Origin of the sequence: Agromyces litoreus (assembly GCF_040496015.1) — a bacterium.
Taxonomy (GTDB): Bacteria; Actinomycetota; Actinomycetes; order Actinomycetales; family Microbacteriaceae; genus Agromyces; species Agromyces litoreus.
The window spans coordinates 1-46,965 of record NZ_JBEPKA010000023.1 but is presented as its reverse complement, the minus strand read 5'-3'; the positions used below and the strand labels follow the sequence as shown (position 1 = coordinate 46,965).

Sequence of the window (46,965 nt, the reverse complement as noted above, 5' to 3'; positions counted from 1 at the left end):
GATCGAGGTCGAGCAGGCCTACTACGCTGACCAAGAATCAGGCCTGGCGGCAACCGCCCGACAGGGAAACCGATAGGAACGAAACCCAGGCCGAATCAGTGCAGGTGCCCCGTTGAAGATCCGCTCCGGCACGGCCGGGAACCGGCCGGTGTACGTGGCGATGGGCATCGACCTGGACGGGCACCGCGACGTGCTGGGCATGTGGGTCGGCCCGTCCGGCGGGGAGGGTGCGAAGCAGTGGATGAACATGCTCACCGAGCTGCGCAACCGCGGCATCCAGGACGTGATTATCGTCTGCTGCGACGGCCTGAAAGGACTGCCGGAATCGATCCGGGCGACTTGGCCGCAGGCGGCGGTGCAGACCTGCGTGGTGCACCTGGTCCGCAACAGTCTGCGGTTCGCGTCGAAGAAGCACTGGAAGCGGCTCGCGGCCGAGATCAAGGAGATCTACCACGCCCCCTCGATCGCGGCGGCCGCGGCCCGGTTCGACGAGTTCGCCGAGGAGTGGACCGGGCAGTACCCGGCGATGGTCGAGATGTGGCGGCGGTCCTGGGGCGAGTTCACCCCGTTCCTGGAGTTCCCGCTCGAGCTGCGCCGGATCGTGTACACGACCAACGCGATCGAGTCACTCAACGCCAGGTTCCGGCAAGCCGTGCGACAGCGCGGGCACTTCCCGAACGAGCAGGCCGCGCTCAAAGTGCTCTACCTCGCCGCCCGACAACGACAGCACAACCGTGCGAACCCGACTGGCGAAACCGCCGGCTGGAAGGGCATCCTGAACGTGCTGGCCATGACCTACGGCGACCGCCTAGGACTCAACTGAACAACCGAGCCGATGACCATTTACACAGAAACGCGGACAGACCCGTCGCTGCCCTCGTGGGTATTCTGGTCGCGGCGGTGACAGTGCTGGAGCGCGCGCAATTATCGCCAGCCGCCAACTGGAGTATGACGATTATCGGCTTGTTGTTCGCCCTTTTCGCGGGCGCTCTTGTGGGGGTGACCATCGCGGCCTTCGGTGCGCTCTTCGCGGCGCTGGCATCGCTACCGAGGAAGGGTTCCAGCGGCGCACAAGCCTTGGCGGCATCAGCGGCTGTGCTAATCGGTGGGGCGGCCGTGATCATCCTGCTTCTGGCAGTCCAGGTGCTGCATACGTCGAGCGTCGCGTGGTGGGTCGCCTGTACGTCGACGGTAGTGGGTTCGGGCATGATCGCGCTGTGGGTGCTGAAGAGAGTTGACACCTGAATCGGCGTGGTTCTCCGAGGCTTCTCGTTCAAGGTTGCAGCCTCGGTAGGACAACACCGAGCCGAGCACGGGGCGGACAGCAGACCCGCGTGTAGCGCTGCACGCGATTAAAGGTATGGCTATAATGGGTGCATGTCTGATCTGATCCGTTCGTCGCGTGTCTCGTCTGGGTTGACGGGTGCGGAGTTGGCGGTGCGGTTGGGGGTGACGGTCGCGGCGGTGTCGCAGATGGAGCAGTCGGAGCGTCGCGGCACGATCCGGTTGGACACGCTGCGGCGCGCGCTTGCGGCGATGGGACGGGACATCCGGCTGGACGCGGCGCCGACCGACCCGTACGCCCCGTTCGCGCCGGCGAACGTGACCGATGAGGTCAACCTGGCGTTGGATGAGGGGCGTCCGGAGTTCGCGTTGCGGGTGCTCACGCATGCGGCGTCGGTGATCGCGGAGCATCCGGAGCGGTTCAGTGCCGAGTCGTTGGAGTGGCGGCCGTCGGAGGTCGGGGACCACCGGTGGGAGCAGTTGTTCCGCGCGGTGATGGGTGACGCGATCCCGGCGGGTCGGGTCCGGCCCGACTGGGCAGCACCGGAGAGGTTGCCGCGGGCGTGGTACCCGTTCGGACAGTACGCGTCGTTGAAGGAGCGGGCGAAGCGGTCCACCCCGGAGCGGCTCCGGGCGCTGAACATCATGCTCGATGAGCGATCGCTGGCGCGCGCGTGAGCGACGGACTGGTCCTGACGCCGGAGCGGGCGAGGGAACTCGTCGACGAGCTCGAGCGGCGGCTTGCGGCGCGTGGCATCCGCGGTTCGGTTCGGATCGTGGGTGGCGCGGCGATGGTGCTCCGCTTCCCGGATGACCCGGAGGTGCGGGTCACGACCGATGTGGATGCCGCGTACGAGCCGCGCCCGGAGATCGACGAGGTGATCGCCGAGATGGCCGAGGACCTCGGGCTGCCGGATCGGTGGATGAACGCGGCGAGCACCCCCTGGAATGTGGTGACCGACACCGGTGGCACGATCACGGTCGCCACCGCCGAGGAGCTGGTGGCGATGAAGATGGCCGCCGGCCGGGCGCAGGACCTCGCCGACCTTCGCGTCCTGGCCCGCCACCTCGGCATCACCGACCCGGAACGGCTCGTCGAGATCGCATACGACGCTTACGGCGAGGACTCGCCCGCGCTCGGCGACCCCCGCGAGTCGTACGAACTCTTCGCCCGCGACGTCCTCGCCGACCGCCGTCGCAAGTGACCAGAAACCTGCAGAGAACGCCCTCGGAGACCAGATTCGGCCCGTATGACTCCGTAGCAGCACGTACACTTGGGCCCATGAGATCCGCGGAAATCCGCGGAATTCCGCCCCTCGCGGGCTGGACCCGAATCGCTCAGATCGACTTCAGTTGTTCTTGGTTCGAGTCCAGGTACCCCAGCCATAGGAGGCGCTGAATTCCGCGGCAAAGTCACCCTTTGCCCCTCCTTCCGTCCGGTCGTGTTTCGGGTCGAAAGACCAGAAACGGGACCCAGGAACTCGGCGCGATGCGCCATCTTCGCTCGGCCGTACCGGTCGGTACGGGGCTGTTCTGACGTCGTCGGACTGCTGCGGGCTCGGTTCGTGCACCTGCTCGGTATCAACAAGTCGACGACGCAGACCGCCCCCGCCTTCCTCACCCAGCACGAGCTCTCCGAGCTGCTCCGGCTCCCCGAGCGCACGCTCGAGGACTGGCGGCTGACGCACTCCGGGCCGCCCTTCCTCAAGCTCGGCCGGCACGTCCGCTACGACATGGCCGACGTCCTCAGATGGGTGGGCGATCAGCGGCATGGGTAGACCACAGACGCCCGCCGGCGAGCTGGGCAAGATCAGCGTCACCCGACTCGAGAACGGCCGTTACCAGGCCCGTGGCGCCACCTCGCGCAAGTCCACACCTTGGCCAAGGCCGGCGACATCAGCTTCTCGACGTACGAGGCGTACGAGACCGCGGCGCGCGTGTTCCTCGTGCCTCGATTCGGTGCCGCGCGTTTCGAGCAGCTCACCGTGGGTCGTCGCTGCGATCGGATGCTGCAGGACATCCTCGCGACCGAGACCCTCTCGAAGGCCCGTCCGTCGCGCGCGGACCGTGCTGGGCCTCCTCTGCGGGTATGCCGTGCGTGACGACGCCCTGCCGCGCAATCCGGTTCGGGACGTGCAACGGTTGCCGATGTCGCCGAAGAAGGAGTCCCCGAGCGCGTCCTGGCCCTCGGCGGCGACTGCGCCGTGAGTGTCGCACGCTTCGACGTTCTTCCGCGTCGTCCACGCTGAGGACGGAACGGAACCCGGGCGAGTCACGCCCGGCCGTCGCATGCTAGACCTGTGTGGGAACGCGTGGCACCCGCGGGTTCGTTCGGTATCGACGACGCTTTCAGTATCAGGGCCCGTTCCTCGGCGATGGCTCCGGCTACGGAGGGCACCGATCCTGCTCCCGCCACTTCCGGAAGAGGGGAAGTACGTGTCCAAGCTCACCTTCTCGCGGCCGGCCGCGAACTGGTTGGAGAGTCTCCCACTCGGCAACGGGGAACTGGGGGTGATGGTGGACGGCGGATTCCCGCTGGGCCGATTCTGGCTGAACCACGAGACCGGCTGGTCGGGCTCGCCGTCGAGTGAGGGATCGGCACGTCCGGCGGAGCTTCGCGCGCACCAGGCTCTCGAGCACGCGCGCAGAGCGTTGGCCGAGGGTGACCCGGTCGGTGCCGAGTCGTCCCTCCGCGCGATGCAGTCACGGTACTCGCAAGCGTTCATGCCGATGGCCGAGCTCACGATCGCCCACGGGCCCTGCGCCGCTGATGGTGAATACGCTCGGACGCTGGACCTCGCAACGGGAGTGCACGAGGTCCAGCTCGATGATCGGCTCGAGCGTGCGGTGGTCTCCGCCCCGCACCGGGTACTCGCGATCGATGCTTCCGCGGACATCCGGGTGGCGCTGGGCTCGCCGCTCCGCGTGATCCAGCGGAAACAGGAGGGCGACGAGATCGTCCTCCACGTGCGCTTCCCTTCGGATGTGGCTCCGCCGCACGAGCCCGACTACCCGGCGGCGGCGTGGGACGCAGGACCGGGCGCCGCGTTGGAGGGCGCCGTGGTGGCCCGGACGGTCCCTGCCGACGGACGGCGCCTGGTGCTGCTGGCGGCCGCCACCACGTTCAGCGGACTGGGGCAGCCCCCGGCAGGCACCGCGGCGGACGCGGAGGCCAGAGCCCGAACGTGGCTCGATGCCGCGGAGAAGGCAGGGGTTGGGGACGTCTTCCACGCTGCGGCATCCGCACACCAGAATCTGTTCCGCCGAGCATCGGTGGTGCTCGAGAGCCCAGCTGGAGAACCCTCCGACGATCTCGATCTTCGCCTCCGCCGTGCCGTGTCGAGTGTCGACCATCCGCTCAAGGCCGATCCTGGCCTTGCGTCGGTCCTGTTCGACTTCGGGCGCTATCTCGCGATCGCCTCCACTGGCGTGGGCATTCTTCCGCCGACGCTCCAGGGAATCTGGAATCCCGAGTTGAGGCCCCCGTGGAGCAGCAACTACACGCTCAACATCAACACCCAGATGAACCACTGGGCGGCGCACATCACGAACATCCCCGAGACTGCAGTGCCGTATCGCGACTTCGTGCTCGCGCTCGCAGCGGCGGGCCGGGCGACGGCGAAGCGGCTGTATGGCGTGGCGGGCTGGGTGGCCCACCACAACTCCGATGCGTGGCTGTTCTCCTCGCCGGTCGGGGAGGGCCACGGCGATCCGAGGTGGTCGGCGTGGCCGATGGCCGGTCCGTGGTTGTCACGCGGCCTGTGGGATGCCGTGGAGTTCGGCGCAGGAACGGACGAGGCGGCCAGGATCTGGCCTGCGATCCGCGGTGCCGCGGAATTCGCCCTCGCATGGCACCACCGAGATCCGAGGGGCGAGTGGGTCACCGCCCCGGCGACTTCGCCGGAGAACGCCTACATCACCGAGGACGGATCCGTCGTGGCGGTCGACTCGACGACGGCGATGGACCAGCAGCTGCTGCACGACCTGTTCGGCATCACCGCTGCGCTCGCCGAGATGATCGGCAGGTCCGATGACGAGGTCGTTCGCGAGGCGCGGTCGAGACTGGATCTCCTCCGCGCGGAGCCGGAGTCGAACGCCGACGGCACGGTGCAGGAATGGGCGGGAACCCGGCTCGAAGAGGATCCGACACATCGTCACCTCAGTCCGCTCTACGGGCTCTATCCCGGCCCGGGGACGTGGGGCGCGGCTTCGAGAGCCGCGGCGGAAGCGACCCTCGAACGTCGAGGCGACGACTCGACCGGATGGTCGCTGGTCTGGAAGATGGCACTGTGGGCACGGCTCGGTCGTGCGGACAAGGTCTCCGATCTCATGCGACTGTTCTTTCGGGAGGCGCCGCCGGACAGCGCCCTGGAAGCGGGCGGGCTCTACCCGAACCTCCTCGCCGCGCACCCGCCCTTCCAGATCGACGCGAACCTCGCCTTCCCGGCGGTCCTCGGCGAATGCCTCCTCCAGAGCCACGGGGAGATCCACTTGCTCCCGGCCGTCCCGCCCGAGCTCTCGTCCGGCAGCGCGACCGGGCTGATCGCCCGCCCGGGGGTGGAGATCGACCTTCGCTGGCGTGATGGAGCATTGGTCGAGGCCGGACTCCGAGCTCGGCGATCCACGACCGTCCGACTGCGGTATCGCGACCGACGGATCCCGGTGGCCCTCGCGGAAGCCCGACGGGTTCTCGTCGGCCCGGGGGACTTCGACCGTCGCTCGTCGCGTTAAGGAGGGCGTCGGGTTCGGCGCCAGACCGGGGCGACGCCATCTCCCACGCGCCGATCGCCTCCCTGCGAGACCGGAGCGGTGCGTCTGGTCGATGCGAAAAACTTTCGCGGGTCGGTGCTCTTGCCTGACCGAGACACGTGTGACAGGGTCTTGTTATCGATGACATTTGGCATCGATAACATCAAGATCCGTCGTCAACTGGCGATCACCACACCAAGCCGCATCGATGCGGTGGAGAGGCGTTCAATGAAGAGCACACGGGCCAAGCGCGCCCTGGCGATCGGCGTCAGCCTGGCGCTCGCCGGCACGCTGGCAGCATGCAGCAATTCCGGTGGAGGCACGTCCGACACGGGCGACAGCGACCTTCCCGGCTGGAACCCCAATGATTCGCGTCCCGAGAACGAGATCCACGTCTACGTCCTGGGTGACGCCGTCGCCGACGTCGAGAAGGAGGCGGCCGACCGCTTCAACGAGACCTCAGACATCAAGGTCGTCATCGACACCGGCTCGACCGCCGGCGCCGAATACAACACCGCGGTGCGCACCCAGGTCGGCACGTCCACCGCTCCCGACATCTGGATGAGCTGGGGCGCGGCCGGTATCAAGCCGCTCGTCGATGCCGGCGCCGTCCTCCCGCTCGACACCTTCATCGAGGAAGACCCCCAGCTGAAGGATGCCTTCCTGCCTTCGGTCTTCGACGAGGAGGTCATCGACGGGACGTCCTACGGGATCCCGATGCGAGGCGTCGCGCCGGAGTTCCTCTACTACAACAAGCAGGTGCTCGCCGACGCCGGCCTCGAGCCCGCGGCGACGTGGGATGAACTGCTCGAGCAGGTCCCCGTGCTCGAGGATGCCGGCGTGATCCCCATCGGGCTCGCAGGTGCCGACAAGTGGCCGAACCAGATCTGGTACCAGTTCCTGTACGCTCGACACCTCGGCAACGAGGCGGTCGCGGAGGGTCTCGCCGGGGACGCCTCGGTGTGGGACTCGGAGCAGTCGAAGGCAGCCCTCGCCGACCTCCAGGACCTGATCGACTCGGGTGCATTCGGCTCGAACTTCGCTTCGGTCTCCTACGGCGCCGACGGCTCCGCCGCGCTGCTCCGCACCGGGAAGTCGGCCTACGAGCTGATGGGTTCGTGGCACTACGGAACGATCGGCGACACCTCGGAGATCGGCTGGACCGCGTTCCCGTCGATTTCGGGCGGTGACGGTGAGGACGGCGAGATCGCCGGCAACCTGAGCAACTTCTACAACGTCGCTGCGGACACGCGCTATCCCGACACGGTGCGCGAGTTCCTGGCAGAGCTCTACAGCGACGAGTTCCTGAAGGGCCAGCTCAGCTTCGGCAACACTCCTCCCACCACCAACGCTGCTGAACTGATCGCCGAGAGCGCCGACCTGGACGAGGCGACGAAGGAGCACCTGACCTTCGTGGTCGATCTCGTCGCCAACGCTCCGACCTTCCAGCTGTCGTGGGACCAGACCGTTCCCGCGGACCAGGCGCCCGCGTCCCAGGATGCCGCAGCGGACTTCTTCAACGGTGCGATCGACGCGCAGGGCTTCATCGATGCGATGAAGTCGGTGACCAGCGGCGGCTGAGCCGGGTCACCTCGATCGGAAGTCACCACAGAAAGAGAAACGCCATGCCTCGTCCCACAGTCGAGGGACCGGCGACCGAGAAGCGGGGCGGTCTGCACGACGCAGACCGCCCCACCTTCTCTGAGCCGATTCGTCGAGAGAACCAGTACGGAGACCGCGTGGTCCCGCCGACTCCCAGCACCACGGAAGGCAGACGTCGCCGCAACAACCTCCAGGGCGCAGGTCGACCGAGCTTCATCTGGTCCCTTCCGGCGATCGCCTTCTTCGCGATGTTCGCCCTCGCCCCGCTCGGGGTCGCGGTATACCTGTCGTTCACGAGCTACCAGGGCATCCCGATCGTTCCGCCCAAGTGGGTCGGTCTCGCGAACTGGGAACGACTGCTCACCGATGCCGCCCTGCACCGCAGCATCACCGTCACGATCGTCCTGATCGTCCTCGCCGTCGTCACCCAGGTGCCCATCTCCCTGCTCATCGGTGTCTGGGCTGCCGGGCCTCAGCGCAGCCGAGCGGTCATCACCGCGCTGTACTTCATTCCGCTGCTGATGTCGTCGGCGGCCATCACGGTCCTGTTCGCCTCGCTCGTCGATCCGAACTTCGGATTGCCGGCGCTCATCCGCGACGCGTTCGGCCTCCCGGTCGACAATCCGTTCAGCAACCTTCTGGGACGGTCGGAGACGGCGATCGGCGTCATCGCGTTCATCTACCTCTGGGGGTCGTCACCGCTGCACACGCTGCTCTACCAGGGCGGAGCGCGCGCGATTCCGGAAAGCCTCTATCAGGCCGCGTCGATCGATGGAGCCGGTCGCGTCCGACAGTTCTTCAGCATCACCATCCCGCTGCTGAAGAACACCATCATCACGTCGACGATCATCATGGTCGTCGGCACCTTCACCTCGTTCGACATCATCCTGCTGCTGACTCGCGGCGGTCCGAGCGGCGGAACATCGAACCTGCCGTACTTCATGTACGACAAGGGAATCGCCTCGCTCAACCTCGGGTACGGAAGCGTTGTCGCCGTCGTCCTGATCGTGATCGCCATGCTCGTCTCGTACGCCATGGTCAAGTTCACCGGATACGACAAGATGCAAGGAACACAGGAGGGCATCTGATGCGGAGAACTTGGAATTGGCCGGCCGGGATCCTCGCCGGCGGATGGCTCCTCGTGGTCATGATCCCCGTCTACATGATGGTCCGGGCCGCGTTCTCAAGCCGTGAGGACTACCAGGCGACCGGCCCGCTCGGCCCGCCGAACCCGTTCACGCTCGAGAACTTCCAGTACTCGTTCGAGAACGGCTTCGGGAAGTACCTGGTCAACTCGGGCATCGTCACGCTCGGCACGATCGCGATGGTCCTGCTCGTCGTTCCGCCCCTCGCCTACGTCACCGTTCGTGGCCAGAGCCGTTGGGTGCGACTCGTCTTCAAGACCATGCTCTTCGGCCTCGCGATCCCCGCCCAGGTCGTCGTGATCCCGCTCTACTTCATCATCGTGCAGGCCGGACTGTTCGACACGTTGATCGGGGTGATCCTCCCGAGTGCCGCGTTCCTGATCCCGCTGACGACGCTGATCCTCTCCAGTGCGATGCGCGAGATCTCGAACGAGCTGTACGAGGCGATGGCGCTGGACGGAGCGGGGTCCTTCCGAACGTTCATCCGTCTCGTGCTGCCCCTGTCCGGCGGCGGAATCGCGACCATCGTGGTCTTCTCGGCCCTCCAGGCCTGGAACAACTACCTCCTGCCGCTGACCCTCACGCGGTCCGACGATGTGCGGCTCGCCACGCTCGGGCTCGGGATCTTCAAGCAGGAGTACTCACTGAACATTCCGGGACTCATGTCGGCGATCGTGCTCACCGTCATCCCGATCCTGCTCATCTACATCTTCGCGCGCCGTTCACTCGTCCGCGGGCTCATGGGAGTGGGTGGCAAGTGAGGACGAACGAACGGCCTGCGACCGTGCACGATGTGGCCAGGCAGGCCGGCGTGTCGGCGCAAACGGTCTCACGACTGCTTCGCGGGTACGAGGGCATCCGCCCGGTCACGAGGGAGAAGGTCGAAGCGGCGATCGCGGACCTCGGTTATCGCCCGAATGGTGCCGCGCGGCTCCTTCGGACGCGACGGTCGACGCGCATCGGCGTCGTCGTGCACGAGATGTTCGCGTACGGCCCCGCGGGCCTGCTCCGAGGCGCCGCCCGTCGAGCACGGGAGGCCGGGTACATCCTCAACATCGTCGGTGTCGACGGCGAGGACGAGCGCGCGGTCTCGGAGGCGTTCGACGCGTTCGAGGCGGAGCGAGTGGCGGCCATACTCGCGGTCACGCTCACCGACAGCGTTCGGAACGCGGTCGAACAGCGGTCATCGGACGTCCCGATCCTCGTGGACCCCGCCGAGGCTCATCAGCGATCCGGCTACATGAACGAGGTCGGCGGCAGCCTGGTCGCCCGGCACTTCGCGGACCTCGGGCATCGTCGGGTCGGAATGGTGCTCGGGCCCCAGAACTGGCTTCCCGCCCGACAGCGCCGCCAGGGGTTCGTCGCCACCGCAGAAGACGCGGGTCTCGAGTGCGTACGGTTCTGGGACGGCGACTGGAGCGCCGAAGCCGGCGCGGCAGCTGCCGCCCAGTTCGATCCGAGCGATGGGATCACCGCGGTGTTCGCGGCCAATGATGCCCAGGCGATCGGATTCATCGGCGGGCTGTCGCAGGCCGGCTTCCGCGTCCCGGACGACGTCAGCGTCGCCGGCTTCGACGGAACACCCGAGTCGGCCTACTTCACGCCGTCTCTGACCACCATCGGCGCCGACTACGAGGGTCAAGGGCGCATCGCGATCGATGCCCTGTTGGCAAGTATCCAAGGCGAATCGACCGAGCTGCCTTCACCCGACGTCACCTTGGTGGCGCGAGCATCCACGGCGAGCCCTGCAACCGCACTCAAGGAACCGAACGAATCGTGAACGACAGACACAACCTCGACGCGCGCATCCTCTTCGGTGCAGCGTTCTACGACGAGTACCGCGTGACGGGAAGCCTCGATGGCGACCTCGACCTGATGGCGGCCGCGGGATTCTCCGTCATCCGCGTCGGCGAGTCCGTCTGGTCGACCTGGGAACCCGAGCCGGGTCGCTTCAACCTCGACTGGCTCGAGCCGCTCCTCGACGCCGCTGCGGACCGCGGGATCGACGTCGTGCTCGGCACGCCGACCTACGCTGTTCCGCCCTGGCTGCAGAAGCTCCATCCCGAGATCGCGGCAGAACACCGAACCGGGCAACCGGTGCCGTGGGGTTCGCGGCAGGAGGTCAACTATCGCAGCACCGCGTTCCTGCACTACGCCGAACGCGTCATCCGGGCAGTGATGGGGCGCTACGCGCAGCATCCGTCCATCATCGGCTTCCAGGTCGACAACGAGCCGGGATTCCACCTGCTGCACAATGCCGACGTCTTCGAGGGGTTCCTCGACCACCTTCGCGAGAAGTACGGCACGGTCGACAGGTTGAACGCCGAATGGGGCCTGACCTACTGGTCGCACCTGCTGCGCGACTGGACGGATCTCTGGGCTCCAGACGGCAACCACTCGCCGCAATACCAGGTCGAATGGCGCCGCTATCAGGCGGAAGTCGTCGCCGACTTCATCGCCTGGCAGTCCGGCATCGTGCGCGAATACGCGCAGGACGAGCAGTTCGTCACCACCTGCATCTCCTATGAGCGGCTCGCCGTGGACGACACGGCCATCGCGCGCTCGCTCGACCTCCCCTCCGGCAACCCGTACTACAAGATGCAGGATGCGCTGCGCTTGGGAGTCGATGTGCCGCGACCAGAGATCTGGTGGTCGTCGGGAGTCTGGGGGCTCTTCGAGCAGGGGGACCGGATGTTCTCCACCTCCCAGTCGCCGTTCCTCGTCACTGAGACCAACGCCCAGTCGATCGGCCAGTCTCAGTGGGAGATCCATCCGCCGTACCCGGGCCAGATCGCGCTTGCCGCGTTCTCGCTCATCTCCCGCGGGGCGCGCATGATCGAGTACTGGCAGTGGCAGACCCTGCACTACGGCATCGAGACCTACTGGGGCGGCGTACTCCCGCACAGCGGTCGTCCAGGACGGATCTATCGAGAAGTCGCCGACCTCGGCCGCCGAATCCGAGAGATCGAGCCGGCGCTCGAAGGGTACCGACCCGACGCGGACGTCGCGCTGCTGTACTCCACCGACACCAAGCGGAGCTTCGAGTTCTACCCGCCGCTCGCGGATGAGGACGGCGGACCGGATGCGCACGCCTACCTGCGGATCTTCGACGCGTTCTACCGGGGAGCCTTCGAGTCCGGGGCTCAGGTGCGCATCGTGCACGTCGCTCAGCTCCTGGAGCTCTCCGCCGAGGAAGCGGTTGCGGCCCATCCCGTGCTCGTGGTCCCGACGTTGTACGTCGCGACGGACGCCGAACTCGCCGCATTGGTCGAGTACGCTCGCGCCGGGGGACACCTCGTCGCCGGAATCCGGACCGGATACGGCGACGAGCTGGCCAGGGCTCGCGCGGAGATCGCGCCGGGACCGCTCGCGGCAGCGGCAGGGGTGTCCTACGACGAGTACAGCAGTCTCGACCACCCGGTCGGCATCGACGGCCTGTTCGGATCCCTCGAGGCACAGGCGACCGGGTGGGCCGACGCGCTCGAACTCAGGGGCGCCGAGCCGATCGTCTCGTACACCGGCGGAATCTACGAGGGGCATCCTGCCGTCACGAGCAACCTCTTCGGACGGGGCCGCGTCACCTACGTGGGCACGGTGCCCGGTCGCGAGCTCGCGAAGCGGATACTCCGGTGGGCGGCACCGCGCACCCTCTCGAGCACGTGGAACGCGAGCGAGAACCTCACGGTCGTTTCCGGAACGAGTACGACAGGCCGAGTCTGGTTCGTCTCGAACTGGTCGAGCGAGCCGGGCACGATCGTCGTGCCGGCCGAGATGGAGGAGGACGGCACGCAGATCGCGGCGGGCTCGTCGGTCGAGATCGCGCCATGGCACGTCCGCATCCTCGTCGACAGGGCCCGCGTCCAGGAGCGTCCCGGAACCGACGCTCCGCCACGAGTCGATCGCGCCGACCCCCTGACGCCGGCGGTGGCCTCGTGAGCGAGACGAGGAACGGCGCCCGCTGCCGTTCACGCGTGCTGGCGGTCGTGCCCGGCATGTCGGCGCCGACGCGCCGACGCTGAGTCGAGCTCCACGGGTCGAACCGGTACGGGAAACCATGTCGCCGTCGATGAAGATTCCACCGCGGAAGGTCACGCTGCACGACGTCGCCGTGGCGGCAGGAGTCTCGATCGCAACCGCCTCGAAAGTCATGAACGGACGCGTCGGAGTGAGCGAACAGACGCGATCGAGGGTGCGCGAGGCGGCGGCAGTGCTCGGCTTCGTCGGACACGCGACTCGCCTGCGAGCTGCGGAGGCGGCCGGCGAACCGACGATCGAGCTCATCCTGAACCCCGCCGACGTCACGAATCCCTACCTGGCGACGTTCTTGGGTGGTGCGATCGAGATCGCAAGCGCTCGAGGGTACGGGCTGATCACGCGCTCGCTCGACTCGACGCGTGCGGGCAGTCCGATCGAGTGGGCGGGGGCGCTTGCTCGAGCGGGTCGCTCCGGGGTCATCGAGGTCACCAGTGAGTACTCGAGCGCGCGAGAGCACGCACTGCGTGCGGTCGGGCTGCCGTTGGTCATCGTCGACCCGATCGACGTGCCGACCACATCGACGCCGAGCATCGGTGCGGCCAACCGAGCGGGCGCGCGTGAGGCGACCGCCCATCTCCTCTCCCTCGGCCACCGACGGATCGAGTACATCGGTGGTCCGACCGGAGCCGGATGCGATCGCGAACGAGCCGGCGGCTGGGCCGCGGCGATGGCCGACGCGGGTATTCACGTCGACCCGGGAGCGGTTCCGCGGCGCGCATTCTCGTTCGAGCACGGACTGAGCGCCGCGACCGCGATGCTCGGCTCGTCGTCTCCGCCCACCGCGATCTTCGCCGGCAGCGACATCTCGGCGATGGGCGTCCTCGAGGCGGCGCGTCGAACGGGCCGCCGCGTTCCTCACGACCTGAGCGTGGTCGGATTCGATGACCTCGTCATCTCCCGCACGGCGTCGCCGCCGCTGACCACCGTCCATCAGCCCATCGCAGACATCGGACGGGAGGCCGTCGCCATCCTGATGCGACTTTCCCACGGCGAATCGCTCGCCACGAAGCGCTTGGAGCTTCCGACGCACCTCGTCGTCCGCGAATCGACCGCGCCGCCACCTGGGAGCAGAGACGCACCGTGAATCCCGCATCGAATCGGCTGAACCCATCGCATTGGACGGAGCCCTCGCTGAGCCCGGTCGAGCGGGCGCAGCTTCTCGTCGGCGAGATGACGCTCGAGGAGAAGCTCCAGCAGATCGGGAGCACCTGGCCCGGATCGGAACACCTCGACGAGGCCGTCGCGCCCCTTCAGGACCAGCACCGACTGGCAACGCCGTTCGAGGAGGCCATCCGAGATGGGATCGGTCACCTCACCCGACCGTTCGGTACGGCACCGGTGGACTCGATGGAGGGGATGGCCAGGCTCGCCGACTTGCAGCATCGCGTTCGCGCTGCGAACCGATTCGGGATCCCGGCTCTCGCCCATGAGGAGTGTCTGACCGGCCTGACCGCGTGGAAGGCCACCGTATTCCCCACACCGCTTGCGTGGGCGGCGACATTCGACCACGAACTCGTCAACCGGATGGGAACGGCGATCGGGCACGACATGGCCGCCCTCGGCGTGCACCAAGGTCTCGCCCCCGTGCTCGACGTGGTACGCGACTACCGATGGGGCCGAGTGGAGGAGACGCTCGGCGAGGACCCGTACCTCGTGTCCGAGATGGCCTCGGCCTACGTGACCGGTCTCCAGTCATCCGGGATCATCGCGACGCTGAAGCACTTCGTCGGATACTCCGCATCCCACGGCGCGAGGAATCACGCCCCCGTGTCGATCGGCGCTCGTGAACTGCGCGACGTGATGCTCATTCCATTCGAGAAGGCGGTCGTGAAGGCCGGCGCCAGGTCCGTCATGAATTCCTACACCGAACTCGACGGCGTGCCGACGGCAAGCGACCGGGAGTTGCTCACCGGCCTCCTCCGAGAAGCGTGGGGATTCACCGGGTCCGTCGTGTCCGATTACTGGGCGATCAGCTTCCTCTCCTCGATGCATCGCCTCACGGACGATGTCACGACGGCCGGCGTGCTCGCGCTGACTGCCGGAATCGACGTCGAACTGCCTCACACGCTGGCATATTCTCCAGACCTCGCCGGGCACGAGATCGGAGACGCGCTGGATCGCGCCGCGACCATCGTGCTCACTCAGAAGGCCGAGCTCGGACTCCTCGACGCGCGATGGGCCCCGCCGACGCCGACCGATGTCGACCTCGACTCGGCAGACAACCGCGAGATCGCGACCCTCCTCGCCGAGGAATCCGTCGTGCTGCTGCAGAACCGGTCGGAGCTGTTGCCGCTCAGGGCGGCACCGCTTCGGGTCGCAGTGATCGGGCCGGTCGCCGACGATCCTCGATGCCTCTTCGGCTGCTACTCGTTCCCGAACCACGTCCTCCCCAATTTCCCCGACCGTCCGCTGGGCATCGCGGCGCCGACCATCCTCGACGCCATTCGCACGGAGTTGCCGGATGCCGAGATCGTCCACGAGCCGGGTGTGGATGTTCGGGCCGGGGGACGGACCGGGATCCCTGCGGCGGTCGACCTGGCCCGCAACTCCGATCTGACGGTCCTGCTCGTGGGGGACCGCTCCGGCATGTTCGGGCATGGCACATCCGGGGAAGGGTGCGACGTCGTCGACCTGACGCTTCCGGGCGAGCAGGATGCCCTGGCCGCGGCGGTCCTCGAGGCTGCGGAGCGCAGCGTGCTCGCGGTCGTGTCCGGCCGCCCGTATGCGGTCGGACACCTCGTCGCGAAATCCGACGCGGCACTCCAGGTCTTCCTGCCGGGCCAGGCGGGTGGGGCGGCGATCGCCGGGGTGATCTCCGGCCGCATCTCCCCGAGCGGAAGGCTGCCGGTGCAGCTGCCGGGGACGGCATCCACCCAGCCCGGAACGTACTTGGCGCCCCCGTTGGCGCTGCGCACCGAAGGCATCAGCAACCTGGACCCCACGCCCGCGTTCCCCTTCGGATTCGGCCTGAGCTACACGTCATTCGAGATCTCGGACGTCATCCTCTCGGCCGACGAGATCCCGACGGACGGCCAGGTGACGCTGCGCGCGACCATCCGCAACCGCGGACCGCGGCCGGGAACCTGCGTGCCCCAGCTGTACCTGTCCGACCCCGAGGCCGAAGTCACCCGACCTGTGCGGCAGTTGATCGGCTACGCTCGGGCGACGATCGAGCCCGGGGAGTCGGTCGACGTCGCATTCACCGTGCACGCCGATCTGTCCAGCTACACGGGAAGGGACCTGCGACGTCGTGTCGAGCCCGGACGGATCACCCTGACGATCGGGTTCGACGCAGCCGACGAAGGACGAGCCTTCGACGTCCTCCTCCGTGGGCCCGTTCGACTGGTCGATCACCATCGGTCCATGTCGAGCGAGGTCGTGGTCCACCACGAGGATCCACGGGCGGGGCGACCGGCAGCATGACCCTCCGGAGTTGCGAGGACGATGATCCGGTCCTCAAAGGGACGCTTCGTGGGTGGATCGTCGCACGACGAGTTCGGCGTGCAACGCGGGTTCGCGCACGCGTCGGCTCCCGATCTTGGCGAGCAGCGCTGCGAACGCCGCTCGGCCCTGAGCCGCGAAATCGACACGCAGCGTGGTCAGCGGTGGCGAGAAGTACGCCGCCTCGGGAACGTCGTCGACGCCCGCGACGCTGACGTCCTCCGGGACCCGGAGTCCCCGGTCCTTCAGGGCGAGGATCGCGCCGAGCGCCATCTGGTCGTTCGCCGCGACGATCGCCGTCGCGCCCCCCAGGTCAGGCGCCGCCAGCACCGCGTCATAGCCCGACCGGGCAGACCAGTCGCCCCGGAGCAGTCCCGCGGACGAGAGGCCGCGCCCCGCCAGTGCACTGTCGTACGCGCGCGAACGGTTTCGCGCGGCCGACCAGTCCGCGGGCCCGGCGATGTGCAGGAATCGCTGATGTCCGAGATCCAGGAGGTGATCGAACAGGGCGGGGAACCCGAACTGAGTGAGTTCGGACGGGTCCACGCCGCTGGTGTCGTCGGGTTCCGCGCCGAGGTGGACGGGGACTCCGAAGTCCGCGGCCGCGAGCGCTTCGGACATCGCGTCCGTCGACGACATGGCCAGGACCCCCGCCAGGTCGTGCCGCCGGAGCATGTCGATGGCATCGCCCAGCACGTCAGGACGAGCAAGGTCCACCGTCACGATGTCGAGCACGTACCCGGCATCCCGCGCCGCAGCCGTTGCGCCCTGGAGGATCTTGCTCGGGCCGAACTGGTCGAGTTCGTGCGTGATCGCTCCGACGCGGAGCGATCGACCGGAGTTGAGCGCGCGAGCAGCGAGGTTCGGTCGGTAGTCGAGCTCCCTCAAGGCCGCCTCGACGCGATCGCGTGTCGCCGGACGGATGCCGGCGAATCCGTTCAGGTATCGGGTGACCGTCTGGTGAGAGACACCTGCGGCGATGGCGACGTCATAGATCGTCGCCGCTCGCCCCGGACGACCGCTCGACACGCGCCGAAGCGTCGAGCGCGCTACGCGCGGCGGGGTCTCGGATCCGCGCCCGGCGTTCGCCGGCGCTGCTCCGGGCTCTTCCGTGGCCATCGCCCCCTCCGTGCTGGTCGTCCTCAGGTACCCCACCGTACCCGCGAACACCTGCTGGACCTCTTCCCGGCGGCGTGCGACCGGGCTCGTGATCGGGTGGGCGCCCACAGCTCCACGAAACATTGCTATGTTTCCGGCAACATCGATGCTACGTTGCCCTGACGAGTCGGACTCAAAGGAGAGCTCATGTCATCGAAGACGACGAAACGAATCCGGATGGGCGCCGTCGCCGCCGTCGCATCCGCGCTCATGATCGCGCCGGTCTCCGCGCAGGCCTACACCCCGATCCCGGACGTCCTGTACCGACTCCCGGGCGATGCGGACTGCCTCAAGGGCCTGGGGAACTGTGCGATCTACCCGAAGTCGACCCAGTTGCCGAGCGGCCGTATCGTCGCGTCGTTCGAGCGATCCATCGTTCCGACCTCGGGCAGCGCAGACGGGCAGACGCTCCCGATCTACGTCAGCGACGACCACGGGGACAGCTGGCAGCACGTCACCGAGGTCGAGGCTCCCGCCTACATGTCGAGCGACCCGGCCTACGACCCCTACATCAGCAATTGGACCAACCCGAACCTGTACGTGCTCCCGGAACCGGTCGGGAACCTCGCGGCCGGCACGCTGCTGCTGGCGAGCGTCGTCTCGGGGGACGACCACTACTACCTGGAGCACAAGGCAGCAGATCCGAACTGGGTGCCGACCAACGACGGCGACCGCTCCGACATCGCGATCGCGCTCTACTCCAGCACCGATGAGGGTGCCACCTGGGAGTTCCAGAACATCATCGCGAAGGGCGGATGGCAGGGCGGGTCGGCCGGGGCCACCGGCACGAACATCGCGAACGCCAACCAGTACGCGCAGATCGACCCGGTCTGGGAGCCGCACCTGATGGCGCGGGGCGGCGAGCTGATCGCCTACTACTCCGATGAGAACGACTACCTCGCCATGAACACGAGCACCGGTGTTCCCACGGTCGACCCCGACAACGCGACGGCACCGGATTCGGGCGCGCAGATCCTCGCACACCGAACGTGGGACGGGACCGGCGCCGCATGGAGCGGGCCGATCGTCGACGTCTCGGGCGACACCTTCGCGTGGAACGGCGGACAGCAGATCGGCGGCGGCCGGCCGGGCATGGCCTACGTGGCGCCCACCACCGACGACAAGTGGATGCTCACCTTCGAGTACTTCGGGGGAGGGGCGAACGTCCGGTTCAAGATGGTCGACGACCCGCTCGCGTTCTACGCCGATGGCGACCCGAACGGCCGTGAGATCAGCCTCGCCAACGGTCAGCAGGGAGACCTGCCGTTCGCGCCCGGCTCGCGGGGCCTGTCGTGGGGCGGGAGTCCCGTGGTCAAGGCACTGCCCGACGGCAGGCTGGTCTACAACGCGGCAGGAAGCGGCGACATCTGGGTCAACACCTCGGGTTCGAGCACCGGCGCCTGGACGCAGTTCCAGACCACGATGCCGAGCGGCTATTCGCGCAACCTCCAGTACGACGAGGCCACCGGTCTCGTGGTCATCCTCCAGGCGGCCTGGGAGGGCGCCACGACGCCGTCGACCGTCCGGTTCGGGCACGTCGACCTCGGCCATGCCGCCGCGCAGTACTCCAGCGTCGTCAACCGTGCCAGCGGCCAGGTGATCGGCACCGGAGGGAACATCACGGATGCCAACATCGGCAACGGGGACGCTCCGGATGTCCGCCTCGAGACCTTCGGCGCCGCATCCGTCGCGGACACCCAGTACTGGCGCGTCGTGACCAAGCCCGACGGCGCCGCGACGCTCGTCAACAAGTCGGGCGGACGCTCGGCGGCGATCTGGGGCGGCAACGCCTACGCCGGAGCCTCGATCGGCCAGTGGGTCGACGACGCGGCATCCGGTCTGTGGAACATCGTGCCCACGAGCGGGGGCTACGTCCGGTTCCAGTCGACGGCGAACTCGTCGCTGTACCTCACCGGCGGATCCAACGGCGCGCCGGTCGCGCTCGCGGGGTACGTCGACGACGGCACGCAGGAGTGGAAGCTGTACGCCGAGGGCGTCACTCCGCCGGCGGACACCACGGCGCCGGTCGTCAGCGCATCCGTCGCAGGACGCACGCTCACCCTCGCGGCCACGGATGACGCGACCGGCGTTTCGTCCATCCAGTACCGCACCGTCGGCGCCACGAACTGGAGCACGTACTCCGCCCCCGTGAAGTTCAACGGGAGGAAGTCGGTCGACGTCGAGTACCGGGCCACCGACGGCGCCGGCAACGTGTCGGCTGTGGGGACGATCACGATCCCGTAGCGCATCGCCTGAGGTCGGGGGGCTCGGGGATCCGGGCTCCCCGACCGATGCTTCGGCCGTCGGCCCGGGGCCGCCGGCGCTGTGCGCCACAGCGAGGTGTGCGGCAACATTTTCGCCCGGAGAACCCTATGTTTCCGGCAACATGCCTGCTAACGTGACGGAACCGTCACTGGGGACGACTCCGACAGCTGTGGTTCCCGGGCACCTACATCACTCGTCGAAGGAGAGCCCATGTCGTCGTGGAAGACGAAGGGGATCGCGGCTGCCGCGGTCGCATCCGCACTGCTACTCGCCCCGCTCACTCCCGCTCAGGCCTACGATCCCGACGGCGGGATCCTCTACGAGGTCGGCGATCAGGACTGCCTGAAGGGGCTCGGCAACTGCGCCGTGTACCCGAAGTCCGCCCAGCTCCCGAGCGGCCGGCTGGTCGCCGCGTTCGAGCGTTCCACGGTCGTCGAGTACGGGGACGGCACGACCGGTGCCGTCGGACAGACGATGCCGATCTACACGAGCGATGACTTCGGCGAGTCCTGGCAGCCGATGACGGAGGTCGACGCGCCGGCGTTCCTGTCCGACGACCCGACGTTCGATCCGTACACCAGCAACTGGACCAACCCCTACCTGTACGTCCTCCCCGAGGACGTCGGAGCCCTCGAGGCGGGGACCCTGCTCCTGGCGACGGTCGTGTCCGGAGAGGACGAGTTCTATCGCGAGCAGAAGGCAGCCGACCCCGAGTGGGTCCCGACCAACGACGGCGATCGCCGCGACATGGCGATCGCGCTCTTCGCGAGCACCGACGAGGCCGAGACCTGGGACGTCGTCGACATCATCGCGACCGGTGGTTGGCAGGGTGGCAGCGCCGGCAACATCGGCTCGGCGATCGCCGAGGCGAACGAGCACGGGCAGATCGACCCGCTGTGGGAGCCCCACCTGCACGTGCACGACGGCGAGCTCGTGGCGTACTACTCCGACGAGAACGACTACGTCGGCTACGACCCCGTCACGGGCGTGCCCGAGCTCACCCCCGACAACGACACCGGCACGGACTCGGGTCGGCAGATCCTGGTGCACAAGACCTGGGACGGCGACGGCGCGTGGAGCGATCCCGTGGTCGACGTCGCCGGCGAGACGGTCGACTTCAACGGCTCGCCCCAGATCGGCCATGGCCGCCCCGGCATGACGAACGTCGTACCCACGACCGATGGGCTCTACATGCTCACCTACGAGTACTTCGGCTCAGAGACCTGGGGCTGGCCGGCCGAGGCGAACGTCCGCTTCGAGCTCTCGGAGGATCCGCTCGACTTCTTCTCCGACGGCGACGACACCGGCGAGCAGATCAGTCGCTGGAACGAGGACATGGCGGAGGGCCTGCCGTTCTACCCGGGCGCCCAAGGGCTCTCCTGGGGTGGGAGCCCGGTGGTGATCGCGCTTCCCGACGGCCGCCTGGTCTACAACGCCGCCGGCAATGGCGACGTGTGGGTCAACGAGTCCGGGGCGAGCGACGGCCTGTGGCAGCAGTACAACACCACCATGGGCTCCGGCTACAGCCGGAACCTGCAGTACGTCGAGGGCACCGGCCGCATCGTGATCCTGCAGGGAACCTGGGGTGGCCCGTTCGCCGGGGCGGTCATCCGCTACGGCGAGGTCGACCTCGGGCACTCGGACGGCGCCTACTACCAGGTCGTGAACCGCGCCACCGGGCAGGTCCTCGGCACCGGCGGCAGCATCAGCGACGCCGAATTCGACTTCCCGAAGTGGGTTCCGGACATCCAGCTCGAGGACCGTTGCTCCGAGCGTGAGGACACGCAGAACTGGCATGTCATCGATGAGGGTGACGGCACGGTCGAGCTCCTCAACCGCTCAGGGGGTCGCTCGGTCGCCACCTGGGGCGGGGGGCTCTACGACGGGCAGGACATCGCCCAGTGGGTCGACGAGAACGACGGCGGCCGCTGGACCATCCAGGACGCCGACGATGGCTACGTGAAGTTCATGGCGACGGGGGCTGACGGCCTGTACCTGACCGGCGCAGACGACGGTGACGTGGCGCTTCGCGTGGGTTCTGACGACGGGACCCAGGAGTGGATGCTCGTGCCGGTGGAGCCGCAGGTCGCCGTCAAGGACGGAGCCAAGTGGACCGTCGGCGGAGACGGCGTGTACCGGAAGGTGTCGTACGCGATCGAGACCTCCGCCTGCGCCCTGACGAGTGTGCTGCTCAACGGCGTGGAGCAGGGCCACGTGTCGGGCACGTCGTTCGATCTCGACCAGCTCACGCCCGACTACCCCGGCGTCGTTCGAGGCCCCAATGCCATCGAGGCGACGAACTCGCTCGGCGACACCACGGTGATCGAGTTCACGATCGGCAGGAAGGCGAACTAGCCCTGACGTTCGCGCCGCCCGACTCCAACCACTGGTGTCGGGCGGCGCGATGCGCATTCCACGATGGCCCTCCTCGTCCGCCGGCGCCGACGCGAGACCCGTTCCCGGGGGCGAGCCCCGGCGCACCGGCCGTTCGATCAGAGTGCGAGCAGGTTGACACCCGACGCGAGCGTCAGGAGCAGCACGATCCGCTCGAACCAGGGCAACGAGATGCGTCGCGCGACCGCGCGACCGATCAACGCCCCGGCCACGAGCGCCGGCACGAGCACGAGATCGAGCAGGAGGGAGGCCGGAGTGATGAGCCCCAGCCCGACCGAGAACGGCAGCTTGATGAGGTTGACCACGAAGAAGAACCAGGCGGCGGTGCCCAGGATGGCCTGCACCGGCAGGCGGGATGCGATGAAGTAGAGGCTCATCACCGGGCCGGCAGCGTTGGCGATCATCGTCGTGAAGCCGCCGAGCGGGCCGAACACGTGGGTCATCGCCGGCGGGATCGACTGCGGCGCTCCCGGAGTCGGCACTCGCCGGCCCCGCATCCTGAGGCCGAGCACCACGAGCAGGATGAGGGTGGCGCCGATGACCTGATCGCGGATCGGTCGATTCGTTCCGGGTGCCTCGCGCGGAGGTCGTTCATGCCGCGGGTCCCGTCGACGCACGGACGACCAGCTCCGGCAATGACTCGGCCGTGCGCCGTGCGACCTCCGGTTCGACGAGGGCCAGCAATTCGTGGACGGCCGCACGGCCCTGAGCCTCGAAGTCGAGGCGCAACGTGGTCAGCGGCGGATCGAAGTAGGCGGCCTCGGGGATGTCGTCGACGCCGGTGACGCTGACGTCCCCGGGGATGTCGAGGCCGCGCTGCTTGAGGGCGAGCATGGCGCCGAGAGCCATCTGGTCGTTGGCGGCGACGTAGGCCGTCGCCCGGGGGAGCTCGCGGAGCCCGTCGATCGCGTCGTATCCGGACTTCGCGGACCAGTCTCCACGAAGCACCGCACGCGAACGCATGCCGGCCCGCTCCGCCGCGGCCGCGTAGGCGCGGATGCGGTTGCGCGCAGCGGACCACGCCTGCGGGCCCGCGATGTGGATCAGGTCACGATGGCCGAGCTCGGCGAGATGATCGATGAGGGCGGGCATGCCGGCCCCCGCCGATCCGCTCGGTCGCCCGTCCGCGCTGAGGTCCGATTCGCTGGCGATGAAGGCCGGGACCCGGAAGGAGGTGGTCTCGAAGGCCCTGGTCATCGCGTCGGTCGATGCGAGTGCCAGGACTCCTGCGAGGTTGTGCTGGGTGATCAACTCGAGCGACTCCTCGATCGCCCTCGGATCGTGCGCGTCGAGCGAGACGAGGTCGAGGACGTATCCCGCCTCGCGGGCGGCCGCGCTCGCGCCTTCGGCGATCCGGCTGGGCCCGACCTGCGAGATCTCGTGGGTGAGCGCACCGATCCGGTGGGAACGGCCCGACTTCAGCGATCGTGCCGTGAGGTTCGGTCGGTAGTCCAGCTCCTCGAGGGCCCGGACGACCTTCGCGCGGGTCTCGGGTCGGATGCCCTCGAAGCCCTTGAGGAATCGGCTCACGGTCTGGTGGGAGACGCCCGCAGCATTCGCCACGTCGTAGATGGTGGGAGCCTTCCTGAGCCGATCGGGTGCGGCGGCCGGCGACACGGATGACCCGCTCGCGGGATCCGCTGCGGACGTACCGATCGAGTCGGTGGCATCGGCCATGTCGTGGCCCTTCGTGGGGGATCGTTAGGCAGGTGCGCGACACGGGTGCCGCACACGCACATTCATGAAAATGTGACTTGACAGAGCCATGTTATCGACCACATTCTTGTTTCGTAAAGATGTTGTCGACAACATCAGCGACGGCGGCCGTTCGCAACAGCGACCGAACCGCACCGAACTACGACGGAGTAGCGCCGATGACCTCCCAGATCCCAGTCCAGCCGACGACCGGTCTGCTCTTCGGCGTCGCCTACTACGCGGAGTACCACCGCGGCGAGCGGACGGAGACCGATCTGGACCTCATGGTCGACGCGGGCGTCAACGTCATCCGCGTCGGTGAGTCCGTGTGGTCGACCTGGGAGCCGCGGGACGGCGAGTTCGACCTCGACTGGATCGAGCCGGTGCTCGACGGCGCCCACCGCCGCGGCATCCGCGTCATCCTGGGCACGCCGACATACGCCGTACCGCCGTGGCTGCAGGTCGGCCATCCGGAGATCGCCGCCGAGCGGCGCACCGGCGAGCCGATCCCGTGGGGCGCTCGGCAGGAGGTCGACTTCTCCCATCCGGTGTTCCGCCGGTACGCGGAGCGGATCATCCGGGCGGTGATCGGTCGATATGCGGGCCACCCCGCGGTGATCGGGTTCCAGGTCGACAACGAGCCCGGCCTGCAGATCCTCCACAACGACCACGTCTTCGAGGAGTTCGTGAACCGTCTGCGCGAGCAGTACGGCGACGTCGAGACGCTCAATCGCGAGTGGGGCCTGACCTACTGGTCGCATCGCCTCGGCGACTGGTCCGAGCTCTGGCGGCCGGACGGCAACACCTTCCCGCAGTACGACCTCGCGTGGCGTCGATTCCAGGCGGCACTCACCACCGAGTTCATCTCGTGGCAGGCCGAGCTCGTCCGGGAGTACCGCAGGCCGGGCCAATTCGTGACGACCTGCCTGCAGTACGGGCGTCCAGCCCTCGACGACGAACGCCTCGCGCGCGGACTCGACGTGATCGCAGGCAATCCGTACTACGGCATGCAGGATCACCTGGACGCGTCGCTCGAGCTCACCCAGCTGAGCCACTGGACGACGACCGGCGTTGCCGCGCTGTTCCGCCAGGCCGACCGGATGTACGCCTCCAAGCAGGCGCGGTACCTCGTCACCGAGACGAATGCGCAGTCCATCGGCATGCCCGACACGAACTTCCCGCCGTACCCGGGCCAACTCAAGCAGGCCGCCTACACATTCATCTCGCGTGGCGCGGCCATGGTCGAGTACTGGCACTGGCACACGCTGCCCTACGGATTCGAGACGTACTGGGGCGGCGTGCTTCCGCACAGCCTCGTGCCTGGGCGCGTCTACCACGAGGTCGCCGAGATCGGTGCCGAGCTCGCGAAGCTCGATGACACGCTCGACGGGTTCGAGCCGGACGCGGACGTCGCGATCCTCTGGTCGAATCCCAGTCGATTCGCGCTCCAGTTCATGCCGGCGCTGCGGATCGACGGAGAACCGGACGACCAGTCGTATGAGCGGATCGTCGATGCCTTCCACCGTGGCACCATCGAATCCGGCAGGCAGTCCCGGCTGATCCACTCCGACCAGGCCCTCGAGCTGGGGGCGACTGAGCTGGCCGCCAGGTTCCCCGTGCTCGTCGCCGCGGGAGCGTACGTGACGACCGACGCCGATGTGCAGCTGCTCCGGGACTACGTCTCGGCCGGGGGGCACCTCGTCCTCGGACCGCGGACCGCCTACGCGGACGACGAGGCCCGAGCTCGCACCGAGGTCGCCCCGCCGGGGCTCGCGGACCTCGCGGGCGCGCGGTACGAGGAGTACTCGAACCTCGAAGCCCCCGTCGGGGTGGTGGGTGAACGCGGTGGGCCCGAGATCGACGACGGCTCCGCGCTGCTGTGGATCGACGGCCTCATCGCCGACGGAGCGGATGTGCTCGCCCGATACGACCATCCGCGATTCTCGGCCTTCGCGGCCGTGACCAGCCATGCCGTCGCCGACGGACGCGTCACGATGGTCGGCTGCGTGCCCGACCCCGGGCTCGCCCGATCCGTCATCGGCTGGGCGACCGATCGACCGGGTGCCGGCGACGAGCTCGCGGGGGAGGTCCGGTCGCCGGTCACGGTGGCATCCGGTTCGCTCCCCGGCGGACGCCGAGCCTGGTTCGTCTTCAACTGGGGGTGGGAGTCGCAATCGATCACGCTCGCGACGACCGTCACCGAGCCAGCCGCCGGAGCAGAGCTCTCGGCGGGAACCGATGTCTCGCTGGACGCCTGGTCGGCGCGGACCTTCATCCGGTGAGCACCAAGGGATCGTGCGATCCTCCAACCACGGAAAGAGTCAATGATGAAGAAGGCACGTAAGACAGCACTGGCGCTGGTCACCGGCGCTGCCACCGTCGGTCTCGTGTTGACCGGCTGCGCACCGAGCGGCGGCGGGGACGGTGGGACGACCACCGACACCATCACCGACTCACAGCGCGAGGAGGCCCTGAACACGCCGACCGACCTCACGTTCTGGACCTGGGTTCCGGACATCGAGAACGAGGTGGCGCTCTTCGAGGAGAAGTACCCCGCGATCGACGTCACGGTCGAGAACGTCGGGCAGGGACTGGAGCACTACCAGAAGCTGCGCAGCGCCCTCGAGGCCGGCGAAGGCGCACCGGATGTCGCGCAGGTCGAGTATCAGTACATCCCGTCGTTCGTGCTCACCGAGTCGCTGCTCGACCTCACCCCCTACGGTGCCGACGACATCTCGGGCGACTACGTCGGATGGGCCTGGAACCAGGTCTCTCCGAGCGACGAGGTCTGGGCCATCCCCCAGGACGTGGGGCCGATGGGCAACCTCTACCGCGAGGACATCCTCGGCGAGGCCGGCATCACCGAGGCGCCCGAGACCTGGGACGACTACGCGGCGACGGCCAAGGCCGTCAAGGACGAGACCGGTTCCTACATCTCGAACCTCGGCGCCACGCAGGCCGGCCAGATGATCGGCTTCATGTGGCAGGCCGGCGTCCAGCCGTTCACGTACGACGGGGCCGAGACGGTCGGCATCGACGTGAACAACGACACGGCGAAGGAGGTCGCGAACTACTGGACCGACCTGATCCAGCAGGACCTGATCTCGGTCGACACGGACTTCTCCGACCAGTGGTACCAGGGCCTCGCGAACGGCAAGTACGCGGGCTGGCTGACGGCAGCCTGGGGGCCGATCTTCCTCCAGGGCACGGCGGAGAGCACGTCAGGCCTATGGCGTGCGGCCCCGCTGCCGCAGTGGAGCGCCGGTGAGCAGGTCTCGGGCAACTGGGGCGGATCCTCCGACGCGGTGCTCGCGACCAGCGAGAACCCGATCGCGGCGTACGAGCTCGCGAAGTTCATCAACCACGACGAGGAGTCGGCGATGAAGCTCGCCACCGAGCAGTTCCTCTACCCGCCGCAGGTCTCGGTGCTGGAGAACCCGGACTTCATCGACCAGGAGTCGGAGTTCTACGGCGGCCAGCAGGTCAACAAGCTGTTCGCGGAGATCTCCGAGACCGTCGACACCGACTTCCAGTGGGTGCCGTTCATGGAGTACGTCTACTCGACCTACGAGGAGACGATCGGCTCCGTGGTGGCTGAGAAGGGCGACATCGCCGCCGCCCTCGACGAGTGGCAGGATCAGCTCGTGAGCTACGCGGAAGACCAGGGCTTCACCGTCGAGTGAGCCCTCGGGTGCCCGTCGATCCCCCCGCGGCGGGCACCCACCGGGGTCTCACCTGGCACGTGAGCCCGGGGCGCCCGTCGAGCCCCGACGACGGGCGCCCGCCCCACCCCGCCGATGGGCCACCGTCGGCCCGATCACAGCGAAGTGAGGACCACCGTGTCGCAGTCACCGGCGCTCGCCGCCGAGCGCCACTCAACAGCTCCAGCTCGACGAAGCAACGCGAACAAGCGCAGGCAGAACCGCGCGGCCTACCTGTTCATCCTCCCGTTCTTCCTCGTCTTCCTCACGATGCTCGTCATCCCGCTGATGTACGCCGGCTACCTGAGCCTCTTCGAGAGCAAGCTCATCGGTGGCGAGCAGTTCGCGTGGTTCGCCAACTACATCCGCGCCGTCCAGGATTCCGCCTTCATCGGAAGCCTCCTGCGCATGGGCCTGTTCTTCATCGTCCAGGTCCCGATCATGCTCGGCCTCGCGCTCCTCTTCGCGCTCGCGCTCGACAGCGGCCGCGCGCGCGGCGCGAAGGGGGTCCGACTGCTCGTCTTCATGCCGTACGCCGTGCCCGCGGTCGTGGCCACCCTCATGTGGGGCTACCTCTACGGCCCCGACTTCGGGCCGCTCGCCCAGGTGGCCCGCGCGGTCGGCTGGGGCACCCCCGATTTCCTCTCGGCGGGAAACATCCTCGGGTCGATGATGAACATCGTCACGTGGGAGTTCGTCGGCTACAACATGATCATCATGTACGCGGCCCTCCGGGCGATCCCGAGCGACCTGTACGAGGCGGCCGAGATCGACGGCGCCGGCCAGTTCCGGATCGCGTGGAGCATCAAGATCCCCGCCATCCGCCCGGCCATCATCCTCACCGTGATCTTCTCCATCATCGGCACGTTCCAGCTGTTCGCCGAGCCGAGCCTGCTCAACGCGATCGCGCCCGACGCGATCACCCGGTCGTTCACGCCGAACTACTACGCCTACAACCTCGCCTTCCAGAACCGCGAACTGAACTACGCCGCCTCGATCGCGTTCCTCCTCGGAATCGTGATCGCCGTGCTCTCCTACGCCTTCCAGCTGGCGACCGAGCGACGCGAACGACGTGTCCTGGCCGAGACGGAGACCCCCTCATGACCTCGCTCGAGACCCGGGCCGCGGTCACCGTCGGCGCCCCCAAGCGCGCTCGCCGCGCCAAGAACTTCGATCCGGAGAAGCGCCGGAGCTTCCTCCTCACGGTGCTGCTCTGGTTGGGTGTCGTGTACTTCATCCTGCCGCTCTGGTGGCTCCTCGTCTCGTCGACCAAGGACAACCAGGCGCTGTTCACGACCTTCGGGCTCTGGTTCGGCGGCGACTTCTCGTTCTTCGAGAACCTGCAGACCCTGTTCACGGTTCGCGGCGGTATCTTCGCCCGCTGGCTCCTGAACACCGTCCTCTACGCCGGCGCAGCGGCGGTCGGCGCGACGCTGCTGTCGGCCATGGCGGGCTACGCGTTCGCGAAGTACGACTTCCCCGGCAGGAAGGCACTGTTCAGCGCGACGCTCGGTGCGATCATGATCCCGCTCACGGCGCTCGCCCTGCCGACCTACCTGCTGTTCTCGCAGGCCGGGCTGACCAACACCCCGTGGGCGATCATCATCCCGTCGCTGGTGAGCCCGTTCGGCGTGTACCTCATGCGGGTGTACTCGGCCGACGCGATCCCCGATGAGCTCATCGAGGCCGCGCGCGTCGACGGCGCGGGGGAGTTCCGCATCTTCTGGCAGGTCGGACTGCGATTGCTCGGCCCGGCACTCGTGACCGTGTTCCTCTTCGCCCTCGTGGGGACCTGGAACAACTACTTCCTGCCCCTCATCATGCTGAACAGCTCGGACCTCTACCCGATCACGGTCGGGCTCGCGCAACTGCAGGCGGCCGCCAACGCGGGCGGCGGGTCCCAGGCGCTGTTCTCGACCGTGATCACCGGGTCGTTCATCTCGATCGTGCCGCTGATCATCGCGTTCCTGTTCCTGCAGCGGTACTGGCAGAGCGGCCTCGCCACCGGGAGCGTGAAGGGATGACCCGCCTCGCGACGGCACCGAGGCCACGGCAGAAGCCCGCACTCGAGGAGGCACCGGCATGACGATCTGGTACGGCGGCGACTACAATCCCGAGCAGTGGCCAGCTGACGTCTGGGACAGCGACGTCGAACTCATGCAGCGCGGCGGCATCAGCCTCGCCACCGTGGCCGTCTTCTCCTGGGCCAGGCTGGAACCGCGCCCGGGTGAGTACGACTTCGGATGGCTCGACGACGTGCTCGACAGGTTGCACGCCGGCGGTATCCGCGTCGACCTCGCCACGGCGACCGCGTCCCCGCCGCCCTGGCTGGCGAAGCGGCACCCGGAGACGCTGCCGGTCACCGAGGACGGCGTGCGCCTCGCGGTGGGCAGCCGACAGCAGTACTGCCCGAGCTCGCCGGTCTACCGCGAGCACGCGCGACGGCTGGTCGAGCGGATGGTCGAGCGGTACGCCGACCACCCCGCGCTCGAGCTCTGGCATGTCAACAACGAGTACGGATGCCACGTCAGCCGCTGCTACTGCGACGTCTCGGCCGCGGCGTTCCGCACCTGGCTCGAGGCGCGGTACGGCTCGATCGAGGAGCTCAATCGCGCGTGGGGGACGGCGTTCTGGTCGCAGCGGTACGACGCGTTCGACGAGGTCGAGCCGCCGCGTGCGGCGCCCACGTTCCGGAACCCGACCCAGCTGCTCGACTTCGACCGGTTCTCGAGCGACGAGCTGCTCGCATGCTACGAGGCCGAGGTCGCGGTCATCCGCGAGGGATCCGATGTGCCGATCACGACCAACTTCATGGGGTTCTTCAAGCCGGTCGACTACTGGAAGTGGGCGCCGCGGGTCGACATCGTGTCGGACGACACGTACCCGGATCCTGCCGACCCGAACTCGGCGGAGTACGCCGCGATGGTCCGCGACCTCATGCGGTCGCTCGGCGGGGGCGCGCCCTGGCTGCTCATGGAGCAGGCGCCGAGCGCCGTGAACTGGCGCGCGCGCAATGCGCCCAAGGCCCCTGGGATGATGCGCGCCTGGTCGTACCAGGCGGTCGCGCGTGGAGCCGACGGGGTGCTGTTCTTCCAGTGGCGGCAATCGGAAGCGGGATCCGAGAAGTTCCACTCCGGGATGGTGCCGCACGGCGGAACCGACACGCGTGTCTGGCGCGAGATCGAACAGCTGGGCGGCGAGCTGCGGCGCCTGAGCGGCGATGGCGTCGGCCTGGAGGGAAGCCGGGTGCCCGCGCAGGTCGCCATCGCGATGGACTGGGACAGCTGGTGGGCGATCGAGCAGCCGGCCTCCCCGACCACGGTCTCGTACCTCGAGGTGCTCTTCGCCTGGCACCGCGCGCTCACCTCGCTCGGCGTGACGGTCGACTTCGTCCGCGCCGATGCCGACGTGACCGCATACCGGCTCGTCGTCGCGCCCGCCCACTTCGTGGCCACCGACGAGCAGGTGGAGAACCTCGCCGCCTACGCACGATCCGGCGGGACGCTCGTCGCCGGCTTCGGCACCGCGATCACCGACGAGCACCTGCACATCCGCCTGGGCGGGTACCTCGGCGCACCGCTGCGCGAAGCCCTCGGGATCCGCATCGAGGAGTTCGCACCACCCGCACCACCCGACCTGCGGGCGACCGGTCAGGGCGAGGCGCCGGAGGTCCCGATCTCCGGCGACCTGCTCGGTGGCGACGCACTCGGCACGACGTGGGCCGAGTTCGTGCGCCTCGACGACGCGGAGGCGCTGTCGACCTTCACCGAGGGGGCCCTCGCCGGATGGCCCGCAGTGACCCGGCGGGCCTCGGGCGGCGGTGCTGGATGGTACGTCGCGACCCTGCCCGAGCCGGACGCGCTGGCACGCCTCGCCGCGGCGATCTTCGAGGACGCGGGCATCGCCCCCTCCGACCCGGTCGGGGCGGGGGGGCCGCTCGAGGTCATCCCTCGCGGCGAGCTCGTCGTGATCATCAACCACGGGTCCGACGACGCCGAGCTCGACCTCGCGGGCATCGACGTGCTGACCGGCGAGAGCGCATCCGGCCTCGTCCTTGCGCCCCAGGGCGTCGCGGTCGTCGCCCAGCGCGGAGTGGAATGAGCGACGTCGGGCAGACCTGGTCGGGGACGCACCGCTTCGGCGCGCGCCGTCTCTTGGAGGCACGGTCCGTGTCGGAGGTGCAGGACCTGCTCCGGAGTCGGCCGGGTGCCGTCCGCGCGCTCGGGACCCGGCACTCGTTCAACGAGATCGCCGACACCGAGGGCACGCTCGTCTCCGTCGTCGGCATCCCTCCTGAGCCGCGACTGACGCCCCGCCGAGACGCCGTCTCCGTCGGTGGCGGCATCCGCTACGGCGAACTCGCCGCTTGGCTCGAGCAGCGCGGACTCGCGCTGCACAACATGGGCTCGCTCCCGCACATCTCCGTCGCCGGCGCCATGTCGACCGGCACCCACGGCTCCGGCGACCGGCTCGCGATGCTCGCCGACGCCGTCACCGCGATCGAGTTCGTCGACGCGACGGGCTCGCTTCAGCGCGTCGAGTCGGACGACTGGCGTTTCGGGGGGTTCGTCGTCGGCCTCGGCGCATACGGCGTGGTGACGAGGATCGAGCTCGCGGTGCAGCCGAGCTACCGGGTCAGTCAGCGCCTCTACGTCGGACTCGACTGGGACGTGCTGGCCGCACGATTCGACGACGTCACCGCGAGCGGGACGAGCGTCAGCGTGTTCACCCACTGGGGCGCACCGGCGGTCGAGCACGTGCTGGTGAAGCAACGGACTGATTCGACGTTCGACACGTCCGTGCTCGAGACGATGCGCGAGGCCGATCCGAGCGAGCGGTTCGACGGGGCGAGCTGGACCCCGCAGGACGGCAGCGAGGGGCCCTGGATGCTCCGCATGCCGCACTTCCGACTCGAAGAGACGCCGTCCTTCGGCGAGGAGATCCAGTCCGAGTACTTCGTGCCGCGGACGCATGCGCCGGCCGCGATCGCCGCGGTGCGGGGGTTGGCCGCCGAGATCGACCCGCACCTGATCGTCACCGAGCTCCGGACGATCGCCGCCGACGGCAGCTGGCTCGGGCCGGCGTCTGGCCGCGACACCGTCGGCATCCACTTCACCTGGAAGCAGCACGAGGACGCGGTACGGGCCCTGCTGCCGCGCATCGAGGACGCGCTCGCCTCCTACGACGTCCGACCTCACTGGGGGAAGTGGAACGCCTTCGACGCCGCACGCATCTCGGCCGCGTACCCGAGGCTGTCGCTGGCGCGCACGCTCTACCAGGAGCTCGACCCGGACGGGGTCTTCTCCAACTCGTATCTCGAGCGTCTCGGCGTGCGCGACGAGGGAGTGCGGTGCTTCCATGCCGATGTTCAGCCCGTGCCGACCGTCAGCCGACTGTCGCCGAGCTCAATTCAGCGACGTGCGTCGGAGGCCTGACCGTAGACGTTCTGGTACCGGTCGTACAGGCGGTCGATCGAGTCCTGCGGGATCGGGATCAGCGGGCCGGCCTCGCGCGCGAGGTGCACGGTACGAGCGACGTCCTCGACCATGACGGCGGCCTTGACCGCGTCCTTGGCGTTGGCGCCGATCGTGAACGGCCCGTGGTTCTGCATCAGCACCGCACGCGACCGGTGGCCGCGGAGCGTCTCGACGATGCCCCGGCCGATCGAGTCGTCGCCGATGATCGCGAACGGCCCGATCGGGATGGGCCCGCCGAACTCGTCGGCCATCGCCGTGATCACGCACGGTTCCGGCCCGCCGCGCGGCAGGTTTCGAGATCGAGTTCGCCTGCGCCGTTCCCGCTTCGGGGGAGTTCGTGTGGGCCGTGTCGACGCCGGGCGGACCTGACGGGTTCGCGAGGGCCGAGCACTCTACCTCGACTCGCCCGAACGGTCGGCCGCCATGGCCGCCCTGCCCGCCCCGATCGCGAGCGGACGCGTCGACGCCGCGATCACCGTCACCGCTGGCGGACCGGTCCGGGCCGAGCGCGAGCTCAGGCGAGCCCGGAAGCCTCTACTCCGGAAGATTTGAGATTCCCTTGAGGGATCCTTGGCGTGCAGCTGAACCGACGCCGACGAACGTGGATGTCACCGGGAGATCGATCCCGGCCGACACGAGGAGACATCCACATGGACATCAAGAAGGCTCTCGCCACCGCTTCGCTCGCCATCGCGGCGTTCACGCTCGTCGGCTGCACAGCCGTCGCCGCCACGGATGCGGCGAGTACCGAGTCGTCGACGTCTGCCGCCGACAGCACGACCACCGACAGCACGGCGAGCAGCACCTCCGAGGACGCCGCATCGATGCCCGCCGGCGGTCCTGACGGCGGCGGACCCGGCGGTGAGGCAGGTTCGGGCACCGTCGCGACTTCGACGGCCGATCTCGACGCGCTCATCGACACCGCGCTCGGCGACGCGTCGCTCGGCATCCACCGCGGGCACCAGCCGATCGAGAGCGTCCTCGACGAGGTGCTCGGCATCAGCCACGCCGAGCTGCACGCGCGAATGGACGCCGGCCAGAACCTCGCCGCGGTCGCGACCGACCTCGGCATCGACCCGCAGGCCCTCATCGACGCGCTCGTGGCGGACTTCTCCCCGGTCATCGACCAGGCGCTCGAGGACGGCATCATCACGCAGGACCAGGCCGACGACTACCTCGCCCAGCTCGAGGAGGCGTTCACCGAGCGAGTGAACTTCGAGGGCTGAGTCATCCGCCCGCAGGAGATCGCCATGTCCCGCCTCGCTCGAGCCGGCCGACGGGCCGTGGCCGCGTTCATCGCGGTCACGGCCGCGGCCCTGCTCGCCCTCGCCCCGACCGCGGCGTACGCGCACTCCGTCGACAGCACCGCCGTGACGCTCACCGTCGGTGCGGACTCGGTCGACGGCACCATCCAGATCCCGCTCGTCGCCCTCGACGAGGCGCTCGGAACCGCCTACGCGGCCGACCCGTCGACGGTCGCGACCGATGCCGACGACCTGGTCGCCTACATCGCCGAGCACCTGACCGCCACCGGCGCCGACGGGTCCTCATGGGGCGAGACGTTCGGGGAGGCGACCGTGACCACCATCGAGGACGTCGCCGTACTGTCCGTCGACGTGACCCTCGACCCGGTCGGCGCCGACCCGGGGGACTTCACGTTCGGCTTCGACGGCATCATCGCCGACGGCGTCGGTCACGAGGTCACCGTGGTCGTCACGGATGCCGACGGTTCGATCGGCCTGGCCGGGGTGATCACCGAGGCGGAGGGTGCGGTCACGATCGGCGACGTCACGGATGCCGCGGCGTCGGCCGATCCGGGGATCCTCGACATGGTGGTCAGCGGATACCACCACGTGATGGACGGGGCCGATCACCTGCTCTTCGTGTTCGCCCTGCTCCTTCCTGCGCCGTTGATCGCGCTCGCCGGGCGTTGGCGGAGCCGGGCCGGCGAGGCGCGACCCGTGCGCGACAGCGTGTGGTCGGTCGTCAGGGTCGCGACGGCGTTCACGGCCGGCCACTCGATCACGCTGATCGCCGCCGCGATGGGATGGGTCGACGTTCCCAGCCAGCCCGTGGAGATCCTCATCGCGGTCTCGGTGGGCATCGCCGCGATCCATGCGATGCGACCGCTCGTGCGGCGGGGAGAGGTGATCATCGCCGCCGCGTTCGGGCTGATCCACGGGTTGGCGTTCGCCGGCATCCTCGCCGACCTCGGCTTCGACGGGAACGCGTCGTGGCCCGTGCTCCTGGCGTTCAACGTCGGCATCGAGCTGGCGCAGCTCGCCGCGATCGCGCTCGTCCTCCCCTCCCTGCTCGTCCTGGCACGGACGCGGTGGTACGCGCCGGTGCGCCTCGCGGCGGCGGGGATCGCGGTCGTCGCCGCGACCGCATGGGTCCTGGATCGGATCGGGCTCATCACCGACCCGTTGTCCGGTGTCGAGGAGGCACTGATCGCAACCTCGTGGACGGTACCCGTCACGTTCGCCGCGCTCGCGACCGCCGCCGTCGTGCACGGGCGCCTCCTCGAGCGGAGGGCGTCCCGAGCGGTCGCGGGGGGCGAGCGGGAGACGTCCCTCGGGTCGCCGCCGACCGAGCTCGTCCGATGACGTTGACCATTGCGCACGGCCCCGAAGGCTACCCTGAGGTCATGCCGCGAATCCTGCTGGTGGAGGACGATCCGGCGATCCGGGCCGCCCTCACCCGCGGCCTGACGGACCAGGGGGCGAGCGTGACCGCGGTCGACACGGCAGTGGGCGCGATGAAGGCGCTCGCGGTCGAGCAGCCGGAGGCGATCATGCTCGACCTCGGGCTGCCCGACCTCGACGGCTCGCACGTGCTCACGATGCTCCGCGCGACGAGCGACGTCCCGGTCGTGATCGCCACCGCGCGCGACGACGACGCCGAGATCGTCCGCCTGCTCGACGCCGGCGCCGACGACTACCTCGTGAAGCCCTTCTCGGCGGCGCAGGCCATGGCACGCATCCGCGCCGTACTGCGCCGCGCCGCGGCCGCATCCGGTTCGACGACGGATGCCGCAGACCGTCGCGTCGTGGTCGGCGACCTCGTCCTCGATCCGCCGGCCCGGACCGCGAGCCTCGCCGGGGTTGATCTCATGCTCAACCGCAAGGAGTTCGACCTGCTGCTCGCGCTCGCCGCCCGCGCCGGACAGGTGGTCAGCAAGCGCCAACTGCTGAGCGAGGTCTGGCAGATGCCCTGGGGCGGCGCGGACCGGACCGTCGACGTGCACCTCTCCTGGCTGCGGAGGAAGCTCGGTGAGACCGCAGCGGAACCGCGGTACCTCCACAGCGTCCGTGGCGTGGGCGTGAAGCTCGTGGACCCCGTCGGCGGCGAGGCGTGAACGCCACCCTGCGCAGCAGGATGGTCGCGCTCGGCGTCGGCTCCGCCGTCGCCGTCCTGGTGCTGCTCTCCATCCCCGTGGGACTCATCGTCGGCCAGGATGCTCGCGAGGACGCCGACCGCAGCGCGCAGTTCGCCGCGGAGTCGGTGGTCGTCGCGATCGATGCCGGAGCGGATGACGCCGAGAGCGTGGCCGACGAGCTCGAGCAGGTCGACGAACGGTTCACGGGTGTCGCGGTGACGGTCGTGCAACCCGACGGCGAGGTCCTCGGGGCCCAGTCGGAGGTCGCGTGCACAGTGGACGCGACCTCGGACCGCGACGCCGGCGCCCCGCCGCGCGACGGCCCGACGGCCGAATCCTCACCCGACGGCGGGCCTCCTGCAGTGGAACCCATCGACGGCGGACGTCGTGTCGTCCTGACCACCGAGACCGCGGCCGGCATCTTCACCGTCTGCGCCGACGCGAGTACGTCGGCCTGGCTGAGCGCCGTCGCCGCACGGATGGGGACGCTGGCGGCCGCTGCGCTCGGCGTGCTGGTCGTCGTCGCCATCGTGGCCCTGCTCATCGCCCGCCGGGTCACCCGACACCTCGCGGCCGCCGCCGTCACGGCGGATCGCCTCGCCAACGGCGACCTCGACGCTCGAGTGCCGGACGCCGGCCCTCCGGAGGTCCGCAGGGTCGGCGACGCCCTCAACCGGCTCGCGGAGCGAATCGAGGAGTTGCTGCAGTTCGAGCGTGAGACGGCTGCCGATCTCTCGCACCGACTGCGCACGCCCCTCACCGCAGTCCGGCTCGACGTCGAGGCGCTTCCCGCCTCATCCGGCAAGGCGGAGCTCGAGCTCCACGTCGCCCAGCTCGAACGGACGCTGACCGCGGTGATCCGGGCGGCACGACGTCCGCAACGCGAAGGGGCCATGCCGTCGTGCGACGCAGCGACGGTCGCGCGCGACCGCTTCGCCTACTGGGCACCCCTCATGGAGGACCAGGGCCGTGAGGCATCCATCAGCACGGAGACCGCGGGGGAGGCGCTCGTGAGGTGCTCGTCGGAGGACCTGTCGGCTGCGCTCGACGCACTGCTCGAGAACGCCGTCGCGCACACCGCCGACGGCACCCCCGTCGCAGTCGTCGTCGCCGACCTCCACGACGGGCGCATCGCGGTCGACGTGCGCGACCGCGGGCACGGCGTACCGCCGGAGGCGCTCGAGCGCGGACGTAGCGACCGCGGCTCGACCGGGCTCGGCCTGGACATCGCCCGGTCGTGCGCGGAGGCGAGCGGTGGTGAGCTCGACCTGCTCGAGCTCGACGGATGGGCGACCGTCCGACTGGTGCTCGGCCGCTGAGGCGGGTCGCCGCGGCGTCACGTCGGTGATCCTCGCGGACCCCGGCGGCCGGGGGTCGGAGTGGCGGTACCGCTGGTGTCCGCGACCCCTCGGACCGCAGACCCGGGAACGGGTACCCTTACCCGTCCGTCACTCCAACGATCGATGAGGAACGAACTGGAGGCGCCGGCCGCGGGAGCGGTCGGCGCCTCCAGGCGCGGCAGGGGCGAGGGTCACATGTCGTGTGGCGGGTTCGCCTGCTCGCCGGGAATCGCTGCCGCGGCGGTCAGGGGAACCGCGGCGTCTTCCTCCTCGCGGGTCATCGCGTCGGCAGCGGCCTGGGCTCGGCGCGCGTCGAGGTCGGCGTTCACCTGCGGCAGGATCTTCAGGTCGAAGTGCAGGTAGAAGAACATGAGGACGATGATGCCGAGGAACACGAAGGCCGGGACGCCGGCGAACAGGCCGACGATCGCGTTGTTCGCCGCCTCCGTCTGCACGTCGGTGGTGCCGTCGTAACCGGACGCACTGAGCAGGAGACCGACGACCAGGCCTGCGATGCCGATGCCGATCCGGCCCATCACGCCCGTGACGGCTCCCATCGTGCTCTCGAGGCGGCGCTTGCCCTTCCATTCGTTGAAGGCGCAGACGTCGAGGATCATGACGCCGCCGAGGTACGACAGGGGAAGGGAGGCGAGACCGCCGAGGATGCCGCCGACCATGAGCAGCGGGATGCTGCCGTTGGCGAAGAAGTAGAACCCGGTGCCGATGAGGCCGAGCGTGCAGCCGACGATGATGATCTGCGAGATCCCGAAGCGCTTCATGAGCTTGGGGAAGAGCAGGATGAGGGGGAGGATCAGTACACCTGCGCCTGCGACGATGCCCTGGAGGGCGAGGTCGCCGACGATGTAGCGGAAGTAGTACGAGATCATGTTCGCGCCATTGATCGCGCTGTTCAGGAAGAACAGGCCGGCGATGAGCCAGATCCACTTCCCGGCGCCGAGCGTGGCGAGGAGGTCGCGGACCTTGACCGGCGGTGCGCCGGTGTCGGCGGTCTGGTACTCCTCCTTGACGAAGAGGAAGCGGGTCATGCCGAGCGCGGCCAGCGGGATGGCGACGGCGCCCATGACGATGGACCAGCGTGCCGGGTCCTTGTCCGCCCAGCTGAGTGCCACGGGGAGCCCGACGGTCATGATGATGCCCATGATGGTCGTGAAGATGCCGGCTCGCGTGTAGACCTTCGCGTAGACGCGACGGTTGGCGAAGGCTCGCGCCATGTACAGCGTGTCGTTCGATCGCAGCAGGGTGTCGAAGAGCACGTTGATCGCGAGGAACATCGCGAAGATCCACACCACGCGCCCGACGTCGCCGAGGCCGGCGGGCGTCGAGAAGAGAAGCCAGGTCGCCAGCCACACGCCGATGACCGCGAACTCGTACGGGCGCGCCTTGCCCCACTTCGTCTCAGGGCTGCGGTCGACGATCCAGGACGCAACGAGACCGCCGACGACGTTCGCAAGGCTGCTCACGAGGATGATCACACCGACCATGGCGGCAGAGATGCCGAGCGTATCCGTGGCGTAGATCGAGAGATAGCCGAGCACGATGAAGTTCGCGGCCGCGGACATTCCCGCTCCAGCCCACGCCATCAATTTGCCGGCAGGCAGCCGATCCGGATCCGTGGCCCTCTCGGCTCGGGTCTTCGCCATCATCCAACTCCTTTGTCAGTGCGACCTGCAGGGGTTCCTGCGTGCTGTCTTGGTCCGCAAGCGGGGTGCGTAGACCAAGTAAACCTCGCAGTCACGAAAATAGCAAGCGATTGCCAAATTGGATCGTGTGCAGTTTCTCGCGTCGTGGGCTCCGACGGGCCTGGCGGGACGGCAACCGGTTGGACCGGGCTTCGATAGCGGATTCCCCGTCGCGGTCGCTACTCCGACACCATCGCGAACGCGCGAACGGCGTCGCGATCGCCGGACGCCGGACGCCGGACGATCGTGCCGGTTCACGCCGGTGCAGGTACCGCGGTGTCGCGCGCGGCGATCACGTCCCGGAACCACACGGCGCTGTCCTTCGGGATACGGCGAAGCGAGCCTGATTCGACTCGGTAGAGACCGAAACGCTTGGCGAAACCGAGACTCCATTCGAAGTTGTCGATCAGCGTCCAGACGATGAACGCCCGGACATCCAACTCGAGGTCAGGGGTGGCGCGGGTCACGCGGTGACCCTTCGCCACGCCGAAGTGCTCGAGCACGAGGAGATCGGGCTGCGGCCGCTTCGGACCGCGAAGGTCACCGATCGATACGTGCTCAGCGGGGGGACACGACGTCTTCGAGCCGACGCTGACCTTCCATGGGATCCGCTACGTCGAGGTGGACGGCTGGTCGGGCTCGGACGATGAGTTGGCAACGGCGATCCGCGCGGTGGTCATCGGATCGGATCTCGAACGCATCGGATGGTTCTCCTGCTCCGACCCACTGCTGAATCAGCTGCACTCCAACATCGTGTGGGGAATGCGGGGCAACGTCCCTCTCCGCACCGCCTGAATGAGTCGATGGGGGGTGAAGGGCGCCGTGCCTATTCGGGCGGCCTGAACGCCGGCAACCCGGACAGGAGAGCGAAGGACACCAGTTGCGCGCGGTCCCGTGCGCCGACCTTCAGCATGGCGCGGCTGGCATGTGTCTTGACCGTGTAGGGAGAGACGAACATCTCCGCCGCGATCTCGTCGTTGCTCCGTCCGCGCGCGATCGCGGCGACGACATCGCGTTCCCGGGCCGTCAGCGCGTCGAACCGTGCCGCGAGTTCGACGACGACGCCCGGGCTGCGCAGATCGTTGACGTGCTCGATGAGGGCGCGTGCGGCTGCGGGAGAGAGCGCCCCGCCACCTGCGACGACGTCTCGGACGGCGCCGAGCAGCTCGGCCGGAGTCACCCCCTTGCTGAGGAAGCCGTTGGCACCGGCGCGCAGGGCTGCCAGCACGTTCTCGTCTTGGTCGAAGGTTGTGAGGATGACGATCCGGACGCTCTCACCGACCTCCGACTCCCGGATTCGGCTGGTGGTCTGCACTCCATCCATCCCGGGCATGCGCAGGTCCAAGAGGACGACGTCCACCTGCTCGGTCGACAGCACTTCCAGTGCCCGGAGGCCGTCGGAAACGTCCGCAACGACCTCCATGTCGGACTGCGACTCCAAGATCGTTCGCAGGCCGACCCGGATCATCTCCTGGTCGTCGACGATGAGGATCCGGATCATCGGACGGACCCGCCATCGGTCCTCAGCGTCGCCGTGACGCGAAAGATCTCGTCGTCGGAGTGGATGTCGAGGAGCCCGCCCGCGGCCTCCACCCGTTCACGCATGCCGATCAGACCGTAGCCACGACCACCGACCGCGCGGCGGGAATCGGCGGCGACGCTGTTCTCCACGTCGATGATCAGCTTCATGCCGGAAACGTGGATGCCCACGTCCACGGGACCGGACCCGTGCCGATGCGCATTGGTCAGAGCCTCTTGCGTGATTCGGAACGCGGCGACGCTCACGGACGGATCAATCGACATCTCGCCATCGGGCATGATGAGCCGGACCTCACCGCCGGATGCTTCGAGGTTCTCGACGAGCTCTGGAATGCGTTCGATCGTCGGCAGCATGAGCGTGTTGCCGCTCGTCTTGTCGCCGCGCCGGAGAACGCCGAGAATGCGCTGCGTCTCCTGCAGAACCCGCCGCACGCCGCTCTGCGCATTCGCCAGCGCTGCGCGCTCGGTTGAGGCGCCCGGCGGCAGCTGCACGTCGATGACTCCGAGGTTCGTGCCGATGACGGCGATCTCGTGGCCGACCACGTCGTGCAGGTCCTGTGCGATGCGCAAGCGCTCCTCGGCCACTCGACGAGTCACCTCCAGATCCCGGGAGGAGATCACATCCTGGGCGCGCTGATGGAGCGTCAGCAGGTAGATCTCGTGCGCCCGGATCGCGTACCCGGTCGCCGCGGCGGCGACTGTAGTGCTCAGCGCCACGTACGCCAGAGGATCGTCGAACCCGGATGCTTCGGCGCCCACGGTGGCGAAATAGAGCGCCAGCCCGGCCAAGGTCCCGCCGATGAAGACGGCCGGCCCGCGCAGCCCTGCGGAGAAGATGATCGACAGAACGACGATCCACCCAGCTGTGTAGCCGTCGGACAACGTGATCCCGAGAACAGCGCCCAGAACGGCCGGGATGAGTCCCCATACTCCGAACCACCGGCTCAGCGCGAATCCAGCGATCAGCAATGCCAGTGCGCCATACCCCGCCGGTCCGGCGCCGGTCCAGATCAGGACGACAACCTGCACAACGCATGCGATTGTTCCCCCAGCGACGGATACTCGATCGAGCATTCGGCTGCTCAGGTACCACGGGGGAAGCTCGACGCGCTCGGGCTCCGGGATCGACATGACTCCCATTGTCGCGGTCCGGGCCACTCCGATGCGGGTCCGGGGGCACGCCGATCAACCGGCGATGCGGACAGATCAAGCAAACTTCGCGGCCCTACTTCAAATGGAGTACATCGGTCGATCTCACCGGACGATGACAAGCACGCGTCGCCGCGGAAGTCTTGAGGAACGGCGGTGCGCACCGTGCTGCCGACGGAAGAGGAGTTGAACGGCATGTCTGAACTGGTGCAGGGCAAGGTTGCGATCGTCACCGGATCGGGTCAGGGGATCGGGCGCGACGTCGCTCTGTGCCTCGCCGAGCACGGCGCGAAGGTCATCACGAACAACCGCAAGCCCGGCTCCTCCCTCGACGCGTTCGAGAAGACCGAGATCCCGTTCACCGATGAAGAGCGCGCCGCGCTCGAGAGCGTGAAGGGCGACGCGAAGACGACGGCGGACCGGATCGTGGCCGGGGGCGGACAGGCCGTGCCGTTCTTCGGTGATGTCGGCGACTTCGCGACCGCCGGCCGGATGGTGCAGACCGCGATCGACAGCTTCGGCCGCATCGACATCATCGTCAACAACGCCTCCTCGAACTGGGTCGGGAACATCGCCGACATGGATGAGGACCTCTGGGACATCAGCGTCGTGTCGAAGCTGAAGGGCGCGTTCAACCTGATTCACCACGCCTTGCCGCACATGAAGGCGCAGGGCTACGGGCGCATCCTGAACTCGTCATCCGACGCGTTCCTCGGCCTCCAGGGGTACGCGGCCTACGGTGCCGCGAACGCCGGCATTGTGGCCCTGACGAAGGCCGCCGCCGGCGACCTCCGCGGCACCGGCATCACCGTGAACGCATACACGCCGCTCGCGAAGACGCGTGCCTGGTACAACGCCGCTGCGACGTACAGGATGCAGGGTGTTCCCGCGGAGATGATCGAGGCGGGTGCTCCGGAAGCGATGAAGCGCACCGCGGAGGGCATGGTCCCCTTCCTGGCCTATCTCGCCTCGGACGACGCCGCGGCGATCTCGGGCAACCTCTTCAAGCTCGCCGCGGACGGTGAGATCGGCCTCTGGTCGCAGCCCGAGGTCGTGCGCCAGATCACGACCGATGCCGACGCCTGGGCCATCGACGTCCTGCGGGAGCGCGTGCCGGGCGAACTCATGGCCGGCCTCTCCAACGACGAGGGCATCCTTCCGGTCCGCTGATCGCCGCGCACCGACAAGACAACACAGACAGGAATCGATCATGGGAAAGCTCGACGGCAAAGTCGTCCTCATCACCGGCTGCTCCAGCGGCCTCGGCAAGCAGCAGGCGATCCGCATGGCCGCCGAGGGCGCCTCGCTCGCCATCTGCGCTCGCAATGCCGAGATGCTCGCCGAGACCGCGCGGCTCTGCGAGGAACGGGGCGCGGAGGTCATGGCGATGACCGTGGACATCATGGACTACGACAGCCTGGTCGCCTTCGTCGACGCGACGGTCGACCGGTTCGGAACGATCGACGTCCTGGTGAACAACGCCCACACGATCACCATCCCAGCTCCGTTCCTCGAGAAGACGATCGACGACCTCGACCTCGAGATGCGCAGCTCCGTCTACGCGTACTGGCACCTGATGAAGCTGTGCTTCCCGCACCTGCGGGACAAGGAGGGCGCGGGCGCCTCGATCATCAACTTCGCCTCCGAGGCGGCCATCGCCGGCGACGAATTCTATGCCCCCTATGCCGCGTCGAAGGAAGCCGTGCGTGGACTCTCGCGGGTGGTCGCCCGTGAGTGGGGCCAGTACAACATCCGCGTCAACACCCTCTGCCCCAACGGCCTGACCGAGAACGCGTCGGGCGGCCTCACCTCGCTCAGCCCCGAAGCGCGCGCACACGTGCAGAAGGCGTTCGTGGCGAACCCATTCCGGCGCGCCGGCAACCCCTACGACGATGTCGCCCCCGTCGTCGTCTTCCTCGCCTCGGACGACAGCCACTGGATCACGGGCCAGAACATCCACGCCGACGGCGGCGCCCTGATCAACGCCTAGGAGAACTCATGCAGATCGCAGACAAGACCTTCGTCGTCACCGGCGGAGGCAACGGAATCGGCCGCGCACTCACGCTGGAGCTCCTCGCCCGTGGCGCGCGGGTCGCGGCGCTCGACCTCGACGAGGCGGGCCTGGAGGAGACCGCGCGGCGGGCTGATGTGGGGGAGCGGCTTTCGCCGCACCCGGTGAACATCACCGATCGAGCAGCAGTGGCCGCGCTTCCCGACGCCATCGCGGCGCTCCACCCGGCCATCGACGGACTGGTCAACGTCGCCGGCATCATCCAGCCGTTCGTGACGATCGACGAGCTCGGGTTCGATGTGATCGAGCGGGTGATGAACGTCAATTTCTGGGGCGTCGTCAACACCACGAAGACGTTCCTCCCGGTGATCCGGCAGCGCCCGGAGGGTGCGATCGTCAACATCTCCAGCATGGGCGCGCTGACTCCCGTCCCCGGGCAGGCCGCCTACGGTGCGTCGAAAGCCGCGGTGAAGCTGTTCACCGAAGCGCTCTTCGCCGAGTTGCAGGGCACGAACGTCACCGCCACCGTGGTGTTCCCGGGCGCGATCGCGACGGACATCACCGCCAACTCCGGCGTCACGATGCCCACGATGGGCGGCACGGGACGCAAAGCCCCCGAGCCGACACGCCCCGAGGAGGCAGCGCGCCAGATCGTCGCCGCGATCGAGAAGCGAAGCTACCGCGTGACGATCGGCAAGGACGTCACCATGCTCGACCGCCTTTCGCGACTGGCGCCGCGCCGCGCCACGCTGATCCTCGCCGGCCAGATGAGGGAGCTGCTCACCTGAGCGGTGTGGCGTACGGTGACCGATCTCCGGGCGCCACCACAGTTCGAAGGGAAGTCCGATCAGCTCGAGACCTCGGGGATCACGTGCTTCCACGGTGATCTCGTACCGTTCCACCTGTGTGTGGCCCGAGCGGGCCTCTCCGTCGGCCAGGATGCGCAGCCGTCTGGGCCGCGCGTGTCGGCGTGAACGGTGCGGACTCTGACCTACTACCTCCAGCTCGTGCTCGACTACAGCCCCTTGCAGACCGGGATCGCCTTCGGTGCGCCGAGCTCGTGCTGGATCGTGACCTTGGCTCACCGTCGGGGAGGGCCGACACGATCGCATCGGTCCTCCGCAGATCAGGCTGCGGTCGCGCGGTCACGCCTCCGGGTTCTGCGCTCGGATCCTGTGATCTGCTCGCCCACGCGCTCCAAGTGCGTCGCCCAGATCGCCAGTTCCCTCTTCATCCTCGGTACGAAGGCATCGATCCAGGCCCGTTCCAGCCGGGCGCCGACCATCACGACAGGCACTCGCACCTCCGCTTCGAAGTGGAGGTCGATGCCTCCTGCTCGATCGCGAGCGCGGTACGTGCCGATGAATGTGGATGGGAAGGCGGTGCAGCTCATTCCAAACGTGCCACGGATCTCGTCGGCTCCCCGAACCCAATGCTCCATGCGGGTCATGAGAGCGGGATGGCGAAAGAGCGACCGAACATCGGGCGGGATCGACAGGAGGGTGACGGGTGTCTGTATGGTGAATTCGACTGTGCTGTCGGTCGCGACATGTCGCTCGATCATGGCCTCGGCCCAGCCTGACGTCATGTGGCGGGTGCAGATGAAGTCGCGGCTCGAGAGCAGCTGCAGCGCTTCGGCGCTCGTGCCCGGGAGGCTGCTATCGAGGACCATCGCCTTCGGCATCCCTTGACCCCTTCTCGACCGCACCGTCGGTGTGCGCTGCCGACTCTTCAGCATCGAGTGGGAGGTCGTCGAACGCCCCATCATCGGGGTCTTCCCCGATAGGGCCACCCTGCTTCGTCTGCTGGCGAAGCGATTTCTGGACGACTCGCTGAACGACGCCGCGGCGTAGCTTGAGCAGGCCCCCGTCCTTCCGCAGGATGGCGGTCAGTCGGTCTCCGGACTCCTCGAGCTTCGCCTTCGCAACGTCGATCGGCGCGTCGACCAGTGCATGGTCGCGTTTGCGCCACTGCCCGGCGATCATGACGGCTTCGATGTTGCCCGAGTTGGCGTGCAGAGCTGCCGCGATCGGATTGTGCGCGGGCCACAGGTTCAGGGCGCGTGCGTCGATGATCGTCAGGTCCGCCTGCATGCCCTTGCCGAGATAGCCGATCCGGTCAGCCAGTCCGAGGGCACGAGCGCCTTCTATCGTCGCCCAGGCGAGTGCCTGCTTGGCCGTGACGGCGACCTTGGGAGCGCCGAGACCCGTCGTCCTGCGTGCCCGGTCGTGGCCAAGGGCGCGCTGCTCGGCCAAAGCGACTCTCGCAGCGATCAGCAGCTCACCGGGTGCGACCATCTCGGTATCGGTACCGAGCGACGGTGCGGCGCCGATGGCGAGCAACCGCTCGGTCAGTCGGGTGACATGACCTTGGCCAAGCTCGTTCTCTGGCGTGGAGGTGAACGTCACTCCCGCCGCGACGAGCGAGGTGACCCACTCCCGCGAGAGTCCCGTGCCGTGCACGATGTTGACGTTGGAGTTCCACAGTCCGGCGTCGGTGACAACCTTCCAGGCGGGCCCGGGTGCGCCAGCGCTCTGGTGCATCGAAGCGAGCACTCCGCGCTCCGCGGCGGCGCGAAGATCAGCGACGGCTGTCTCGGCCTTCGACAACTGCGGTCCCTTGATCGCCATCCCGATGTCGATCAGCGGGGTCTGAGCAGCCAACCCGCGGCGAAGGCGGTCGATCTCCGCAACGTGGTGGGGTCGATCGCGTAGGCCATATGGGACGCCGTGAAGGAAGACGCCGCGTATACCTGATTCTGCCAGCGCCTTGATTCGGCCCGGGTTTCGTTCCTATCGGTTTCTGATTCGGCCTGGGTTTCGTTCCTATCGGTTTCCCTGTCGGGCGGTTGCCGCCAGGCCTGATTCTTGGTCAGCGTAGTAGGCCTGCTCGACCTCGATC

General features: G+C 68.3%; 38 protein-coding genes and 4 pseudogenes. 32 read left to right on the top strand and 10 right to left on the bottom strand.

All coding sequences use genetic code 11. The features are described 5' to 3' along the window. Positions 1-112 precede the first annotated feature (112 nt). The 15 genes and pseudogenes from ABME01_RS14845 to ABME01_RS14775 all read left to right on the top strand — a co-directional run. Positions 113-823: pseudogene (locus ABME01_RS14845) on the top strand (IS256 family transposase); the annotation flags it as partial. A gap of 56 nt (positions 824-879) precedes the next feature. Next, positions 880-1,245 carry a hypothetical protein gene (locus ABME01_RS14840; RefSeq protein WP_353829198.1) on the top strand — a complete coding sequence of 122 codons (366 nt, stop codon included), beginning with the start codon at positions 880-882 and terminating at the stop codon, positions 1,243-1,245. Between the two features lie 132 nt (positions 1,246-1,377). Further along, on the top strand, positions 1,378-1,962 hold the full coding sequence (locus ABME01_RS14835) for a helix-turn-helix domain-containing protein (protein ID WP_353829197.1): 585 nt from the start codon (positions 1,378-1,380) through the stop codon (positions 1,960-1,962). Continuing rightward, positions 1,959-2,489, top strand: coding sequence for a hypothetical protein (locus ABME01_RS14830; RefSeq protein WP_353829196.1), 531 nt, complete (start codon positions 1,959-1,961; stop codon positions 2,487-2,489). Before ABME01_RS14835 ends, ABME01_RS14830 begins: the two co-directional genes overlap by 4 nt. Before the next feature lie 360 nt (positions 2,490-2,849). Then, entirely contained in the window at positions 2,850-3,062 is a 213-nt protein-coding gene (locus tag ABME01_RS14825; protein WP_353829195.1) for a helix-turn-helix transcriptional regulator, read from the top strand. A 99-nt stretch (positions 3,063-3,161) separates the two neighbouring features. Continuing rightward, complete coding sequence (locus ABME01_RS14820; protein WP_353829194.1) at positions 3,162-3,386, top strand: hypothetical protein; 225 nt, start codon at positions 3,162-3,164, stop codon at positions 3,384-3,386. Positions 3,387-3,720: 334 nt separating this feature from the next. Next, a complete protein-coding gene (locus tag ABME01_RS14815) occupies positions 3,721-6,015 on the top strand; it encodes a glycosyl hydrolase family 95 catalytic domain-containing protein (protein WP_353829193.1) in 2,295 nt (764 codons plus the stop codon). 78 nt (positions 6,016-6,093) lie between these two features. Next, on the top strand, positions 6,094-7,614 hold the full coding sequence (locus ABME01_RS14810; protein WP_353829192.1) for an ABC transporter substrate-binding protein: 1,521 nt from the start codon (positions 6,094-6,096) through the stop codon (positions 7,612-7,614). 269 nt (positions 7,615-7,883) lie between these two features. Further along, positions 7,884-8,723 carry a carbohydrate ABC transporter permease gene (locus tag ABME01_RS14805; RefSeq protein WP_353829191.1) on the top strand — a complete coding sequence of 280 codons (840 nt, stop codon included), beginning with the start codon at positions 7,884-7,886 and terminating at the stop codon, positions 8,721-8,723. Next, positions 8,723-9,541, top strand: a complete 819-nt coding sequence (locus tag ABME01_RS14800) for a carbohydrate ABC transporter permease (RefSeq protein ID WP_353829190.1) — start codon at positions 8,723-8,725, stop codon at positions 9,539-9,541. The genes ABME01_RS14805 and ABME01_RS14800 overlap by 1 nt, the downstream gene beginning before the upstream one ends. Then, positions 9,538-9,687 (top strand): annotated as a pseudogene (locus ABME01_RS15635) (LacI family DNA-binding transcriptional regulator); the annotation flags it as partial. The gene ABME01_RS14800 and the pseudogene ABME01_RS15635, both read left to right, overlap by 4 nt. Positions 9,688-9,759: 72 nt before the next feature. Then, positions 9,760-10,560, top strand: a complete 801-nt coding sequence (locus ABME01_RS14790; RefSeq protein ID WP_353829203.1) for a substrate-binding domain-containing protein — start codon at positions 9,760-9,762, stop codon at positions 10,558-10,560. After that, complete coding sequence (locus tag ABME01_RS14785; RefSeq protein WP_353829189.1) at positions 10,557-12,716, top strand: beta-galactosidase; 2,160 nt, start codon at positions 10,557-10,559, stop codon at positions 12,714-12,716. Before ABME01_RS14790 ends, ABME01_RS14785 begins: the two co-directional genes overlap by 4 nt. A gap of 118 nt (positions 12,717-12,834) precedes the next feature. Beyond that, on the top strand, positions 12,835-13,899 hold the full coding sequence (locus tag ABME01_RS14780; protein ID WP_353829188.1) for a LacI family DNA-binding transcriptional regulator: 1,065 nt from the start codon (positions 12,835-12,837) through the stop codon (positions 13,897-13,899). Further along, positions 13,896-16,238 carry a beta-glucosidase gene (locus ABME01_RS14775; RefSeq protein WP_353829187.1) on the top strand — a complete coding sequence of 781 codons (2,343 nt, stop codon included), beginning with the start codon at positions 13,896-13,898 and terminating at the stop codon, positions 16,236-16,238. The genes ABME01_RS14780 and ABME01_RS14775 overlap by 4 nt, the downstream gene beginning before the upstream one ends. Before the next feature lie 33 nt (positions 16,239-16,271). Here the strand turns inward: ABME01_RS14775 and ABME01_RS14770 are convergent, their stop codons facing one another. Next, entirely contained in the window at positions 16,272-17,375 is a 1,104-nt protein-coding gene (locus ABME01_RS14770) for a LacI family DNA-binding transcriptional regulator (protein ID WP_353829186.1), read from the bottom strand. A gap of 186 nt (positions 17,376-17,561) precedes the next feature. Here ABME01_RS14770 and ABME01_RS14765 point away from each other — a divergent pair, with 186 nt between their 5' ends. Both ABME01_RS14765 and ABME01_RS14760 read left to right on the top strand, forming a co-directional pair. Then, entirely contained in the window at positions 17,562-19,658 is a 2,097-nt protein-coding gene (locus ABME01_RS14765) for an RICIN domain-containing protein (RefSeq protein ID WP_353829185.1), read from the top strand. A gap of 231 nt (positions 19,659-19,889) precedes the next feature. After that, positions 19,890-22,034, top strand: coding sequence for an RICIN domain-containing protein (locus tag ABME01_RS14760; RefSeq protein WP_353829184.1), 2,145 nt, complete (start codon positions 19,890-19,892; stop codon positions 22,032-22,034). A gap of 137 nt (positions 22,035-22,171) precedes the next feature. On the opposite strand, the gene ABME01_RS14755 is transcribed toward ABME01_RS14760, so the two are convergent. Continuing rightward, positions 22,172-22,570: a TSUP family transporter gene (locus tag ABME01_RS14755; protein WP_436407444.1), complete on the bottom strand. Its 399-nt coding sequence runs from the start codon at positions 22,568-22,570 to the stop codon at positions 22,172-22,174. Between the two features lie 94 nt (positions 22,571-22,664). After that, positions 22,665-23,750, bottom strand: a complete 1,086-nt coding sequence (locus ABME01_RS14750) for a LacI family DNA-binding transcriptional regulator (RefSeq protein WP_353829182.1) — start codon at positions 23,748-23,750, stop codon at positions 22,665-22,667. Positions 23,751-23,947: 197 nt separating this feature from the next. Here ABME01_RS14750 and ABME01_RS14745 point away from each other — a divergent pair, with 197 nt between their 5' ends. From ABME01_RS14745 to ABME01_RS14720, 6 genes are all read left to right on the top strand, one after another. Next, on the top strand, positions 23,948-26,050 hold the full coding sequence (locus ABME01_RS14745; RefSeq protein WP_353829181.1) for a beta-galactosidase: 2,103 nt from the start codon (positions 23,948-23,950) through the stop codon (positions 26,048-26,050). A gap of 45 nt (positions 26,051-26,095) precedes the next feature. After that, positions 26,096-27,451, top strand: a complete 1,356-nt coding sequence (locus tag ABME01_RS14740) for an ABC transporter substrate-binding protein (RefSeq protein ID WP_353829180.1) — start codon at positions 26,096-26,098, stop codon at positions 27,449-27,451. A 156-nt stretch (positions 27,452-27,607) separates the two neighbouring features. Further along, positions 27,608-28,573: a carbohydrate ABC transporter permease gene (locus ABME01_RS14735; RefSeq protein ID WP_353829179.1), complete on the top strand. Its 966-nt coding sequence runs from the start codon at positions 27,608-27,610 to the stop codon at positions 28,571-28,573. After that, the gene (locus ABME01_RS14730; protein ID WP_353829178.1) at positions 28,570-29,493 is read left to right on the top strand and encodes a carbohydrate ABC transporter permease; all 924 of its coding nucleotides are present in this window, start codon (positions 28,570-28,572) and stop codon (positions 29,491-29,493) included. Before ABME01_RS14735 ends, ABME01_RS14730 begins: the two co-directional genes overlap by 4 nt. Positions 29,494-29,551: 58 nt before the next feature. Then, a complete protein-coding gene (locus ABME01_RS14725; protein WP_353829177.1) occupies positions 29,552-31,570 on the top strand; it encodes a beta-galactosidase in 2,019 nt (672 codons plus the stop codon). Next, positions 31,567-32,904, top strand: a complete 1,338-nt coding sequence (locus tag ABME01_RS14720; protein WP_353829176.1) for an FAD-binding protein — start codon at positions 31,567-31,569, stop codon at positions 32,902-32,904. Before ABME01_RS14725 ends, ABME01_RS14720 begins: the two co-directional genes overlap by 4 nt. Here the strand turns inward: ABME01_RS14720 and ABME01_RS14715 are convergent. Next, positions 32,880-33,230, bottom strand: a pseudogene (locus ABME01_RS14715) (class II aldolase/adducin family protein); the annotation flags it as partial. The gene ABME01_RS14720 and the pseudogene ABME01_RS14715 sit on opposite strands and share 25 nt — an antisense overlap. Before the next feature lie 366 nt (positions 33,231-33,596). Here ABME01_RS14715 and ABME01_RS14710 point away from each other — a divergent pair. From ABME01_RS14710 to ABME01_RS14695, 4 genes are read left to right on the top strand one after another with little or no spacing between them, the layout of a single operon-like run. After that, on the top strand, positions 33,597-34,172 hold the full coding sequence (locus ABME01_RS14710; RefSeq protein WP_353829175.1) for a hypothetical protein: 576 nt from the start codon (positions 33,597-33,599) through the stop codon (positions 34,170-34,172). A 24-nt stretch (positions 34,173-34,196) separates the two neighbouring features. Next, positions 34,197-35,552 carry a HupE/UreJ family protein gene (locus tag ABME01_RS14705; RefSeq protein ID WP_353829174.1) on the top strand — a complete coding sequence of 452 codons (1,356 nt, stop codon included), beginning with the start codon at positions 34,197-34,199 and terminating at the stop codon, positions 35,550-35,552. A 41-nt stretch (positions 35,553-35,593) separates the two neighbouring features. Beyond that, the gene (locus tag ABME01_RS14700) at positions 35,594-36,304 is read left to right on the top strand and encodes a response regulator transcription factor (protein WP_353829173.1); all 711 of its coding nucleotides are present in this window, start codon (positions 35,594-35,596) and stop codon (positions 36,302-36,304) included. After that, on the top strand, positions 36,301-37,644 hold the full coding sequence (locus tag ABME01_RS14695) for a HAMP domain-containing sensor histidine kinase (RefSeq protein WP_353829172.1): 1,344 nt from the start codon (positions 36,301-36,303) through the stop codon (positions 37,642-37,644). The genes ABME01_RS14700 and ABME01_RS14695 overlap by 4 nt, the downstream gene beginning before the upstream one ends. 212 nt (positions 37,645-37,856) lie before the next feature. On the opposite strand, the gene ABME01_RS14690 is transcribed toward ABME01_RS14695, so the two are convergent. Both ABME01_RS14690 and ABME01_RS14685 read right to left on the bottom strand, forming a co-directional pair. Then, complete coding sequence (locus ABME01_RS14690; protein WP_353829202.1) at positions 37,857-39,266, bottom strand: MFS transporter; 1,410 nt, start codon at positions 39,264-39,266, stop codon at positions 37,857-37,859. A gap of 353 nt (positions 39,267-39,619) precedes the next feature. Continuing rightward, positions 39,620-39,832 carry a family 1 glycosylhydrolase gene (locus ABME01_RS14685; RefSeq protein ID WP_353829171.1) on the bottom strand — a complete coding sequence of 71 codons (213 nt, stop codon included), beginning with the start codon at positions 39,830-39,832 and terminating at the stop codon, positions 39,620-39,622. 3 nt (positions 39,833-39,835) lie between these two features. On the opposite strand from ABME01_RS14685, the pseudogene ABME01_RS14680 reads away from it, so the two are divergent. Continuing rightward, positions 39,836-39,986, top strand: a pseudogene (locus tag ABME01_RS14680) (family 78 glycoside hydrolase catalytic domain); the annotation flags it as partial. Continuing rightward, positions 39,987-40,160 (top strand): alpha-L-rhamnosidase-related protein, encoded by a 174-nt coding sequence (locus ABME01_RS14675; RefSeq protein ID WP_353829201.1) that lies wholly within the window; start codon positions 39,987-39,989, stop codon positions 40,158-40,160. It begins immediately after the preceding pseudogene. 31 nt (positions 40,161-40,191) lie between these two features. On the opposite strand, the gene ABME01_RS14670 is transcribed toward ABME01_RS14675, so the two are convergent. Together ABME01_RS14670 and ABME01_RS14665 are read right to left on the bottom strand one after the other, a co-directional pair. Beyond that, positions 40,192-40,866, bottom strand: a complete 675-nt coding sequence (locus tag ABME01_RS14670; RefSeq protein ID WP_353829170.1) for a response regulator — start codon at positions 40,864-40,866, stop codon at positions 40,192-40,194. Further along, entirely contained in the window at positions 40,863-42,035 is a 1,173-nt protein-coding gene (locus ABME01_RS14665; protein ID WP_353829169.1) for a sensor histidine kinase, read from the bottom strand. The genes ABME01_RS14670 and ABME01_RS14665 overlap by 4 nt, the downstream gene beginning before the upstream one ends. 213 nt (positions 42,036-42,248) lie before the next feature. On the opposite strand from ABME01_RS14665, the gene ABME01_RS14660 reads away from it, so the two are divergent. From ABME01_RS14660 to ABME01_RS14650, 3 genes are read left to right on the top strand one after another with little or no spacing between them, the layout of a single operon-like run. Beyond that, on the top strand, positions 42,249-43,223 hold the full coding sequence (locus ABME01_RS14660; RefSeq protein ID WP_353829168.1) for an SDR family NAD(P)-dependent oxidoreductase: 975 nt from the start codon (positions 42,249-42,251) through the stop codon (positions 43,221-43,223). Positions 43,224-43,263: 40 nt separating this feature from the next. Then, a complete protein-coding gene (locus ABME01_RS14655) occupies positions 43,264-44,043 on the top strand; it encodes an SDR family NAD(P)-dependent oxidoreductase (protein ID WP_353829167.1) in 780 nt (259 codons plus the stop codon). A gap of 8 nt (positions 44,044-44,051) precedes the next feature. Further along, on the top strand, positions 44,052-44,852 hold the full coding sequence (locus tag ABME01_RS14650; RefSeq protein ID WP_353829166.1) for an SDR family NAD(P)-dependent oxidoreductase: 801 nt from the start codon (positions 44,052-44,054) through the stop codon (positions 44,850-44,852). Between the two features lie 338 nt (positions 44,853-45,190). Here the strand turns inward: ABME01_RS14650 and ABME01_RS14645 are convergent, their stop codons facing one another. Both ABME01_RS14645 and ABME01_RS14640 read right to left on the bottom strand, forming a co-directional pair. Then, entirely contained in the window at positions 45,191-45,748 is a 558-nt protein-coding gene (locus tag ABME01_RS14645) for a DUF2505 family protein (protein WP_353829165.1), read from the bottom strand. Further along, positions 45,723-46,814 carry an amidohydrolase family protein gene (locus ABME01_RS14640; RefSeq protein ID WP_353829200.1) on the bottom strand — a complete coding sequence of 364 codons (1,092 nt, stop codon included), beginning with the start codon at positions 46,812-46,814 and terminating at the stop codon, positions 45,723-45,725. Before ABME01_RS14640 ends, ABME01_RS14645 begins: the two co-directional genes overlap by 26 nt. Positions 46,815-46,965: the final 151 nt, after the last annotated feature.

Excerpts from the sequence above, each read along its gene's own strand:
- ABME01_RS14835 (WP_353829197.1), top strand. The coding sequence starts at position 1,378 with ATGTCTGATCTGATCCGTTCGTCGCGTGTCTCGTCTGGGTTGACGGGT.
- ABME01_RS14805 (WP_353829191.1), top strand. The coding sequence starts at position 7,884 with ATGTTCGCCCTCGCCCCGCTCGGGGTCGCGGTATACCTGTCGTTCACG.
- ABME01_RS14800 (WP_353829190.1), top strand. The coding sequence starts at position 8,723 with ATGCGGAGAACTTGGAATTGGCCGGCCGGGATCCTCGCCGGCGGATGG.
- ABME01_RS14790 (WP_353829203.1), top strand. The coding sequence starts at position 9,760 with ATGTTCGCGTACGGCCCCGCGGGCCTGCTCCGAGGCGCCGCCCGTCGA.
- ABME01_RS14780 (WP_353829188.1), top strand. The coding sequence starts at position 12,835 with ATGTCGCCGTCGATGAAGATTCCACCGCGGAAGGTCACGCTGCACGAC.
- ABME01_RS14770 (WP_353829186.1), bottom strand. The coding sequence starts at position 17,375 with ATGGCCACGGAAGAGCCCGGAGCAGCGCCGGCGAACGCCGGGCGCGGA.
- ABME01_RS14765 (WP_353829185.1), top strand. The coding sequence starts at position 17,562 with ATGTCATCGAAGACGACGAAACGAATCCGGATGGGCGCCGTCGCCGCC.
- ABME01_RS14760 (WP_353829184.1), top strand. The coding sequence starts at position 19,890 with ATGTCGTCGTGGAAGACGAAGGGGATCGCGGCTGCCGCGGTCGCATCC.
- ABME01_RS14755 (WP_436407444.1), bottom strand. The coding sequence starts at position 22,570 with ATGCGGGGCCGGCGAGTGCCGACTCCGGGAGCGCCGCAGTCGATCCCG.
- ABME01_RS14750 (WP_353829182.1), bottom strand. The coding sequence starts at position 23,750 with ATGGCCGATGCCACCGACTCGATCGGTACGTCCGCAGCGGATCCCGCG.
- ABME01_RS14745 (WP_353829181.1), top strand. The coding sequence starts at position 23,948 with ATGACCTCCCAGATCCCAGTCCAGCCGACGACCGGTCTGCTCTTCGGC.
- ABME01_RS14740 (WP_353829180.1), top strand. The coding sequence starts at position 26,096 with ATGAAGAAGGCACGTAAGACAGCACTGGCGCTGGTCACCGGCGCTGCC.
- ABME01_RS14730 (WP_353829178.1), top strand. The coding sequence starts at position 28,570 with ATGACCTCGCTCGAGACCCGGGCCGCGGTCACCGTCGGCGCCCCCAAG.
- ABME01_RS14725 (WP_353829177.1), top strand. The coding sequence starts at position 29,552 with ATGACGATCTGGTACGGCGGCGACTACAATCCCGAGCAGTGGCCAGCT.
- ABME01_RS14720 (WP_353829176.1), top strand. The coding sequence starts at position 31,567 with ATGAGCGACGTCGGGCAGACCTGGTCGGGGACGCACCGCTTCGGCGCG.
- ABME01_RS14710 (WP_353829175.1), top strand. The coding sequence starts at position 33,597 with ATGGACATCAAGAAGGCTCTCGCCACCGCTTCGCTCGCCATCGCGGCG.
- ABME01_RS14705 (WP_353829174.1), top strand. The coding sequence starts at position 34,197 with ATGTCCCGCCTCGCTCGAGCCGGCCGACGGGCCGTGGCCGCGTTCATC.
- ABME01_RS14700 (WP_353829173.1), top strand. The coding sequence starts at position 35,594 with ATGCCGCGAATCCTGCTGGTGGAGGACGATCCGGCGATCCGGGCCGCC.
- ABME01_RS14690 (WP_353829202.1), bottom strand. The coding sequence starts at position 39,266 with ATGGCGTGGGCTGGAGCGGGAATGTCCGCGGCCGCGAACTTCATCGTG.
- ABME01_RS14670 (WP_353829170.1), bottom strand. The coding sequence starts at position 40,866 with ATGATCCGGATCCTCATCGTCGACGACCAGGAGATGATCCGGGTCGGC.
- ABME01_RS14665 (WP_353829169.1), bottom strand. The coding sequence starts at position 42,035 with ATGTCGATCCCGGAGCCCGAGCGCGTCGAGCTTCCCCCGTGGTACCTG.
- ABME01_RS14660 (WP_353829168.1), top strand. The coding sequence starts at position 42,249 with ATGTCTGAACTGGTGCAGGGCAAGGTTGCGATCGTCACCGGATCGGGT.
- ABME01_RS14655 (WP_353829167.1), top strand. The coding sequence starts at position 43,264 with ATGGGAAAGCTCGACGGCAAAGTCGTCCTCATCACCGGCTGCTCCAGC.
- ABME01_RS14650 (WP_353829166.1), top strand. The coding sequence starts at position 44,052 with ATGCAGATCGCAGACAAGACCTTCGTCGTCACCGGCGGAGGCAACGGA.
- ABME01_RS14645 (WP_353829165.1), bottom strand. The coding sequence starts at position 45,748 with ATGCCGAAGGCGATGGTCCTCGATAGCAGCCTCCCGGGCACGAGCGCC.